The sequence below is a fragment of the Pseudomonas sp. TAA207 genome (genome assembly GCF_001529285.1).
Taxonomy (GTDB): domain Bacteria; phylum Pseudomonadota; class Gammaproteobacteria; order Pseudomonadales; family Pseudomonadaceae; genus Aquipseudomonas; species Aquipseudomonas weihenstephanensis.
Genome location: NZ_LLWJ01000071.1, coordinates 113,734 through 171,404, shown reverse-complemented (window position 1 = coordinate 171,404; position 57,671 = coordinate 113,734). Strand labels below are relative to the sequence as shown.

The window sequence follows — 57,671 nt, the reverse complement described above, 5'->3', positions numbered from 1 at the left end:
TTGGCGACACGTTTCCTGACGGTCCGGACCATGGCGATTACCGAGCGTTATTGGCCGAGCGTGGGGTTTCTCCTGCACAGCGCCTGGTAAGTTTGATCAATGCGTTAAAGCGCCACATCGACCTGCGAGGGCCGGTTTTATGAGTTCCCATGCTGGTCTCGACGCCATTTCAGCGCTTTCACACGCTACCCGCGTTGCTCAGGCTCACTCGCATGTCGATATTCACAGCACCGTCAGGCAATGCACCGCCAACCAAACACATATTTTCGTCGTACCGGTGCGTTATGCATTGAGTACCTGCGCAGTGAGTCACCCGGCCATACAGCCAGGCATAGGTACTCAAAGTCACCCCTTGGCGGCCAGGCTGTTGCGCACAGGGTATGTCTACGTCTGGCAAGGCGCGGGGCCACTCAAGCGTTATGCCGTGGCTGAAAACAACCTGCTGCGTGCGCAATACCTCGAAGACGATGACACCGTGGTGATGAAAGGCACGCTGAGTGGCATTGAGCTGGGTAAACACCAAGACGCATGGATGCTGTACGCCGAATACCCGTTGAACATGGCCCATTGTCAGCAACTGAGCGATGCCTCGATTCGGGGTAAACGCATGCGCCGTCTTGACCTGCGCTCAGTGGCCAATACGTTGCAAGCACCGCATTGTGCGCCGGTGAGTGATTACTCGCGGGTGATGGGCGAACTGAACCCGCAGGTCTACGACCGCGCTCTGGCCGTTGATCATCAGCAAAATGCCCAGGCTTACGAGCAGGGTGAACAGCAACTGATACAGCAGATAGAGCAAGAGACAGACCCGCAGCGGCGACAGGTGTTGATCGACGCTTATGTCGATGCCAGACGCTGGAACAACGAACGTTCAATGGCAGCAGCCCGACAGGCTGAAATCGCCCCCGGAACGCCACCTGTGGGGGAGTGGAGCGCCGAGCCCTGGGCGCCGCTCAAAACTCTCGATGTGCTGGCGCTGGCGCACATCCAGGCCAAGGGTTTGTATTCAGTATTTGCCTGCCTGGATGACGACCTTGGCGTGTTGCGCGATATCAACCATGAGCAGGAGTTGCTGGAGTCGCGCCATGAACAGTGGCAATCCGACAACAACTTGCGCCTGAGCATCGGCGGATTTATACGCAGCCTGATTACCGAAGACGCGACCGAAGTCAGTGAGTCGTTGAATTACCGCTATCGCGAGCACGACATCCAACTGACCCCCGAACAGGCCCGGCAGTTGCTGGAAGCCCGCACGCGACTCGAAGCACTGGCCCGTGAGCGCTATACCGCCAATATTCGACGAAGCACAACCCACAGCAACCATGAAGCCGACACGCGCCTGCACGAAATACACCTGCGTGAACAAGCGGCTGTGGCGCCGATCCGCGCGTTCATCCCCCTCGAACTGCATGCCGATGCCTTGAACGTGGTGCGCGATTACCAGGAAAGCAAAGTCAACAACTTGAGAAACACCCAGTCGAGTGACAAGGTCGCGCAATACATCGACCTTGAGGCCGTGAACACCTGGCTGGATCAAACCGCCCCCGCGCATTTCAGCCATCTTCAACAACGTCACCACGCCTTGTATGCAGACCGTGAGCAGTACCTCAAACGCAGCGAAAGCGGCACATGGTTCGTCAACTATCTCGACCCGGACAACCGCCGCTGGCTCGACCAATTAGCCCTGTCTTGCCTCAGCGCCCAATGCTTGCGCCAGCACGGTGCGGAGCAATTTGCGCACTACATCCGCAGCGACGACCAGGGTGCATTACGCCAGGTGTTCACCGGCTGGAACCCGAGCCTGGAAGGCGCCGTGAACAGCGTCAGCCGCTCAGCTGAACTGATTGCTGCGCTGGACATGGAAAACCAGACCGGCGCCAAAAGCGCCATTGCCAAAGTACTGGGTGTAGTGGGACTGCCCGTGGTCAATCACCTCGCATTGTTGGCGCAGGATGCCCAAGGCCAGTGGAACACTCTGGTCAAACGCCTTGGCGCCGCGTTGCTCCTGCTTCAAAACGAACACGGCAGTGCGCCGGGCGGCTCGTGGCTGAGCATCCTGATAGCCGCCAAACTGGGCAATGGAGTGGGCTTGAGAGCCGTGAACGAAGGCGGACTGCGAACATGGCACCTGTTTGGCAAAACCGCCGAAGACCTCACACAGTGGGTCAACACCACCGCAAAGGCTATTGGCACAGGGAATACAGCAAAAATAGTCAACTCCGCGGCAGTGATTAACGGCAGCGGCTTAGTGGCGATTGCTGCGCTGCTGATTAACGGACTGAACGCCAGCAACTATCTGGCACAAGCGTCGGTGGTGGAGGAGATGGATCAGCAGCGGATCTACGACACCGCGTCGGCAACGTTGTATGCGGGGGCGGCGTTGGTGGCGGTGATTGATTGGCAGATGAGGAGAGCGGTCGCAGATAGAGCTTTCAATCATCAGTTTTCGTCAGGTAAATGGACGAGTATTCCGGCACTGACATTTTTTGGTGCGTTGATTGGAGGACTATCGGCGGTTGCGGCTTTTAAAGAATTAGGCTCATTGAAAATACAATTAGAGAGTGCGCAAGTTAATATTGATTCTTGGCTCAGTTTACGTAGGGACGTAGTGAAAGGACAAATGTTTCTATTTGGGGCGCAGGCCTTGTCAGGTATTTATTACACAGTAAGAGTTATATCCGGGCAGTTAGCAATTGAAGCGGCCACGGCAGGATATTCGTTGTGGATGGGGCCACTTAATTATCTGATTATGTCTGCGGGGTTGCTTTATATTGTTTCTTGGTACTTGCAAGAAACGCCTATGCAAGACTTTCTTAATGGTTGCTGTTGGTCGAAAGCTAATGCTCTTGATTTGAATCCTATTCTTATAATAAATCAAAATAAAGAGTTTACCTTTCTGTGCGATATTTTATATAGACCGAGAGTCAGTTTTGTTGGTAGTGACGAAATAGTTGGTTCTAGTAGCCCAACGGGGTTTCGATCAACGACATTTATAGATTCTCTAATAATTGACCTGCCAGGGGCGAGTCCACTGAGTGTTTATCTCGGAATAGCTATGATTGGTAACGCTAAACGTGCATTAGCCGCAAGCCAAAATATCGATAATTTTCAAGGGTTTTCGCGCATTGAAGAGTCCATGCAGGACATCGGCGATTATTGGCTACGCTCCAGCAAATGTGATTGGTTGCCACATACCTTAGGGCAGGGGTTACGTCTGATAGGGGGCTTCGAAAAATATGCGCGCAATGAATTTGTCTCTCAATCATCCCAAATAACGGTACGTTTGTTTTATCGTACACCGCTCATCTCTATGCTTAGTTCGCTGCACTTTGTCGGTGGTGGGCGTGGCGTTGCCTTTACAATAACTGGGGAGCATGGCGTAGTCGATCTGCGTAATACATTAACACCCGAACTTGATATGGCGGTTCTACATGTGCTGGGTGATAGGCAATGTTCAATATACTTGCAGTCTTAGTTTGGTAAGTGAATGTACATGTAAATAGGTGGCATAAAGATATGGTTTGTTCTCGCCAAGATTATCTGGCGCCTTTGCCGATACCCACCGGAAAAAAACCGGTTGATGTTGTTAATATGGTTTGGCGTAATAATGATGTTTTTTTGGATATTGGTAATTTCAATTTGGGAGGGGGCGTCATGGTGATATGGTTTATGTCGCTGATGTTCTTGGTGATGGGGTATTACTCATGGAATGACAGCTTGTTTTATATGTTTGGAATAATGGTCATTGTAGTCATTGGTATTCCTGTCGTTGTATTTATATCTAATCTTCTACGTCCTACCCCTTTGCCCATTCGATTCAACCGTCAACGACGAGAAGTTTGCGTGCCCCGTGAAAATGGTGAGTATTGGATCGTACCTTGGGAGACAGTGACAGCTGCAGCCACGCAGCATACGTCGCTGAGTCAGGCTGGGCCGAATACGATGGGCTTACTGTTCATCGGTTTCGAAAATCCGGATGTGAAGGCGTCAGAAAAAAATAAGCATTTTATGTGGGGTTTTAATTGTGGCGGAAACGAATCGGCAAAGTCATTATGGGAATGTATTCGCAGTTATATGGAGGTCGGCCCTCATGTGCTGCCCCAAGTCAATAGTTTCGATGGTGGTCAAAACAATCTGCAAGGTCGTGGCCCTGTATGGGGTGCTTTTTACGAGCATGCCACTCGTTTATTCAAGCATGTACGTAAGGGTGAACTAGGACAGGCTCTGTTGTTAGTGCTGGGTATATTTCTGTTCGGTACGCCGCTTATCGCAATGCTGTATTCATGGAAACTTTCACCTCCCCCCGATCTTGAAGATCCTGAAATCATTGAATGGTCCAAACCCCTTCCTCCCGATCAATGGACAAAGCGCTCCCCGGAACTTGAAGTGGCCATTGCTCAGCGTGAAGCTGAATTGGGTATTCGCTCCTCTTAATCGTCTCGTGAGGAAGTGGGTTTTGCGACATTCAGCCCCCAGACCACGACGGCTAGCAGCAAGCAAATTAAGGCCAGTTGTAATGGGTGCCGCAAAGTAAGCAGGCTGACCGTCGTTCCAATAAAAGCTGCTAGCAACTGATGAATAAATCCGCACAGAGCCATTGAGTAAGGGCCGCTCACAGGCGAGTACTCGCAGGCTTTGGACAGGCTGATGGGGTAGTTCATGGCTTGGCCGAAAACGATGCCGCAGTAGGGCAGCCACAGTAGCAGCGCGCAAGAACGATTGGCCATTAATCCCATAAGCATTAATACACTGGCGAGCAGCATGATGCGTGTGGCAATGCGACTCAGTGTTTTTTGCCCATAGGTTAATACCCATCGGTTGATGCTTAGAGATCCCAGCAGATACGCCAGGCTTACCGCCCAGCCCAATGCCCCGTAATCATTGACGGACCAGTGATAGGTCGTTTGCAGTATTGAAGGAGCCGCGGTGCTGAAGCCCATTATGATCCCGTAACCCAAGCCGCCCGTCAGTGCAGGGAAGAGGAAGGGGAGATGACGAATTATCATCACATAATGACCCCAACTGCTGGGTATGCCACAGGCCTGCCGGGAGTCGGGTAAGTAGCGATACACCCACCCTATGTGCAAGATTGCACCTACCCCTAGTACCCAGAATGTCGCTGACCACCCCGCCGCACTTATTAAGAGTGCGCCCACGTATTGCCCTGTTCCCAATGAGAAGACGAACGCAATGGATAACCAAGAAAGTGCTTTGGCAAGTGCAGGGCCTTTGAAGTAGTGTGCCGTTAATGAGCGAGCGATGACCGACATACCACTTGCTCCGATCCCCTGAATCAACCTTGAGGTAATAAACGCTTCAATCTGTGTACACATCGCCAGCAATACACTGCATAGGCCAAATAGAGCTAATGACACTATTAAGATCTTTTTGAGGCCGAACATGGCCCCCCATTTTCCCCATATAAGCATCGGAACAGCCATGCCCACTAAATACGCGGGTAATGACAGTGACGTCAGGTGGCTACGGGTATTCATTGCCTGCGTAATGGCAGAGATGCCGGGTAAATACATCATCATGCCCAGTTGCGCCAGGCATACGCTCAAGCAACACATGCCCATGAGCAGGGCGCTATTGAAAGGTGTCATCAATGTTGCTCTGAGGAGGATTAAATCTGATGTGGTTTGCAGCGTGTATTAATAAACGCAGTCAATATATTCGTACGTGGAATGATGCCGCACCCAGCACGCTTGGCCGACCCAGATAGCTACGTTGTCAAAGTTATTTGATTCGCAGTAAGCCCCGCCGAAGCACATAATTTCCCGGTGGTGATCAGGATGGAAACTACTATGAGGCTCGTTATTAAGCATTTATCTGCCAAACCCTATTCTCGGTTTTTAATACTCGCCATGTCTGCGGTAGGGTGGAGGATTTTATGTAAGGGAATCCCGAAATTCAGTATGAAGTGGACTACATAAAGGGTGTAGTGCAGGGCATTTCTGAAGTTTATATAGCCGAAGGCTCATCATTAATAAAAAAGAGGGTGCTGGAATAGCGTGTAGCATGCCGTTGTGAATATCGCAGGTCAGGCTTGTATAAAACGTCAGTCATAAAAAAAGCGGCTATCTTTCGATAGCCGCTTCGCTTGCCACTCGCTGTGTTACTTAATCGGCGAGTTTGAACGCGATGACATAGTCACCTTTTTTGGTGCCCAGGCCGCCGTGACCACCCGCCATGACCAGCACGTATTGTGTGCCGTCTTTGCCGGTGTAGGTCATTGGAGTGGTTTGGCCGCCAGCAGGCAGGCGACCTTCCCACAGCAACTTGCCGTTGCTTACATCGTAAGCACGCAGGTACTGGTCAAGGGTGCCGCTCAGGAAGGCTACGCCACCGGCGGTGGTGAATGTGCCACCCAAGCTTGGAACGCCCATCGACAGCGGGATTGGAACCGGCGAGCTGTCACGCACGGTGCCGTTCTTGTGTTTCCAGATTACGTTGTTGTTGGTCAGGTCGACCGCCGCAACGTAGCCCCACGCCGGAGCCTGGCAAGGCAGGCCCAGTGGCGACAACAGAGGTTCCAGAATCACGCCGTAAGGTGAACCTTTGTTCGGTTGTACGCCCGAGGTTTCGCCTTTACGTGGGCCCATTGCAGCCACATCCGCCTGGGGGACCAGTTTGGAGGTGAAGGCCATGTAGCTTGGGTTCAGGAATGCAATCTGACGCACGGGGTCTACCGAGATGCCGCCCCAGTCAAACACGCCAAAGTTACCTGGATAAACGATCGAACCTTGCAAGGACGGCGGGGTGTACATGCCGTCATAACGCAGGGATTTGAAGTTGATACGGCACAGCATCTGGTCAAACGGAGTCACGCCCCACATGTCACGTTCGGTCAGTACCGGCGGGATCATGTTCAGCTCGGAGCGAGGCTGGGTTGGCGCGGTGTGGTCGCCTTCAACGGCGCCGCCCGGTGCTGGCACTTCGTGGATCGGTACGATGTCTTTACCGTTGCTACGGTCAAGCACGTAGATGCTGCCTTGCTTGGTGGACGCCAGCAGAGCCGGTTTAACACCGTCAGCCGTTTTAATGTCCATCAAGGTAGGTTGGCCACCTACGTCCATGTCCCACAGGTCATGGTGAGTAAGCGGACGGTACCAGCGGACTTTACCGGTGTCGATGTCCAGCGCAGTGATGCCAGCAGCGTAGCGCTCGGAATCTTCGGTACGGTTGCCGCCGAACTGGTCAGGCGTCTGGTTGCCCATCGGCAGATAGAGCATGCCGAGGTTTTCGTCGACGGCGAACATCGACCACATGTTAGGCGAGTTGCGGGTGTAGGTTTCGCCTTCGGCAATCGGCGCCGTGGCGTCCGGGTTGCCGCTGTCCCAATTCCACACCAGCTTACCGGTACGTACGTCGTACGCCCGGATCACGCCCGATGGCTCATCGGTAGAAATGTTGTCAGTAACGTGGCCGCCAATCACAACCAGATCTTTGGTCACGGCAGGGGGCGAGGTGGAGTAGTAGCCGCCTGGCGCGAAGCCACCCATGTTGTGGCGCAAGTCAACTGCGCCATTGTCACCGAAGTCTTCGCAGACTTTACCGGTGTCGGCGTTCAGCGCGATCAGACGCGTGTCAGCCGTCGGCAGAAACAGGCGACGTGGGCACGAGTTGCTCGACGTGGCAGCAGCAGGCTCGGCAGCGCTTTGCTCGGTGCTGGCCTTGGCGTAGGCGTTTTCGTCGTGATACGTCACGCCGCGGCAGGTCATGTGTGCCCAACCTTTGAAGTTAGCCGCGTTCTGCGTGCTGAGCTTCGGGTCGTAGCGCCAGATTTCCTTGCCGGTGTCTGGGTCAACAGCAATCACCTGACTGTGTGGGGTACACACGTACAGCATGCCGTTCACTTTCAGCGGGGTGTTCTCGGCAGTAGTTTCGCCCGGATCGCCTTCGCCAGGAATGTCACCGGTACGAAATGTCCAGGCTGGAACCAGCTTGTGGGCATTTTCTGGAGTGATTTCTTTCAGTGGTGAGTAACGGTCACCGTAGGCGGTACGCCCGTAGGACTGCCAGTCACCCTCCGGCATGGCCGGTGCGGTGTTGGTCATGCCGGGAACTGCATCACGGTCCAGTTGACCCTTGATTTCACCAGGGCTGGTGAACTGGCTGGCCAGTGCAGCCAGGCCTGCCAGTACGACGGCCACGCTCAGTGCGCCAGTCGCCACCGGGGCCGATTGGCCACGCAACAGTGGGCGACGCAACCATGGCAGCAGCAATACGATACCGATCGCAAACCACAGGGCCAGGCGCGGTACCAGTTGCCACCAGTCCAGGCCCACTTCGATCAGTGCCCACACGGTGCTGGCGAACAGCACCACGGCGTACAAGCCCAGCGCGGCGCGACGCCCGGCCATCAGCAGTGCGCCTGACAGGCCAAAACCGATACCGGCCAGCAGGTAGTACATCGACCCGCCCAGCGTGACCAGTTTGATACCCCCGACCAGCATGGCCAGGCCCATTAGCAGCAGCAAGATACCGAGCAACGTCGGTAACAGGCGGCTACGACTTGAAGCACCTTCAGTGCTCATAGTGTGGTTCTCCGTTACGTTGATAGTGTTCCCGCATGGGCCGTGGAACACGGCGCGACGCGGGGCGATTCAGTAAAGTCAGTCCTTGTGAGTCAGCTTCAAGCTTCATGCTCGTCGCGGTCGTTCGTGCAGGGATCAGAACGAACTTTGAATCTTCAAACCGCCGATCAGCGCGTCATCCAGTTGGTTGACGCCGCCCGGATGGCGGATGTATTGCAGGTTCGGTCGCACGGTCAGCCAGTTAGTGACGTGCACGCCGTAATACAATTCGGCGCTGTATTCGGTGTCTTGCGGCGGCAGATAGCTGGCGTCGTCAAAGTCGTACACCGTGCGGGCCTGATTGGTCGCCTGAGCGTTTTTACGATAGGCCGGGTTGACGTGAACCCTGGCCACGGCAAAGCCGATGTCGTCTTTGGCCCGTGCATCGAACACGCCTTTGTAGACGATGCCCGCCTGCACATAGTTATCGATGGGGTTGGTTTTCTTGTCGTGAACGGTGGCGTTGGCGAACACACTCAAGCCCCTCGACTGATCGCTGGCGCGGCGGGTCAGTTGCTGTTGCACACCCAGCCACATGCCGTGCTTGCTCGAACTGCTGCGATAAGCTTCGCCGCTCAAGGCTGCGGCCTGACCATTGGCATCTTTGTAAACATCGGTTGCCTTGGCACTGCTGTAGTAGTACCCCGCACGATACTCCCCTGGCAGCCCGTTGATTTTTGGCGTCCACACCAGTTCAACCGGCAACACGGCACCTTGGGTGCCACTGCCGCTGAGTTTGAAACCATTGCCACGGTCCAGGTTGGACGGGTTTTGCTCGTAGGCACCGACCTGAGCATACAGCTCAGGGGTGAGGTGGTATTTGACGCGCAACGCCCATTGGCTGACCGGCCAGTTGTACCAAATGCTCCCAGCCCAGTTACCGACCTGCGAACCGCAGAACGCCAGGTTCTGGAAGTCGCACGGGAAGCTGTTGAAGTCTTCGCCCTGACCAAAGCGGCCGACTTTGATGTCGAGCTTCTGATCAAAGAATTTCTGTTGGTACCACATCTGCGTCAGGCGGGTGGTCTGGCCACGGCCCCAGACTTCTTGCGCCGAGGTGAAGCCCCCCACGCGCGGGTCGTTGATGCGATCGTTGCTGATGTTGTTACCGCTGCGATGGGTGATCGTCAGCTTAAACTCGGCATCTTCCCAGCCCAGAATCTTTTGCAAATCCAAGTGCGTGCCCAGGCCGAACTGATCGCTGTAGCGCGCCGTACGGTCGTGGTCATAGCCGCCATGCAGGTTGGAACCCACCTCGCCGACATAGTCTAGGGAGAAGGCGTAGCCTTTTTGCTCCAGCTCGCTACGGGTGCCGTTCCAGTCCCCAAACATCCATTTGGAATCGCTGTCGAACGCCGGGGTTGCCTGCACGCAGGTGGCCAGGCCGAAAGCAGTAAGGCCGCCCATCAGGCTCAGGGCTTTTTGCCCGGCCATAGGAAGCAGCGCACTGTGTTTGCGCAAAATCAGAAATGTGGACATAGGTCGAGGTAGTGAGTCTTTATAGGTATGGCTGTGGCAGTGGTAGCGCTGTCTTGTAAAGATCGGCGCGCACCCTTGAAGATTTGGAGGCGCCGTGAATCGGTTCAGCCTCTAAGAATGGAATGATAAAGCGCTGTAACCTTTTGAAACAGCACTTTAAATGACATGGATCATTTCGGATTTGGTAACAGTGTGCTGCGACCGATCGTCTCAGGCTGTTTCGGCCAGCATTTGCTGGAGTTCGTCCGAAATAATGGCCAGTGCGTCATGCTGTAAAAAATCTTCGGCGATCTCCTTTGCACGGAGGCGATAAGAGGCTTGAGTGATGATTTTTTGCACGGCGTGCGCAATTGCCTGCTCAGAGGGGTAGCTGGAGTTGAGGTTAATGCCGCACCCCGTCCATACCACTCGCGTAGAAGTTTCGGCTTTGTCTTCGCCGGTGCCCGCGATCAGCACCGGTACGCCATAGCCCAATGCGCTGTTGATCGAGCCATAGCCGCCGTTGGTGATAAATACGCTGGCGTGTGGCAGCACCTGTTCATACACCACAAAGTCGGTAACGCGCAGGTTGTCGGCCGTGGGGATCAGGGACGGGTCGATGCCCCGGCCGCCGGTAAGCGCCAGCACTTTGACAGGTAAGCCTGCCAGCGCGCGCAAGGTAGGCAGCAGCAGTTGATTGAGGTCGGCATTGGCCACCGTCCCCTGCGTCACGATCACCAGCGGACGTCCATCCTCCTCGATGAATGGATCTTTGACGGCGTTTCTGGAAGTTGGAGGATTGCGCAGCGGGCCGACAAATCTCAAGTGTTGTGGCAGGTCATCGCGCGCATATTCAAACGCTTGGGTCGACAACTGGCAGAAGCGTTCCACGTCGTTGATCAGCGTATCGCTGAGTGCCTCACGCAATGTGGGGTGCCCGTGCTGGATGAGTGTTTGATTGAAGTAGTCATGAACCTCTTCGATAAGTCGCTGATGCTCGCTGATAACCAGCGACTCTCGCGTGAAGTCCATTGGCAGTACGGCGGGCGGTATGCGCGGGCCAAAGAAGATCGAGTCCCGCGAGCTGAGACCTAGCGGCGTTTCACCGATGCACATCACTGGGGGGCGGGAGGCGACAGGACCCAGCAGTAACGGCAGGGCGCCATAAAACACGCTTTCAATGATCAGTGCGTCGGGTTTGAAGTCTTGAATCAGTTGACGCAATTGCAGATCTTGCAGTGGCATGGCATCGGCAAAAAAATTCCTCAGGGCCAGAGCTGTTTGCTCCGGGCCTGGAGGTAGCAACGCGCGTTGCGGAAAAAGACGGTCTACGTGCCGGTAATCGAAGTCGATGTTTTCGTTGAATTCGAAAAACTCGGCGCCAATCTGTTCACCCTGCTGGCGGAACAGTTTGCCGGTCAGTACCCCCAGCTCATGGCCTTGGCCTATCAAGTGTTCAGCGATTTTAAGCAGCGGTAAAACATGCCCTGGGCTGGCGGTGCAAGCCATCAGAAGACGTGCCATGTCGAAGTCCTTTCGATGTGTTCATCAATGTGTAAAACCGTGATATCTGGCCGCTGCCCGGGTGTGCAGTTGGCGCACACGGGCAGCGGTCCCAGGTCAGGCGCCGGGCTGTAAAGCGGTGTTGTGGCAGAGGGGATCGGCGTGGATGTGTACCCGCTGCAAGTGTCGTGCAGAGCGTGCGGTAAACGCCTCGCGGCCGTGCAGCAGCGAGAAGTTGTCGGCAATCACCACGTCGTTTTGTTGCCAGGCATGGCCGTAGTAGAAGCGCGGGTCATGCAGCCGGGCCTGTAGGTCCTGTTCAAACGCCCGCACCTGGTCCGGCTCGATACCGTGGTACTGCAACGCATGGCGATTGAGAAAGCGCTCGCCCTCCTGAGCCGGTTCGTTGTAACGCAGCACCGGCTTGCCAGTGCGCGGGTGCTCAACCAGCAACGAGGAGCACACTTGGCCGCCGTAATGCACCACTTGACGAATACGGTAAGTGACACTGACGTCACGCCAGCGCTCAATCACTTCCTGCGGGGTATGGGCCAACAGCGCCTCAGTATCGAGAAAGGTCGTACGGCCACCTTCATCCTCTGCTGGGGCATGCAGGCAATTGAACAGTTGAAATTCAGGAATGGTCGGCTTGTACATACCGTCCCAGTGCAAGGGCACGCCGCTGTGATCAAAAATATGATCGGTGGCGTCCGGGTGCTCCTTGACGTCAAGCACCGCGCCAAAGGGCCACATCTTGATCGCTCCCCACTGCTCGGCAAAGCGGGTGAAACTCGGTGAATCGACGAAGGTCGGTGCAAACCCGCGCAGTATCAGCAAGTGATGCTCGCGTGCCAGAGCGATGAGCTGGCTGACATCCAGTTGCTCGACCGTTTGCCCGTTGCAGGCAGGTGTGATCATCAGGCCAAAAGGCGAATGTGCACTGACGTTAAAAACAGGTGTGTTTTGCATCACTGTTTACCGTATGAGACTGCGAAAATTCAGAAGCATCCGTGCTTCTCATGCGCATTTGGCTGACTTGCGCGAGTCGAGCGAGTAGTGGCTGTGGTTGCCATCGACCCACACCGGCTCGGCATTCAGCTCCATGGCTTCGGTTTTTCTCATCAGCACAAAGGTGCCGTCCACATCCACGGCTGTGCCATGCCAGGGCGTCAACCAGTCATCCTTGGTGGGCAGCATATGAATGCCCATTTTTAAACTCGACGTAGGTTGCGGGTGAATCGACAGGCGAATGGCATCCGGGAAACACTGCGCCAGCAGGTTGCCCCAGGCCCAACTGCTTTGAATCACGCCATAGGCGCGTTGGCGGGCGTCACGTTGCAGCGCTGTTTTTGAGCCCTGGTAATCCGGCGTTAAACCGTCCTCAAACATGAACCGGGTGATGGCGCGGTACAGGCGGGTGCCGTCCTCGTCGTTGATCAGGTGCTCGCGAATGTCTTGCAGCGGGTCGGCGTAGCCTTCCAGCAACGTGCTGCGCAGCACATCGTAGTCATCGGTCAAGGCCGAGAACTCTTCGATATCACCCAGGTTCAGTACGTCCAGGTGTGACAGCTGTTCATCCTTGATCAGCGCTTTGATCTTGTTCTGGTAGGTGTTGATCGTGGCGTCACTGACGTTGATCAAGTCAGAAAATACATGGCCATCCGAGCAAATGGTCAGGCGTGCGCCGGGTGCGTAGTGGCTCTTAATGTTTTCGCACAATGAATTGAGAAACGTCAGGGCAAGTTTTTCAGCCATGTCCGGGACAGCACCCAGCACTTTATTGGGGTTCGGGGACTTGGCCGGGAAGGCTGGCAAGATGAAGTGAATGGGCAGGTTGGCGCTGATAAAGGTCTGAATGCGCGGCAATTGGGTGAGGGTAACGATGTCGTTTTCGAGGGAAATATCTTGATCGCTGCCTGAGAAACGACGGCGGTAATGCAGTATTTCATTAAGGATGTGTGAGGCGGTGGTGCTACAGCTTCCGTGCATAACGACTCCAAGTTCTCTGTGGGATAAATCTAGTTACAAGGTGAGAACGGAGAAAGAGCGTAGCGATAAAGCGAAATGTTGCTTTTATTTAGTCTCGCATTAGTGGCAAAAAGCCTGTTCTAGAGCCTCCGATGGCGCCGCGCAGAAGGGCTGCGCGACGCTCAGTCCAGGTGAGCAGGTTTAGAAGGTGGTGCGTAAACCGACCTCAATGCCACGCCCTGGCGCAGGCGCTATGTCGCGCAGAATTGAGCTGGCGTAACGCACGGTCTGGTTGGTCAGGTTCTGGCCTTTGACGAAGGCCAGCCATTGGCTGCTGCCCACTTCAAAGTGATAGCCGGCGCTGGCGCCTAAGGTGGTGTAACCATCAGTGCCCGACTCATTGCGCGGTACGCGCCCTTGATGACTGGCGTGTTCGATGTCCACCCGTGCCTGCCAGCGATCCAGTTCCCACAGCAGGCCACTGCTCAAGCGCAGTGGTGCAATACGAGGCAACGCTTCGCCCGTGTCGAGGTTGGTGGCTCGGGTGTAGTCACCTGACAGTTCCAGCGCGAATTTGCCGTAGGCACTTTCACCAAGTTTCCAGTGATCTTTCGCTTCAAAACCGGTGAAGCGTGCACGTACTCCGGAGTAGGTGTACTCCGGGATACCATCGGCGTCGGGTTCACCTTCGTCATTCAACGTACGACCCGAGCCGAGTAAGCCGATGTAATTGGAAAAGTGGCTGTAGAACACGCCGACACTGCCCGTGTGGGTGCCGTTATCGAAACGCAGGGCCAGGTCGCTGGAGACGGCTTTTTCTTTTGACAGGTTTGCGTTGCCAACTTCATAAGTGCCGGTCGCAACGTGCGCGCCGTTGGCGTACAGCTCATAAAACGTAGGGGCGCGCTCGGTGTAGCCCAGGGTGGCAGCCAACGACCAAATCGGAGTCAGGGTGAAGACTGCACCCGACGACACGCTGCCTGCGGTGAAGCTTTTAGAGCGATCAGCCGCTGAAAAGCGTTCGTTACCCTTGGCATCCGGGTCGACCACGGTGTGCTCCAGACGAGCGCCCAGGCTGAGCTTCAAGCGTTCGGTGGTTTGCAGTTCTTCGAGGATGAACAGGGCGCCACTGTTGGTGTCGGTGTGCGGTACGAACGCTTCTTCGCCCAGGGCAGAAAACTCGTTGCGGTTGACCTGAGCACCCACCACACCATTCAGCGGGCCCAAGGGCACGTGCCGCGCTTCAACACGGGCTTCGTAGCCTTTGTTCTTGAACGTGGTGCCGACCTCGCCGCCTTCGATTTCGCGGTGTTCATAGTCGGTGTAACCGGCGTTGAATTTCAGCGAGCTGAAGGGGCCTTGCAGGTTGCGCAATTGGGAGGCAAACGCGTAATGATCCTGCTTCATGCGAATACGCACGTCTTGTTCGGCGGGTGAGCCGTAATTGGCGTCGTAGTTGCTGTAGGACAGGCCGGCATAACCGTCGTCCCATGTGTAAGAACCTCCCACCGCGCCGCCGTCCTGACGGCCATTGCTGTTGCCCAAACGGCCTTTTTTATCGTCGCCGTCTTCACTTGCCGGTGCATGACGACTGCGCGCATCACCGGGGATTTTCAGGTCGTTAAACTCGCGGGCGTTGGCATCCAGGTGCAGGGCGAAAGTGCCATCGCCTGCTTCCAGTTTGCCTGCGCTACTGCGCGTGGTGTCTGCACCGCCGTAACGCAATTCTCCCGCACCCTGAATGCCCTCGATGGCCTCAGTCGGGATGCGATTGTCAAAGGTGTTGACCACGCCACCGATGGCATTGCCGCCGTACAGCAAGGCGGCGGGGCCGCGCACAATTTCCACCCGTTCGACATTCACCGGGTCCAGCGGCACGGCGTGATCGTAAGACAGGGATGAGGCATCCAGCGCCCCGACGCCATTGCGCAGAATGCGAATGCGGTCACCGTCCAGGCCACGAATAATCGGTCGGCTGGCTCCGGGCCCGAAGTAGGACGAGGACACACCCGGTTGCTTGTTCAGGGTTTCACCGAGGCTGCCTTGTTGTTGCAAGGTCAGGTCGTCACCCTCCAGGACGGTGGTCGGTGATGCCAACTGGCTGCTGCCAAGCGGGTTGCCGGTAATCACCTGGGGTTGCAGTTCAAGGGCATATACCGGGGAGGCAACGAGCAGGGCGGTAGCCAGTGGGGTCAGGCGTAGACGGCGAAGATGGCGTGGGAAGGCGGGGGACGACATTGCAAGTTCCTTGGAAGGGTTAGACGTAAAAGGCGCGCGAGATACGCTCTGATTGGAAAGCATTGGTTACAATATAACATCACTATTAAGGTAACCAAGGGGAACTTTCATCTCACCTCTCCAGTCACGGCTAAGCTGTGCGTGGCAAATGCACTTCCCCCTGAGCGAGTGCTCGGCTAAGGTGCGCGACTTTCTCTCTTTTGCTTTCTTAAGGCTCGGCATGACTGAACCCACTAACAACCCATTGCACGGCGTGACGCTGGAACAAATCCTTACGGCGCTGGTGGCGCATTACACGTGGGAAGGGCTGGCTGAGCGCATTGATATTCGCTGTTTCAAAAGCGACCCGAGCATTAAGTCGAGCCTGACGTTCTTGAGGAAAACGCCCTGGGCGCGGGAAAAAGTTGAAAAGCTGTATGTGAAATACGCCCGCACCAAGCGCGATATTTGATTCGCCGATGAACAATCCCCCGACGAGAGTGAGCGCCACCGCCACACGCACGCTGTGCACCCTGCTGGCGATGGTGGGATGGAGCGGGTTGGCGTTGCAGCTGGATCTGGTGTTGCTGGCCCGCTGGACATCAGGCGCTAGCGTGTTGGGGGGATTGGTGAACTACTTCAGTTTTTTCACCATTCTGACTAACACCCTGGCGGCGGTAGTTTTGACCTGCGAGGCAACGGGGCGTGAGTCAGGGGTCAGAAGGTTCTTCTTGCAGCCACGGATTAGCAGCGGTGTTTGCGTGAGCATCATTGTGGTGGGCGTTGCGTACAGTGTGCTGCTGCGTAATCTCTGGCAGCCCCAGGGTTTGCAGTGGCTGGCCAATGAAGTGCTGCATGACGTAATGCCAGTACTCTTCGCCCTGTATTGGTGGTTTTGCGTACCCAAAGGCGCGTTACGCATCCGGCACATCGGGTTATGGGCGCTGTACCCCATTTTGTATTTCGCCTACATCCTGTTGCGCGGGCATCTGCTGGGTGTGTACCCGTATCCGTTTGTGGACGTTGAGAAGCTGGGGTATGCGCTGACATTTATCAATGCCAGCGCAATTTTGGCGGGGTTCATAACCGTGGCCGTCATTGTGGTGGGGCTGGACCGATGGAAGCGGCCTGCAACACCCGCTTAATCAGCAGATGACGGGGGGCTGCACCCGATGTAGCCGCTGACGAGCAACGCGAGGCTGCGTGCGGGTGCGGAGCCGCCGTCAAACCAAGCGGCTCGTACGCGGTCGATTAATCTTCGGCGCTGTCGTCCAACCGCCAGTAGCCGACCGCTTTTACAAACTCGTCATTCAAACCATGGGTGTCGAGCAGCACACGACGCACCTTGCGCGCCAGTGCACTTTCGGTTGCCACCCATGCATACAACTCGCCCTCAGGCATCTTCAATTGTTCAACGGTCTTGAGCAGGTCTTCATTCGGCTGGTCGCGATGCACCCAGATCACTTCAACCGTTGCAGCGCTGTCAAAGGGTTGCTCTTCCCCTGCGTTTTCGATGTTTACCACGACCCGTGCACGGCGATTGGCGGGGAGCTCTTGCAGGCGTCGGGCGATGGCGGGGATGGCCGTTTCGTCGCCGATCAGCAGGTAGCTATCGAAGATATCGGGAACCACCATTGAGCCACGCGGACCGCCAATGTGCAGGTACTGCCCCGGTGTGGCCTGGGCCGCCCAGGTAGAGGCAGGTCCGTCGCCATGCAGCACAAAGTCGATGTCCAGTTCGAGGGTGTGCAGGTCGTAGCGACGCGGGGTGTAGTCGCGCATCGCAGGCATGCTTTTGCTCTTCAACCCGGCACTGAGTTCCAGGCCTTCGAGTGCCGCCTGTTCTTCGGCGTTCTGCGGGAAGAACAACTTGACGTGGTCATCGCTGCCCAGGCTGATGAAGCCGGCCAACTCAGGTCCGCCTACGGTAATACGGCGCATGCGGGGTGTCAGGTCGGTCACCCGGAGCACCTCAAGTTTGCGGCGTTTTATTTCATGCATGACCCGGTGAATGGTCTGGGGGGCGATGGCATTCATTCAGCGTTCTCCTGCGATGACAATGCAGTGACAGGGCCATCGACAATGGCTTTGGCGGTGTTGTTGAGCAGGTCGCGAACGCGCAGGATTTCTTCCGGGTTCCAGCGGCCATGGTGCATTTGTAACGCGTGCCGCAAGTTGTGCACGGCTTCGTGGATTTCAGCCGGTCGGTCGTGACCGCGCAGCGAGCGCTTGCTTACATCAATGCGCATGCGCACGCCTTCCAGCGCGATGGTTTGCTCGGCCAGTGACTGACGACCGGCGTCGGTGACGGTATAGCGTTTTTTACCGCCTTCGGTATCGCCGGCGATCATTTCGCTTTCTTCAAGGAAGGTCAGGGTCGGGTAGATCACGCCGGGGCTGGGGCTATAGGCGCCGTCGAACAGCGTTTCGATTTGGCGGATCAAGTCGTAACCGTGACAAGGCTGGTCGGCGATAAGCGCCAGCAGCAGTAATTTCAAATCGCCAGGGGCGAATACCCGTGGGCCGCGGCCTGCGCGTTCGCGGCCGGGACGTTTCTCAAAACCGTCGGGATCAACACCGTGCTCGCGGTGATGAGGATGATGATGTTCTCTCATTTCTCTTCGCTCTCTGTAAAAGTCAGATACAACTTAAGATATATCTTAAGCCTGTTCAAGCAGAGGCGATGAACGGTAATTATTCTCATGTGCTGATCGACGCTAGAGACTGTAGCGACCGGCCCAGCATCACATGCGTAAAACCTGCCGTTGACGAGCAATACCAGGCTGCACGTCCAGCGGCACCCCAGTAGTGATCGGGTAAATGATCGCTTTGCAATCGAACCTAGGCTCGGCAAGGGCTACGCCAACCTCGGCAGTTTCACAAGCCGCTGAAGAGCCGCGCCGCAGTGCCGGGTTTATGGATGATTACAACTGGGCGGTAGGCGGATGGCACAAGGTGTGAGTGGCGGGTTGAAGGTACGGCGTGAGGATCGGGGCCATGCCCTTGAGGACTTGCACTGGCAGGGCGGAGGTGAATTTGAAGGCTTCGGCCGAGCGTCCAGGGACAAACGCAGTCAGGGTGCCAAAGTGGTGTTCGCCGATGTAAAACACGAAAGTTGCCGTGCGATTGATCGACTTGGAACTGAGGATGCGTCCGCCCGCTCCCATGGCTTCGATGCGGTTATCACCGGTCCCGGTTTTGCCGCCCATGGCCAGTATGCTGCCGTCGGTTTGTTTGAAGCTGCCCGAAACCCTGCGCGCAGTACCGGCGTCCACTACGTTTGAAAGGGCTTCACGCAGGGCCGTGGCCACTTCGCTCGGCATCACCCGTTCGCCTTTGTCGGGGTCGTTGATCAGGCGGGTTTCATAAGGCGTATCGGCGGCGAAATGCAGGGTATCAATGCGTAACACCGGCAAACGCACGCCATCGTTAAGGATGATGCCCATCAACTCTGACAACGCTGCCGGACGATCCCCCGAGCTGCCCAAGGCCGTGGCCAGTGATGGCACCAGGTGGTCAAACGGGTAGCCGACCTTTTGCCAGCGCTGATGAATATCGAGGAATGCTTCGATTTCCAACATGGTACGAATCCGGCTATCACGAGCACTTTTGTGCCGGCTTTTAAACAACCAGCTGTAAACCTCCTGACGTTCGAATTGGCTTGCCGCTACGGCTTGCTGGAAGGTGGACTGCGGGTTGTTCAGTAAATACCCCATCAGCCACAGATCCAGCGGATGGACTTTGGCGATGTAACCTTGGTCAGGCAGGTCATAGGCGCCAGGGCCGTAGCTTTGGTAAAGCTTGATGAGGCGATCGTCGGGGATCTTGTCGCTGCGCAGGTGTGAGCGCACGAAACTGTTAAAGGTGGCCTGGTCAGCATGCGGGAACAGGTAGCGGTGCACCGCGGACATGCGAATGGCGGTGGGGTGCATGCTGTCCAGAAAGGTGTCGAGGCGCGCCTGGGTGTCTTTACCTTTGTATTTTTTCCAGAACTTGAGCATGTAGGTGGTGCCTTCGCGATCGGCGAAACGGCTCAAGTATTCTTGACGACGCGGATTGAGGTCGTCTTTGAGCAGTTCGGCGCTGTTGCTTGGCGCCTGATACGTGGTGTAACGCACCACATCGCGCATCAGCCTAACGAAGGGCAGGTTGATAGACTCGCGGATGGCCTCGCGCAGGGTCGGGTTGCGGCCATTGTCCTGATTGCGGAAGTTGTGAAAGTGATGCATGCCGCCACCGGTGAAGAAGCTTTCGCCGGGGCTTGCGGAGTATTGGCGGTTGAGCGCGGCATCGAGCATGTTCGCCAGGCTGGCGCCGGGGTCCCGGATCAGGTAATCCAGCGCCCAGCGGCTCAAGCGGTCCTGGTCATTGATCTGGACTTTCTTCAAGTTGGCGCTGGACTGAGCGCCGTAGCGATCATGCAGCTCGGCCATGATTTGCAGGTAAGTGGTCATGACCCGCAGTTTGGCGGTCGAGCCCAGCTCCAGTTTGCTGCCTTCGTTAATGTCAAAAGGCTGATCGGTGCTGTCGGTTTGGACCCTGGCGCGGGCGCCATCGGGTGTCAGTTCAAACAAGGTGAAGCTGTAACGCACCTGCGCAGTGCTGGAGGGCGTCAGTAAACGTTCGCCGAGCAATCCCAGCTTGCCGGCAAAAGCGGGGTCGGCCAGTTGACGCAGGTAGTGACTGACTTCGCGCTGCAAGTCGGCTTGCAATGTGCTGGTAGCGGACAGATCAAGGCGATCGAGGTCGTACAGCGGGCGCTTGAGCAGCGCCGAGAGACGGCCACGCGCCACGCTGATGCCTTTGTTGGTTTCGATGGGCTGTATCGTCGGCGCTGTATTCCAGTTGCGGTAGGTTACTTTGCTTGCCAGCGCCGCAGCCGTTAATGCGGGATCAATGACGTTGTTCTGCGCCAGCAGGCGTATGTGGCTGTCGGTCAATTGCGCCAATTCTTCGCGGCCTTTGGCCAAATAATGCGAAGGGCGGCGCTGGGCGATCATCAGCGACAGCACTTCTCGTAATGCCAGGCCGCGGGATGCAAGGCTTTGCGGGTCACTGGCAGTGCTGGCCAATTGTTGATTGACGTGATTGAAATCGGCGCCGTACCACACCCGTAATCCTTCAGCCATGCCGTGGACTTCACCATGCCCCGGCACCGCTGAGAGCGGCACGCTGTTGAGATAGTCTCGTACCACGGCCTGGCGGGCTTGCAGGGTATCAGGCCCATCCTGATAGGCCCGCACGCTGGCGGAGATCATCTGCCGCACTTTTTCACTGCCGGACAGCGTCAGGCCATCTGGCGAGTGACGGTATTTTTCGAGTTGCGTGGCCAAGGTGCTGCCCCCCGCTGATTGGCCAGGCATGTGCAGCACTTTTGCAACCTGCGACCACGCGGCCATGGCAAAACGCGGCCAATCCACGGCGGGGTTGGCCAACGGCTCCTTGGGGTCAAGCAGGTCGCGGTTTTCGATAAACAACAAGCTGTGCACCACCACTGGCGGAATACTGGCGAAGTTCGAATAGAGCTGTTGCGGGTAGTTGTACTGATAGAGCGGTGCGCCGGAGCAGTCAGTAATGGAAAGTCCAGCTTGAATTTTTTCTGAGTACGGTACGAAAAACCCTTTTTTGCTGTAGCTCAACAGCTCTGGCGAGAAGCGAGTTTGTTCAGCAATCACGTAATTACGTTTTAACAAGCGCGGCAAAAAGTCGCCCAAAGCGCTGTAGCCCAATCGCTTGTCAAAAGGTCCCGCACCGGGGTACAGCATCGAGTCGCTTGGACCTGCCTGCATCGAATAACTCAGGGACGCGGCAAAGCGACTGAACTCACGCGCCTGAAGGGCGGAGGTGCGTACTTCTTTGACGACCATCAGGCTGATTGCGGCCAGGCCTGCGAGTGACAAAACGCTCACCAAAATCCAGCCATAGCGCCGTCCGCCGGGCCTTTGCGGTGGGGGCAGCACATGCTCCACTGACGGTTTTGGCCCTGCGCTTTGATTGGAATTGGAATGCCACAGTGCGCCCATAATCGACCGATCCACATACGCATTTTGGCTGCGCTTATGTGAAGCGTAGACGTTGAGTGAGGCAGGCGAAAACTTTGTGCTGGCGCTGCAGAAATGCTTTTCCGACGGGTGATGCTGGCCCCGGCTGACGGGGCATGCGTCTGAAAGTGTAGGAATAGAGCCTTTAAAGTAGGTAAATACGTCCTAGGTAGGGGAATGACTGTGCACCAACGCTGTGCAATACTCGCCGCCGATCTCAGTAGGGCATTTCCCTTTTGACCTGTCGACCCACAAGGTCAGGGCCGATCAAGAGGGGAGCCAGGTGACACGCCCGGCTTGATAGAACGCCCGATTGATGCCACATCCAATAACAATATGAGGTTGTACTTTTATGCCAGTCGGCAACCACCAGCCCCAAGGCGAAACCGCACAAGGCGGTCCGCTCAAGCGCGAACTGGGCGAACGTCATATTCGCTTGATGGCGCTCGGCGCCTGTATCGGCGTAGGCCTGTTCCTGGGTTCGGCCAAAGCAATTGAAATGGCAGGCCCTGCCATCATGCTGTCCTACATCATCGGTGGCCTGGCCATCCTGGTGATCATGCGCGCCCTCGGCGAAATGGCCGTGCACAATCCGGTAGCTGGCTCTTTCAGCCGCTACGCACAAGATTACCTTGGCCCATTGGCGGGCTTTTTGACGGGCTGGAACTACTGGTTCTTATGGCTGGTGACCTGTGTCGCGGAAATTACCGCCGTGGCGGTGTACATGGGGATCTGGTTTCCCGATGTACCGCGCTGGATCTGGGCGCTTGCTGCGCTGATCAGCATGGGGTCGATCAACCTGATCGCGGTCAAGGCTTTCGGTGAGTTTGAGTTCTGGTTTGCACTGATCAAAATCGTAACCATCATTGCGATGGTGCTCGGTGGCATTGGCATCATCGCGTTTGGTTTTGGTAACGATGGCGTTGCACTGGGTATTTCCAACCTTTGGGCCCACGGCGGTTTTCTGCCAAACGGCATCCAGGGTGTGTTGATGTCCCTGCAAATGGTGATGTTCGCCTACTTGGGCGTTGAAATGATCGGCCTGACCGCCGGTGAAGCCAAGAACCCGCAAAAGACCATTCCCAGTGCGATTGGCTCGGTGTTCTGGCGCATTCTGCTGTTCTACGTCGGCGCACTGTTTGTGATCCTGTCGATCTACCCGTGGAATGAGATCGGCACCCAAGGCAGTCCGTTTGTCATGACCTTTGAGCGTCTGGGCATTAAAACCGCGGCGGGCATCATTAACTTTGTGGTGATCACGGCCGCGCTGTCCTCATGCAACGGTGGCATTTTCAGTACCGGTCGTATGCTCTACAGCCTGGCGCAGAACGGTCAGGCGCCCGCCAACTTCGGCACCACCTCGAAAAATGGTGTGCCGCGTCAGGCATTGTTGCTGTCGATTGCAATGTTGCTGCTGGGCGTGGTCCTCAACTACCTGGCGCCCGAGAAAGTGTTTGTATGGGTGACGGCGATTGCCACCTTCGGTGCGATCTGGACCTGGTTGATGATCTTGCTGGCGCAACTGCGCTTTCGTAAAAATCTGAGCAAGGAAGAAGCGGCTGCCTTGAAGTACAAGATGTGGCTGTACCCGTACAGCTCGTATGCTGCACTGGCGTTCTTGTTCTTTGTGGTAGGGCTGATGGCTTACTTCGTTGAGACGCGAGTGGCTTTGTTTGTTGGCCCGGCGTTCTTGATCTTGCTGACGGTTCTGTTTTACGTGTTCAAGTTGCAGCCTAAGCACACGACCCCTGCAGTCGTAAGCTCGGCCTCATAAGCGCGTAATACAGTTGAGGCAGCGGTAGGGGCGAGCGCGCTCGCTCCTACCCATGAATACTCAGCGGCTCGACGCAGTCGGTGCCTGCTTGCCCAACCGTTTGTACCAGTCCAGCCATGTGGCCAGTATGGCCATGATCCCGACGCCCAGCAGGGCGCTGAAAAGCTTCATCGCAAACGTATCCCCTCCCAGTGCATTGAGCATGTCGGCCAACGGCGCCAGAATCACGCCCAGACAAAACACTTCCAGTGAGTAACGGCCCATGCGGCAGGTATGGCGAGCCAGCCCGCGATTCAGCCAGTCAGTGTGCGGGACGATTTTGGCGACCACGTAGGCCAATGCCAAAAAATGCAGCAAGCGAACGGGTGAAAGGTTGGTTTTGCTGATCGGATACAGGTGCTCGCCCAGCCAGAGTGGCATCCACGCATCGTGTAGCTGTGGCCACTTCCAGGACAGTGCCAATACGCCTGTAAGCACTATGTAAAGCGCCGCACCGATAAAAAGAGGCTGGCGCCAGCGCGCTCGTTGCCCGGAGCCGATGTTGCGCTGAGCCTGCACGGAAGCCGCGCCGCCCAGCACAAACAAAAACTGCCACGCCATTGGGTTGAAGAACCAGACTCCGCCTTCTTGTGCTGCCAGATTCCAGTACGGTGCGCCCAGGTAAAGCAGCAATGAAGCACCCACCACATAGGCTGTTTTGCGCAGTAACAACGGCAACACCAGGGGCAAACCCAGCAGTAGCAGGATGTAGAGCGGCAACGGGTCCATCAGGTTGGGTTTGAAGCGCAGCAGCAGCTCATCAGTGAGCGCTTGCTGTGGGTTACTCAAAAAGTACTGCAAGCCCATTTCTTGCACCAAATCGCGGGTTTCGACGTGGTTGTTGGCAAAGAACACGATGCCCATCAACACCGCGAGCAAGAAAATGTGCACCACATAGAGCACCCAGGCACGGCGCAAGATTTTGATCCCGGCCAACAGAAAACCGTCCCGCTGGCCTATTTTTCCGTACGCGAGTACGGCGGCATAGCCAGCCAGAAACACAAAGATTTCTGCGGCATCACTGAACCCGAAGTTGCGCACCGTGAGTTCGGCCAACGGGTTGTGCGGGATGTGATCCCAGAAGATGAAAATCAACGCCAGTCCGCGAAAAAAGTCGATGCGCTGGTCGCGTCCTTGGATTATCACGGTGAGTACTCAGGTCAAAATTTAATAAACAGCCAATGGCAGCAGAGGCTGCGCGCCGCCGGAAAGAGGCGCGCAGGGTGACGGTAAAAGCACCTAAATGCAAAGCCTTGAGGTGACTTCATGTTGCGCGCAGGCGGGCTCGCATTACTCTTCTTCAATCGTGGCCAAGGTTTTTCTATCAAGGATTTTTTGGGTAATCCGCTCCAGGGGTTTTTTCCGTTGTTGGTCAAGTTGTGCAAGTTCGGCGAGATAGTCTGCCTCAGTCATGGGGGCGCCGGTAAACACCCTGGTTTGGTCAAGGGCCAGGCGCCGGGCAAGTGCTTTAAGCTCGCTTTCCAGTAATGCCCTTGCCGGTGCGTCAGTACTGTTCATGGTCAATGCCCACTGTTGCTGTTTTTCCTGAAGACTTTCGATATCGCTATAACGCTGTTCGAGCAGGGTGTTAGCGGCGTTTATTTCGCTGCTGTAAGTGGATTCGATGTAGTCCCGCCACACGTCCTCCTCAAGCAGTTTTTTTGCCATGTACCCTGGGGTGGCCTCTTTGTTGATGACGGTTTGATACGCCTCTTCAATTTGCTGCGGGGTTATTTTTGCAACATTTCGAAAGCGCATATGTGAGGGCTGCCAGGGCAGTTGGAGGCGTTGGGCCAAATCGACTTGATAAATCAGCTTCACTTCAAGTTCATCAGGCTTGAGCCTTTGTATGGCGTCTGGCGCTAAAACAGCTTCATTGACGGCATTGGTATAAGCATGGGCCTGCAACGCGATTTGAGTTTGGGCAATGTCATCGAGTTCCAACAACCGCACTCGACCGGTCATCAACGCGAGCAGTTTGGTTTCTCTGACCCCGGCGTCGGATAACAAGGCTTCACGCAGTAATAGCTTGAAACCGAAGCGGCTAAAAATAGTGGAAGTACGGTCGACGCAGGTTTCGTTTTCTATTGAGTTTGCAAACACCTCGGCTCGATAGGCGCTGTCATCGGCTGCGGTTTCCAGAACCTGCCATACCTTGCGCGTTAACGGCTGGCGGTCGAATTCAAAGTCTGCTGAGGCGACGAGGTCCTGAATGACCTTAAAGAAGTTTTGCGCTTGTGGCTCTGACGCGACCGCGTCCCAGAGGTTTGTTTTCAACGTGCGTTCGGCTTCGATCAAGTCTGGCTCAAGCCACAGCAGAAGTTGGCCCTCGGGCGCACTCGCCACGGCATGGCTGCGCAATTCCGGAGCAAGTCCCAAGTGGCGGCGGTATGTGTTGACGGCCTCCAGTGTCGAACCGGTGAACGGGTTGTCGTGCACAAAGGTGTTACGCAGTCGTGTCGCAGGCAGTTGGAAATACCCGGGTGGGAGGGTCGTCAGGAAGTTACCGCGCATATCCAGATGCGTTAAATGCTCCAGATACTCAATGCCTGTGGGCCATGCTGTGAGTCCGGTACTTCTCAATTTCAAGCTCACGAGTTCTGTTAACGCGCTGAAATCAGGGATGACGCCCAGCGGATTATGGCTAAGGTCAATCGCCCGCAATTTTTTCAAAACCGCTAATTGTGTGGCAGTGCGCGGAGAGAGGGCGAGGTAATTTTCCCTCACGTTAAGGAGCTTCAAGTGTTGGAGGCTGAACAACGAATCGGGCAGTTCACGCAAATGGGAGGCCTCAAACTTCACTTCCTCCAGATTGGGGAAATGGGTGAGGAACGCCTCAACACTGCGGTGCAGGTAGGTATTGCTTATTTCCAGTGTCGTGACGTGGCTGAAGTCGGCTTTGAGCGTGGGCAGTGTCGCGAGATTGATGTCGTTGAGATTGAGTCGAGCACCGGGATGTGGGCTACTCATCCCCGAGCTTCGCTGCCAGCATCGAATGATTTTGTTGGCGGCGCGGGTTTTGTCGCGAATATGCACCGGACGTTGGTGGAATTCGCTCACTTGCACCGCTTCAAGGGGCGCCCCAACCCAGTCATTCAGGCTGTTTCTGAGCGTTTTGTATTCTTTGTTCAACGCCTCAAGCCGGGTCAGCCCTTCGCGGCTGTAAAGGCTTTCAAGGCCCAAAAAACCTTCGACCGATTGGTAGGTGTGGGCCGGATACAGTTTGGATTTCAGGTGGCGGATTCTTCTCGGGTTGGCCGGGAAGCAAACGAAGGGAGCCCGTCCACAGCGCGCGGGTTCTTTTTCAAACCGAGGATAACCGCGTCGCCCTCGTGTTAATTGCAGAGGTGAATCTGGCGCTAGCGAAGCCCTTGAAATACCCAGGATCATTCTCAGCATATGTCGATCCATCGCCGGGCGTTCTGCGAGGGCTTCCTTCAATGCCTGGCCCTGGCCCGTGTGCGGGAAACCCAGCGCCGCGCGGTGTTCGTCTTGGAGCGCGTGAAGGACCGAGGCGTAGATATCATCCAGACCGTGCAGCATCTGGTCATGCCCGTTGAACGTGCTGTAGCGTTTGCCCTGCTTGACCAGCACTTTGCGAACCGGGGCATCCTCGGGACCCAGGTAATCAAGCAGGGGGCCGTAAAGCATGCGGTCGTGAACTTCAAGCCTCAGGTCAGTGGGCCAGCCAGGCATTTGCGCAAGGCTGTGCAGTATCATTTTTTGCGTATCCGGATTGGCTTCGTAATCAAAGTAAAGGCCCTCGTAAGCCCGCATCAGACGAGTCTCTTGCACAAAGGCCAAGGCTTCTTCTTTAAGGCGCAGAGGCACCTGAGCGCCGTTCTCCAAGCGCCAGATTTCAGCCGATGCGGCGGCCTTGATCATTTCATCGCCCGCTTGCGCGGGTAATCCTGGATACGCCTCAGTCAAGCGTTTTACCAAAGCGTCGTCCGACAGTTGGGTCAAGCGATATTGAGAGGCAAACAGTGGCTCGCGCAGGCGTTCGGCATGATCGGCAATCGTGGAGCACAACTGCTTAACTTGCGCTTCCAGTTGATGCACCCATGTGCCAGTGATCGGGTCAGGACCAATCAAGTCTCTGATTTCTTGCGAGTCCAATGATTGGAGCACGATGCTTAACAGTTCACCCTGGCGTACCTGGCTATCGAGTATCTGAAGGACGGGGCGCTTTATGGCGCTGCCGTTGCCGTACTCAATGATGGTTTGGCCTGAGCTATCCAGGCAACGCAATGCTTTGGTGCGCGGCCATAGTTCGGCCTCTACCAGAATTTGAAGTTGCAGGAGAGGGTCGGCCTTTACGTCCCCAACTCGCATCCGAGTGATGAAATGGTCGAGCATTTGCTGGGCTTTAAAGCGTTGGATGCAATCGTCAAGCAGGGCGGGCGGCCGCGTTTGCTCGATGTAAATCAGTTGCAGTTGGGCTGCATCCACGCCTGATACATGCAACAGATTGAGTGCCTGCTCATCGCTGATGCCATGGAGTGCACCATCAAGACGACGAATTAAAGTGGCTTGATTCCAGTCGTTGAGTTCTTCGGCTTCATGCAGCCATGCGCCCCGTCCGTTAGTGCTGATAAGCGGTGCATAGGCGTCGGGTCGGCCGGGGTGTTGCAGGCGGTAGGTTTTATCGGGTGCGGCCTGGAGTTGATAATGTTTACCCTCAAGACGCAGGTATTTTTTATCAGCGTGCGTGTATAAACCTTGCGGATCTGTTTTGGCCCAGGCGTCAAAGTGGATGTCATGTTCGTACGGTCTGAGATCGGGGCGCCAGAGCTGAGGGGGAGCGTCTTTTACGGTGACGACCTGCAACTCTTCAACATAAGGCGACCGTTCAACAGGCACCGGCCTGGCTAGTTCGCTGGCAAACTTGCCCGCGGCTGCGGCAAACGCAAGGTTGGTGAGTACGCTCTTGGTATAGCCCCAGGCGAGGGCTTGTTCTCCCTGCTCCCAGGCTTCTATGCCGTGATAAATATCGGTCATTATTTGGGCCGCAAACACCACGGTCATCACCTCACCCACCCCGGGGACAAAGAGTGCGGCTACATTTAATACATTCAGGCTGATGTCCAGATAGTGTTCCAGGCGATGAACCACTGAAAGGCGATTAACCGTGGCCGTGGGCACGGCAAGAAAATAGGCATCTTCAAATAGTTGTTGTTTTTTTTGTGCATATAAATAATGAAACAGCGAGGGCGGGGTCGGGCTGAATTGCATGCCCAGCGGGTCGCGGCTAGCGTGAATGAAGCGGTTATTGAAACGTTTGATCAGTTTTAGTTTTTGATACTGCGGGGCCAGGTGAATAAAGAAGTCGCGGTAACTTTTGTCGTGCAACTTATGGATCAGGTCTGCCGATGCCGCTCTGACCGTTGGGTATTCCTTGATGCAACTGATGGGGTCGCCCGGGATATACACGATGCAGCGCCGGCCTTGTTCCAACGGGGTCCCATGCGACAGGATCATTGACTTGAAGGGGATGTCATCCAATGCCAGGGTATTGCAGGTCATGGGCAAATGATTGAACAACGGGTGGTCTTCGCCGCGGCAGTAACCGATCAAGGTTGAATGCGTACTGTGGAGAATATCGCCCTTCATCAGCGCGATATCCGCCTGGAGCATGAGCACATGACGCTCATGTTGTGTGAACACTTGCTCCAGCCCCCTTTTTTCTCCCGCGTCGGGTGGGTCTAACAGGGCCTTCAAATGTGATTGATATTGGCCGCCGATATCCAGCTCTCGGCACAGGCGCACAAACGCCATGGGTTCAATTTCAATTTTTTGCGGGGCAGGGTCGCTGGAATGATGCGAGGCGGCGCTCCACAGGTATGACCCGCGCGCGATACCGCCTGCTTGGGCTTGATCGGGTTCAAAGTTATGCAGTGCGGCCTGAAGCAGTGTTTGAGTCGTAGAGCTTTCTACTTCGTTGGTGAACCAGTTGAGGGTGGTGAGGGTGATGACATTACGTTTGACGTCACAGGTGATATCAAACCGATCTTTTAAAGCCCGTTCCAACAAAGGTGCCGCAAACGCTTCTGCGGTACTGATTTTATTCAGGTAAGCATTGACGGCAGTGAATGACGCCTGGTTGAGCCGTTGCGATTCTTTTAACGCCGTTCGCTGCTCGGGCGTGGCGTTGATAAACCATTCGGGAAGTGTGAAGGGGTGTTCGTTTAGTCGATTGATGATAGCGGGTGAGGTGTGTGCGAGGGCTTCTTGAGTGGCCGCTTTAATAAGATCATGGTGAATGCCGACTTCGTGCAAGTCTGCGGCGGACACTACAGATGGAACTGGCGGCGAGTGGGGTTCTGGCATGCTGCAACTTCCGATGGCTAAGAGTGCCTTGAGTCTAGGAAGGATGCCGGGCGCTAAAAAGTCTAAAAAGTTGATCGCGATGTAGACCGAGTGAGCAACTATTCAGGGTGAACAACTAGTTATGTAGTTCCTCTCGCCATTGATTAAGTGGCACAGAGTGTCGGGAAGGTGCTCCCCCCCCGACACTGTTTTTTTAAACGTTTAGTGCATTGGCTTCAAAACTGTCCGCACGGGCCATTTGCCACATGCGCGAATAAAATTCGCCATTAACTTCTCCGGTCAGCAACTCGCCGGGTTTGAGAAAAACGTGAAGCTGCGAAAACAGTTTGACCTCAGTTGCCGACACGCGTCGCACCAGGTGTTTGGCCTGTAGCTGTGCTGGGTGTTCAAGGCCCGCGGCGGCCAGCATTTCGGCCAGGCCCTTGAGGGTGTTGCGATGGAAGTGAAACACCCGTTGTGCTTTGTCCGGGACCACCAACGCGCGCTGGCGCAATGGGTCTTGTGTGGCTACGCCGGTTGGACACTTGTTGGTGTGGCAGGACTGCGACTGAATACAGCCGATGGCAAACATAAAGCCGCGTGCCGAGTTGGCCCAGTCGGCGCCAATCGCCAACACGCTGGCAATATCAAAGGCGCTGACGATCTTGCCACTGGCGCCCAGTTTGATCTTGCTGCGCAGGTTGAGCCCCACCAGGGTGTTATGCACGAATAACAACCCTTCACGCATTGGCGCGCCCATGTGATCGGTGAACTCAACCGGTGCGGCCCCGGTGCCACCTTCTTTGCCGTCGATGACGATGAAGTCCGGCAAGATGCCGGTTTCCAGCATGGCTTTGGCAATGCCCATGAACTCCCACGGATGGCCCAGGCAGAACTTGAAGCCCACGGGCTTGCCGCCGGACAGTTCACGCAATTGGGCGATCCACTGCATCAACTCAAGGGGTGTTGAAAACGCGCTGTGTCGTGAAGGGGAAATGCAGTCTTCACCCATCATGATGCCGCGTGTTTCAGCGATTTCTTGAGTGACTTTATCTTTTGGCAAAATCCCGCCATGACCGGGTTTTGCCCCTTGGCTCATCTTGATTTCGATCATGCGCACTTGCGGGTTTTGCGCCTGAACGGCAAAGCGTTCCGGGTCGAAACGGCCATCGGCCGTGCGGCAGCCGAAATAGCCGCTGCCCAACTCCCACGTCAGGTCCCCGCCGTTTTCGCGGTGATATGGGCTGATGCTGCCCTCACCCGTGTCGTGCGCAAAGTTACCCAGTTGCGCCCCTTTATTCAGTGCGCGAATCGCGTTGGCGCTCAGGGAGCCGAAACTCATGGCTGAGATGTTGAACACCGATGCACTGTAAGGCTGCGTGCACTGAGGCCCGCCGACCATCACTCTAAAACCCGCCGGGTCGCTCAAAGGGGCCGGACGCATGGAGTGCCCGATAAACTCAAAGCCTGATTGGTACACATCGATCAGGGTGCCAAATGGTTTGTCAGCGCTTTCATTCTTGGCCCGTGAATACACCAGCGAGCGTTGTGCCCGGGAGAAGGGCAGGGCATCGCTGTCCGATTCCAGCAGGTATTGGCGGATCTCCGGGCGAATGGTCTCAACCATGTATCGGATGTTGCCCAGGATGGGGTAGTTACGGCGCACGGCGTGGGGGGTTTGCAGCAGGTCGAAAATACCGATCAGGCTCAACACCAGGGTCACAGCAGTAAAGGGCCATAACCACTCGTGGTGCATAAACGGCAGGCTGGCGAGAGTGAAAATCACGCAAAAGGCAAAAAACGCATAACGGCTCAACAGTGACAGGCTCATACGGTTTCCTGTTTCAGGCTTGTTTTTTCAGTCAGGCCATTGCGCCTGAAGGGCTTGTGAACTGCACAAGCGGGAACTCACGGTGTGGTCAGGACCCTCTCTTTAGCCTGGAGGTTTCCCGGGGGCGGTGTTTGCCCTGTATCAAGCAAACGTCATTACAGAAAGCAGACTAGTCATTGAACGGGATTTCGCCTGGCGCGGCATCCCGACGAAAGTCGCGGGCACCTAACGCGAACGCCGAGTTGAAACAAGTTCTCATTTGCAGGGGTTATGGTGGTTACTGTATAACGTTTCGATCTTACCTTAACGACGGAGACATTCCATGAAACCTGGCATTCACCCTGACTACCGGACAGTGCTTTTTCACGACACCGCGGTCGACGCGTACTTTCTGATCGGCTCTACGATGGACACGGATCGCACGCATGTCCATACCGATGGCAACACGTACCCTTATGTGGTGCTGGATATTTCCAGCGCCTCGCATCCGGTGTACACCGGGCAGCAGCGCAAGACGCAATCGGAGGGGAGGATTGCAGGCTTTAACAAGCGTTTCGCGGGATTTGGTTCGAAGGCCGTGGCTCAAGATTGATACGCACAGACCTAACTGGCCGCCCTCGAACGGGGCGGCCAAACATCATCAAACGGTAGTGGTTTGCGTCTTGCCCTGCAAAATCTGCTGCTTGCGCAGCGCTTCCGGCAGGTCGTTGATGCAGTAGTTGATGTAATAGACGTTGAAGATGAAGGTGTAAAAACCGTTCATGCGCAGATCAATTTTGTGTTCGTTAAGTGCGTATTCTTGCAAGGCAGCCCGCGCTCGAAACGCCCACACGATGTACAAAACAGCCCCGGCAAGGCTCAAAAGGCTACCAATGAGAATCAGGGCGTTATCCCCTGTATTGCCCAGTGCACCCCCCCAGCCAATACACACCGCCAGCCAGATAAGGTAAGTAGTGTTCGCGGTTTGGCGCTGGGTCACTTGATCAATGATCGTGTGGTTCTGCCATAGCCAGAGCAGGGGGTACAGGCCTGCAGTTGCAACAGCCAGCAATACCAGGTTCCAGGTTTTAGTGTTAACGCGTTCTTTTAGCTCAGTGATGCTCGACATTTAAAACTCCTTTTATCCTTTGTCTCGGCGTAATTATTTACGCGCTCAATCCTTGCCTCCGGGCAGGACGGTGCGCACCTTAACAGAACCTTACAGGCAATGTTTTATTAACCTTTTCAGCGGTTTGATAAACCTCTAAAAAAGACGGATCTGTATCTTTTCAGCGAAGTCTGGCCGTGTGATCCTGCGCGTCTTCGCACTCTGAGTGGTTAATTCTTGTGACGCGTTCCGATCAATCTTTGCCTTTACCGACCAATATCATTCGTATCGCCGCCGCAGTGCTGATTGGTCCCGACGGCCGAACCCTGCTGGTGCGCAAGCGCGGTACTCAAGCCTTTATGCAGCCGGGTGGCAAAATTGATGCCCATGAGCAACCCATCGAAGCGCTGGCCCGGGAGCTGGAAGAAGAGCTTGCGCTCAAGATTGACCCGGTCCGCGCCACCTACCTTGGGCACTTTTGTGCACCGGCGGTGAATGAGCCGGGGTTTGAGGTGCAGGCCGAGTTGTTTTTGCTGCACATCGACGCTGACGTGGCCCCTGCTGCGGAGATCGAAGAAGTGCAATGGATTGATCCCCGTGGCGATGGCGGCTTGACCCTGGCGCCCTTGACCGGTGAGGTGATTTTGCCGTTCTACCGCCAGATTACTCCGACCTCTGACTGATTGAATGCCGATAAGGACCCTTGATGATTGCTGCCCACGATGTGCTGATTTTCACTGCGGCGTGTGTGCTGATGGTGCTGACACCGGGGCCAAACATGATCTATCTGATTTCGCGTTCGATCTGTCAGGGGCGCGCAGCAGGGGTGACGTCTTTGGTGGGGGTGGTGGCGGGTTTCTTTGTTCACATGCTCGCCGCTGCGGTCGGGCTGACAGCTGTGTTTTTGGCTGTGCCGATGGCCTATGAGGCCTTGAAGTGGGCAGGTGCGCTCTATCTGTTGTGGATGGCCTGGCAGGCGGTTAGACCCGGCGCACGTTCGCCGTTTGAGGCCCGTGAGCTGGTGCCGGATTCGTCTTCGAAACTGGTCGCCATGGGCTTTTTGACCAGTGTGCTAAACCCCAAGGTGGCGTTGTTTTACCTCTCGATTCTGCCGCAGTTCATCAGCCCGGCTCACGGCTCGATGTTTATCCAAAGTATCCTGTTGGGCCTTATTCAAATCAGCGTCAGTTTTACCGTCAACTTGCTGATTGCCTTGTTCGCCGCGGGGATCGCCGTCTGGTTTGTACGCAACCCGTTATGGTTGGCCGTGCAACGTTATGTGATGGGCTTCGTCTTGGCGGCGCTGGCGGTAAGGCTGATGCTCGAACAACGTAAAACGCTATGACGTGGACCCTCAATGGCTATAGAACTGCTTGATCCTTCACACGCCGCTGGCTATCGCCACTTGATGCTAGAGGCCTATGAACGACACCCTGAGGCCTTTGTCTCCACGATTACCCAGCGAGAGCACTTGCCGCTGAGCTGGTGGCAATCGCAGCTGGATGATGAACTCAGTGCGCTGTACGGCGCATTTATTGAGGGCGAGTTGGCGGGGATCGTCGGCCTGGCCTTTGAACCGTGGGCAGAGGCGCAGCACAAGTCCACCTTGTTTGGCTTATATGTGCGCGAACGCTTCAGAGGTCAGGGGTTGGGCGAGCAATTGGTGCAGGCGGTCGTGTCTCTGGCTGAGCAAGAATCCGATATCGAAGTGATTGAACTCACCGTCAGCGCCAATAGCACGGCGGCGCTGGCGTTGTACAAGCGTTGCGGGTTTGAACAGTCGGGGCTGGAGGATTGCGCGATTCGGGTGGGGGAAGACTATTACGACCGCGTGCATATGCGCCGCTGGCGGACGGTTGCCGAGCACAAAACCCTGTAGGCGTTGGCGCAGGCTGCGATCTGTTGGTTTTCAAGATCAAAAGAGCGCAGCCAATGGCGTTTGCGGGGTTTAGCGCACGGCGCTGACGCCATCCAGCGTCGAGAACGAGGTGTCTTTGGCGGTGAGCAAGAAGTCGCGCATGTACGGCGCATCCAGCATGTCTGCGCGAATCGCTGCATACAGCGTGGCGAACAACCCTTTTTCTCCCAGGCGCTTGGCTTTCACGTAACCCCGTGAGCTGTATTCATGCAGCGCCCAGTGCGGCATCCCGCACACACCTCGGCCGCTGGCCACCAGTTGCATCATCATGACCGTCAACTCTGAGGTACGTACTTGCGCGGGCTCTACGTCAGCCGGTTCCAGAAAGCGGGTAAAGATGTCGAGCCGGTCACGCTCCACCGGGTAGGTGATGAGAATTTCGGTACTTAAGTCTTCAGGCACGATAAATGGCTTGCTGGCCAGCGGGTGCTGATTGGCAACGGCCAGCATGGCTTCGTAGGTGAACAGCGGCACGTACGTCAGACCTGCAATCTCTTGTGGGTCAGAGGTGACCACCAAATCCAGATCGCCGCGCGCCAGCGCCGGGAGCGGGGCGAACGCGAAGCCTGATGCCAGGTCCAGTTCAACCTCGGGCCACGCATCACGGAACTGGTCGATGGTGGGCATCAACCACTGGAAGCAGCTGTGGCATTCAATCGCCATGTGCAGGCGGCCCGCCGTACCACCGACCAGGCGCGCTATATCTCGCTCTGCACCCCGCAGCAGCGGCAACATGGCGTCGGCCAGTTGCAGCAGGCGCAGACCCGCACTGGTGAAGCGCACAGGTTTGGTTTTGCGCACGAACAACGGCATGCCCATGCGTTCTTCCAGCTCTTTGAACTGATGAGACAGGGCCGACTGGGTCAAGTGCAGGCGCTCTGCCGCCTCGACCAGGCTGTCGGATTCGCGCAAGGCGTGCAGGGTTTTGAGGTGACGAATTTCCAGCACGGGTGCTCCATGAGTAATTTTGATGATGAACACGAAAACGTTGAGTTTGTCTCATGTTGATGCGTCTGTCGATAATTGGGCCATTACTGACATGGAGGAATGCCGTTATGGCCCTGGCTCACAATCTTGGTTTCCCACGCATCGGCGCGGATCGCGAACTGAAAAAAGCCCTTGAAGCCTACTGGAAAGGCGATATCGATCAAGCCGCACTTAACGCCGTGGGCCGTGAATTGCGCGCCAAACACTGGCAACTGCAAAAAGATGCAGGCATTGACCTTGTGCCGGTCGGCGACTTCGCCTGGTACGACCAGGTGTTGACCCATTCGCTGACGTTTGGCGCGATTCCAGAACGCTTTTCCAGCACCCTCGATGACGAAGGCCGCCCGACCCTGGATACCTTGTTTGCCATGGCCCGTGGCGCGAGCCAGAGCTGCTGCGGCGGCGGCGAGCACAGCAAAGGCCAGTATGCTCAGGAACTGACCAAGTGGTTTGACACCAACTACCACTACCTCGTGCCGGAATTGAGCCTTGATCAGCGTTTTGAACTGAGCTGGAACGAACTGTTTGAAGAGACTGCTGAGGCGCTTGCACTGGGGCATCGGGTCAAGCCGGTCATCATCGGCCCGCTGACTTACCTGTGGCTGGGCAAAGCCAAAGGCGATGAGTTCAACAAACTCGACCTGCTGGAAAACTTGCTGCCGGTGTACGGTGAAATCCTGACCCGCTTGGCCGAACAAGGCGTTGAGTGGGTACAGATTGACGAGCCGATTCTGTCACTCGACTTACCGCAAGAATGGAAAAACGCCTTCGAGCGTGCGTACCACATCCTTCAGTACTCGCCGCTTAAAAAGTTGGTTGCCACGTATTTCAGTGGCCTGGAAGACAACCTCGGCCTGGCGGTCAGCTTGCCGGTTGAAGGGCTGCATGTAGACCTGGTGCGTGCGCCAGACCAATTGAACGCGATTCTGGATCGTTTGCCGACCTATAAAGTGTTGTCGCTGGGCCTGGTGAACGGCCGTAACGTATGGCGTTGCGACCTGGAAAACGCGCTGGCGCAACTGCAACAAGCCGAAGAGCGTTTTGGTGACAACCTGTGGGTCGCGGGTTCGTGCTCATTGCTGCACAGCCCGGTGGACCTGGACCGCGAAACCAAACTCGATGCCGAACTGAAAAGCTGGCTGGCGTTCGCTAAACAAAAATGTGGCGAGATAGCTGTTTTGCGTGATGCGTTGAATAAACCGCAAGACGCCAGCGTGCAAAAAGCCCTGGCCGAAAGTCGGGCCGTGCAAGAAAGCCGCGCCAAGTCGCCGCGTATTCACAAGCCCGCCGTCCAAGCGCGCCTTGCCGCGATTAGCGAGGCGGATAGCCAGCGTCATTCGCCGTTTGCTGCACGCATTGAAGTACAGCGGGCGCGCTTGAATTTGCCAGCCTTTCCGACCACCACCATCGGTTCATTCCCGCAAACCGCTTCTATTCGTCTGGCGCGCCAGTCCTACAAGCAAGGCAAATTGTCGGTCAGTGAATACACCGAAGCCATGCACAGTGAAATTCGTAATGCAGTAGAGACACAAGAACGTCTGGGGCTGGATGTCTTGGTACACGGCGAGGCCGAGCGCAACGACATGGTGGAGTACTTTGCCGAGCAACTGGATGGCTATGTATTCACCCAATATGGCTGGGTGCAAAGCTACGGTTCGCGGTGTGTGAAACCGGCGATCATCTTCGGCGACCTGAGTCGTCCGAAAGCCATGACCGTGGAATGGATCAAATACGCCCAAGGCCTGACCGACAAAGTCATGAAGGGCATGCTGACCGGGCCGGTGACTATGCTGATGTGGTCCTTCCCGCGCGAAGATGTGTCGCGCAAGGAGCAGGCGCAACAGTTGGCATTGGCCATTCGTGACGAAGTGGTCGACCTGGAAAAAGCCGGGATCAAAATTGTGCAAATCGACGAAGCGGCATTCCGTGAGGGCTTACCGCTGCGCCGTGCGCAGTGGCAGGAGTACCTGGATTGGGCGGTCGAAGCGTTCCGTCTGTGTGCCTCGGGCGTGGGGGATCAAACCCAGATTCACACCCACATGTGCTACAGCGAGTTCAACGATGTGATCAAGTCGATTGCCGAGATGGACGCTGACGTCATCACGATTGAGACTTCCCGTTCGGACATGGAATTGCTGGACGCCTTTGAAGCGTTCGACTACCCGAACGACATTGGCCCAGGGGTGTATGACATCCATTCGCCGCGGGTGCCGGACACGGCCGAAATGGTCAAGTTGCTGAGCAAGGCTGCGCAGCGTATCCCGGCGCAGCGGCTGTGGGTGAACCCGGACTGCGGCCTCAAAACCCGCGCCTGGGCCGAGACGGAAGCCGCGTTGATCAACATGGTGGCCGCAGCACGTCAGTTGCGCGCCGAGGTGGCTTAAGGCCGCCGTCATGCAGGCTCTGACGCAGGCAGTCATCTTTTGATCTTTAAATCAATAGATCGCAGCCTGCATCAGCGCCTACAGGGTGTGGTTAGCGCACGATTTTTTCGACATGGATATCGAGTTTTTTCAGGCGATACCAAAAGCTTCGTTCTGAAATGCCGATGAGCTGCGCCGCCGCCGCTTGCACGCCGTTGGCCTGTTGCAACGCCGCGAGAATGTAGGCCTTTTCAACCTCGGCCAACGCCGCTTCCAGATCCGGTGGCACGCTGGGGCCAGACTCCAGCACGCCACATTGTTGATGGGGTTGTGCGCTAAACAAATACGGCGGCAGGTCGCTGTCTTCAATGGTGCTGCTGGTGGCCACAATAGTGGCGCGCTCGACGCAATTTTGCAGCTCGCGGATGTTGCCCGGCCAGTTGTATTCGGCCATGGCCTGCAAGGCATCTGGACTGAACCCGGTGATACGTTTACCTGCCGTTGCCCCCAGGTTATGCGCAAAGTGCCGCGCCAGCGGTGCGATGTCTTCTATGCGCTCGCGCAAGGCGGGCAGTTGGATCGGGAACACATTCAAACGGTAATACAAGTCTTCGCGAAACTCCTTGTTGGCGACCGCTTCGAGCAGGTTTTTATGGGTGGCTGCAATCACCCGGACATCCACCTTGCGCTCACGCGGATCACCCACGGGTTCGATCACACGCTCTTGCAGGGCACGCAAAATCTTTGCCTGCAACGCCAGTGGCATATCGCCGACTTCATCGAGGAACAACGTGCCCTTGTCAGCCTGCATGAAGCGTCCTACACGGTCGGTGACCGCGCCGGTGAATGCGCCTTTGCGATGGCCAAACATCTCGCTTTCCAGCAGCCCTTCAGGAATGGCCGCACAGTTAACCGCGACAAACGGTTTGTCGGCGCGACTGCCATGTTTGTGAATGGCGCGTGCCACCATCTCTTTGCCCGTGCCGCTTTCGCCGGTGAGCAAAATCGTCGCGCTACTGTCGCGTACTGAGTCAATGGCCTGCAACACACGGCGAAAGCTGGGGCTGTCGCCAATCAGGTTGTCGAAGGGCTGGTGTTGGTCCAGTTCGGCCCGCATGCGTGCGTTGTCACGCAGGATGTCGCGAAATTGCAGGGCTTTGTGGACAGTAATGTCCAGCTCGTCGATGTCGAAGGGCTTGGCGATGTAGTCATAGGCGCCGTTGCGCATGGACTGCACGGCATTTTTTACCGTGCTGTAGGCGGTCATCACGATCACCGGCAGGTGCGAATAACGTTGTTTGACTTCGGCCAGCAGTTGCGGCCCGTCCATGCCCGGCATGCGCCAATCGCTGATGACCAGGTCGATGTCTTCTTGCTCCAGAATGGCCAGTGCTTGTACCCCGTTGCTCGCTGTGAACACGTGCACGTCATTCTGGCTGAGCGCTGAGCTGAGCAGGTCACACAACTTCGGTTCGTCGTCCACCACCAGCACGTTATGACTCATGCCTCATCCCCTCCATGTGACGGAATGTACAGATTGAAGGTGGCACCTGCGCCCTTGTCGCTGACGCACTCGATGCGTGCGTCGTGGCTGTCCATGATCGAGAAAACCTTGGCCAGCCCCAAGCCTGTGCCTGAGGCTTTGGTGGTCACAAAAGGGGTGAAGATGCGTTCTATCATGTCAGGCGCGATCCCTTCGCCGCTGTCGGCAATGCTGATGACGGTGTAATCGTCTTTCTGGTCAATGCCTACGCTGAGCTGCCCGCCTTCAGGCATGGCGTCGATGGCGTTGATGATCAAGTTCAGGAACGCCTGTTTCAACTGCCGTGCATCGGCATACAAGGTGGCACCGGGTGCTTGGTCATAGATGTGCGCATCTATGTGGTGGCTTTCAAGTTCCGGTTTGCAAAAGCCCAGAATGTCTTTAACCAGAGGGCGTGCGGCTTGAGTTGAGCGTACGGGTGCACTGGGTTTGGCGAAATCGAGAAAGTCGGTGATCAGGTCATTGATGCGCGTGACTTCACTGACCACGTATTCGAGATGGCGTTTGTCGGTTTCCCCCAGGTCGGCGCGGCGGTGCAGCAATTGGGTGGCGGTTTTGATAATGCCCAATGGGTTGCGGATTTCGTGGGCCAGGCCCATGGCCACCTCGCCAAGGGCATGCAGGCGATCCCGTCGACGCAGTTGCGCCTCAAGGTGATGCAGCTCGCCCAAACGCAATGTCATGTGGTTGAAGGTACTGCTCAATTCGGCCAGTTCGTCATGCCCGGAAACGTCCACCCGTTGGTCGTAATCCCCGGCGGTGACCGCGCGCACGCCTTCAGAAAGTGCTCGCAAAGGCCGCGTCAGGTGCTCGGACACCTGCCAGCCAACGGTCAACGAGAGCATCGAACCCAGCAGGAAAATCAGCACAAACAGGTTGGGTTGGTTCACCAGTCCAACCAAATTGGTGTTGCACAACAAACCGCTGTAGATCACGCCTTGCAGCTCGCCCGTGTCATTAATGATCGGCCAGTACAAGCCGCAATAACGGTTCGTGAACTGCTCACTGGGCAACTTGGTATCGCGCAGTTTTTGCTCGATTGCATTGGGTACTGTGGGCTGTCTATCTTCAAAACGCTGGCTGGAGAATATTTCAGCGAAGCCTTTTGGGGTATGCAGATAAAGACGCAGGTCCAGAGAGTGCACCTCTGCCACGCTGATCAGAAAACTGCTGTCGATGTTGGTCGCCACCAGTAGTTGATAGTCCACGCCGTCCTGGCGGGCCGGAAAAGTCGACACTACTGTGCCGGTCGTGACATCGCCTACGTTAATCGTTTGCAATACCGCGTTGGGTGACAGGCTGATCTGCTTGACGATGTTGTCGCTTGCGGTGCTAAACACCACTTTATGGTCGCTGTCACGTATCAGCGCGACAACGTCGATACCCATGGCGTCAGCGATGTCGGCGGTGAGTCGATCATGGCGAATGGCTTTACTGCTGGAAGGCGGGTGGGTGTATTGCAAAAAAAGCTTTGCCGCTCTGGCGTTGTCTTGCAGGGTTTCGCTGATTTCGTCCTTGACGATTTTGGTCGATTCTTGAAGCCATACACGCACGTTGCTGTCGAAAATGTGCGACAAGGTGGTCGCGGCCAGTTCCGAGGCGATCATGGTCGGAATAACACTGACTAGCCAAAAGGCCAGCACCAGTTTGCGCTGCACCGTCCAGCGCGAAACTTTGAACGGAGGTGGCGTGTGCGCGGAGTGGGGAGAGGTCGACATTAATACTCGCTTATCGAAGCGGTCATGGCGGTCGGAGCGGGTAACCCCCGCTCATGTCGTGGCGTTATTCAAGGGCCTGAGAATACTCGCGAAATTCAGCGCCGGTAAGCGCCCTGATCGAAGTTGGTTGTCAGGCTAAGCGACCCCGGCTTATAGGACACGGGGTAAGCCTGTGAGGGGTTCAGGAGCCATTCTTCACGTCAGGCCCCCTGTAAGAGCGGGTCTTGGACCTTCGTTTCGAGACTGTTTTGTTTCACAAAGGCATTACTTAACTCGATCACGCGCGGGTATTGCAGGTCGACGGTGATCATGTGGTAACAGTTATCGAGCAGCACTTTGGTCACGGGACCGCCCAAGTGGCGTTCAACATAATCGGCGTTCCAGCGGCTGGTGATGTCGTCTTCGCTGGCATGGATCACCAGTGTCGGTGTCATTACGCCAGGCATTTTGCGTTTGACCGCTGCAATTAACCGGCGAAGTTCGCGCACGCTCACACCTGACATGCTTAAAAGCCCGGCGTTATTGCTGTCGCCTGCTTTCATCTGCCGCTCTACGATGGCCCGCAAACGTGGATTCTTGATCCCATAGGGTGGCTTTTCGTCGAAGCTACACAGGTGTACGCCAAAAGGAACCATCATCAGCAGCGGGACAAGTACGGCGGCCTTTGGGATGTTCCAGCCGTCATAACGCAGGGTCGTGGAGTACAGCAGCAGGCCCGCGATTTGCCCTGGATGTTCGGCTGCCATGTACATCGACATCACGGCGCCCATCGACAGCCCGCCGACAAACACCTGTGAGTGCTTTTGCCTGATCCCGGCAAAGGTTTTGCGCGCACTTTCATACCAGTCTTGCCAGCCGGTGGCCTGCAAGTATGCGTTATCGGCGCAATGCCCGGCCAAGGTGGGCACGTACACCGTGCAGCCAGCCTTGGCCAGGCCCACGGCCACCCGACGCAACTCCGTCGGGGTGCCGGTAAGGCCGTGGATCAACAACACCGCGACCTCACCTGTGCCGAGAACGAAACCGGCGTCGCCTTCGCCCAGATCGATCTCTGGCGGGTTCACCGTTTCATGGCCCGGTGCAGAAGGCGGTCGAGCAGGGCGATGCCCAAGTCGATTTCTGCGTAGCTGATTTCCAGCGACGGTGCCAGGGTGATTACGTTTTTGTAGTAACCGCCCACGTCCAGAATCAAACCCAGCCGCTTGCCGTCGATTTCGATGTCGCCTTTCATGCCTTCTTCGACCATGAAGTCCAGCGTCGCCTTGTCCGGTGTGAAGCCATCCGGGCCGCAGATCTCGCAGCGCAGGGCCAAGCCCAGGCCGTCCACGTCGCCGATGATCGGGTAACGCTTTTGCAGGTCTTGCAGGCCGGCCAGGAAATATTTGCCTTTGGCCATGACCATCGCGCCGTAATCGACTTCGCTGGTCATTTTGAACATTTCAAGGCCCACCGCGGTGCCCAGCGGGTTCGAGGCGAAGGTGGAGTGGGTCGATCCTGGCGGGAAGACCGTCGGGTTGATCAGCTCCTCGCGTGCCCAGATGCCACCCAGCGGGTTGAGGCCGTTGGTCAATGCCTTGCCGAATACGATCACGTCGGGTTTGACGTCAAAGTGTTCAATCGACCACAGCTTGCCGGTGCGCCAGAAACCCATCTGGATTTCGTCCACTACCATCAAAATGCCGTGCTGATCGAGTACCTGCTTGAGTTCGCTGTAGAAATTCATCGGCGGAATGACATAGCCGCCAGTGCCCTGGATCGGCTCGACGTAAAACGCCGCGTATTCACTTTGGCCGACTTTTGGGTCCCATACGCCGTTGTACTCGGTCTCGAACAAGCGGGCGAATTGCTGCACGCAATGGCTGCCATATTCTTCCTTGGTCATGCCTTTTGGCCCACGGAAGTGGTACGGGAACGGAATGAAGTTGGCGCGTTCGCCGAAATGCCCGTAACGGCGGCGGTAGCGGTAGCTCGACGTAATAGACGACGCGCCGAGGGTGCGGCCGTGATACCCGCCTTCGAAGGCAAACATCAGGCTTTTGCCGTTGCTGGCGTTGCGTACTACTTTGAGCGAGTCTTCGATGGACTGCGAGCCACCCACGTTGAAGTGCACACGCCCGTCGAGGCCGAACTTGTTCTTGGCGTCGACAGCGATGCACTCTGACAGCTCGATCTTGCCTTTGTGCAGGTATTGGCTGGCGATCTGCGGCAGCGTGTCGATCTGCTGTTTCAGCGCGTTGTTCAGGCGTGGGTTGGAGTAACCGAAGTTAACCGCCGAATACCACATTTGCAGATCGAGGTAGGCTTGGTCTTCGGTGTCCCATACGTAGGAACCTTCGCAGCGGCTGAAAATACGCGGCGGTTCAATGTAGTGAACGGTATCGCCGTACGAGCAGTATTTGGCTTCTTTATCCAGAAGGATCTGGTCTTCAGGGGTGGCGATTCGGATATCAGACATGGTTGAAGAGTTCCTGCTGTTCACGAGAAAAGTGGAGGGTGTTGGCAGCATTGCTGGGCAGTTTTGCGAGTAACGCTGGAAGATCTGCGAATGTGTCGAAACGTGCGTAAGGAATGCCGTTGTCCTCGCAGTGTTTGGCCAGACTGTCTTTGGCGAACACAAAGTCGGCAGTCGCGGCCACGCACATGTCGGAGCGGCCATCACCAATCACCAGCACGCGTTTGCCGCTGGGTGTGGACTTGCACTTGCAGTTGCCCGAGGCGGCACGGCAAGCATCGCTGGAGTGAGGGAAGTCGATACGCCAGCGGTTTTGGTCCATTTGGCGCAGGCGATTGGCGAGTATTGGCAGCAAGGTGACGTAGTTACGCGCCAGGATCCGCGCGATGGCTTGTTCGATGCCGTCGCTGACCACTTCAATGGACGCCCCGAGGCTGATCACGTGATCGACGAAATCCGGAAAGTGCGGGTCGATGTCAACGCTGTCGAAATAGGCCAGCAATTGGGCTGGAGAGGCTTGGACCAACGACAGTTGACGTCTCAGGCATTCACGTGAGCCGATCTCGCCTTTCAGCCATTGGTCTTCGATCGCTTCCCAGCTCGCGTCGGCGAAGCGTTGAAGAATGTTATCGATGACGTCGGTGCCCGTAATGGTTCCGTCGAAATCGCACACGATATGCCATTGCATCATCAGCATTGTCCTGTTGGAAGGGGCGCACGTTGCGCTGCCACAGGGCAATTGCACTGATTGTGCCAAGTTGAAAAAGCCCGGCAGGCCGGGGCTTTGACCAGCCAATAGCAAAAAATAAGACGCCAGAGCTACAATTTTTGTAGCTCGCTACAAACAACATCAGTGCTTGCGCTGAACAGGCAATAAAAGGATTGATGCGCGCATGAATCACAGGGATACCTTGAGATGAAGGCGCCACTATCGGTTGTTTTGCTGTTCGTATTGTTGAGCGCCACTGTAGGTGCGCGTGCCGCTGACGACCTGAGGGGTGAAATCGGCGTGGGGGTCGGCTATCAGCCCTACGACCCAAGCGCCAGTCGCTACGAGACTGTTCCGTTACCGTATTTCGATGTGGATTGGGGGAATGTCAGTCTGGACACTGACGATGGCCTGACCTGGAGTGTCTTCAAGGCACAGGGGTGGAGTGCAGGGCCGTTCGTTAACTACGTGTCGGGGCGCAACGCCAATGGCTCATTACGTGGCTTGCGTGATGTATCAGGCATGGCTCAACTCGGCGGTTTTGTGCAATACAGCCCGGCCGAGTTCTGGCGGGTGTACGCGCAAGTGGGGCAAGCCGTGGGGGGCGCAAGCGGGCAAGGCGGGGTGTTGGGCAAGTTCGGCGGCGAGCTGGGTTATCCGCTGGGGCTGGGGGTCATTGGTAGCAGCCAGTTGGCGGCCCACTTCGCGGACGGGCGCCAGACTTCGACGTTTTTTGGTGTGAGTGCCAGTGAAGCGCAAGCGTCAGGGATTTCGGGGTACAAGGCCAGTGGCGGGTTTCAACAGATCAGCCTGACGCAGAGGTTATCGTTTCCTTTGGCCCAACATTGGTCTTGGGTGACCAGTGCAAGCTGGACCCGCTTGATCGGCTCGGCGGCTGACAGCAGCATGGTCAAGGCCTTGGGTGATGTGAATCAGGGCGCGGTGCAGACGGCGCTGAGCTACAGGTTTTAAGCGGCCTTACGTGGAAGGTTAGTGCAAGCGCACCCACACACTGACCAGCACGGTGGCGGCCATTAACCAGGCCACAGCGGCCAGCGCCAGCGAGGCTTCAAGGCGCATGCGGTCTACCAGCAGGTAGAGCGCGGCAAGATACACAAAGTAAGGAATGATCGACCACATACCGAAAACGATGGTGGTTTTAAGATCGTCGAGGGAGCGCCCTTTGCCGACGATGTAATGCGCAATCAGCGCAAACGTTGGAAACAGCGGCACCAGCCCTGCGATGTAGTAGTTTTTGGTTTTTGCCAGCATGGCCAAAATGATGACCACCCCAGCCCCGAGCGCCGCTTTTAAAATCAGATCCATTAGTGAGCCAAACCGTATTTTTTAACTTTATCGAACAGTGTGGTCTTGGCCATGCCCAGCTCCTGGCTGGCTTGGGTCAGGTTGCCACCGCTGCGCTGCAAGGCGTCGTTGAGCAGGTTGCGCTCGAACGCTTCCACCGCTTCGGAGAAGCCCAGGCCTTGCGCCACGTTATTGCCGGTTTTTTTGAACGCGGGCAGGCCAAGGGCAAACCGCTCGGCCACGTTGCGCAGCTCTCGCACGTTGCCCGGCCAGTCGTGGCTCATCAGGGTCGACAAGGTCTGGTTGTCCAGCTCGGGCGCCGTGCGGTCGAAGCGAAGGGAGGACTGCTGCAAGAAATGCTCAAACAATTGCAAGATGTCTTCGCGCCGCTCGCGCAAGGGCGGCAGTTCGAGCGTGACCACGTTCAAGCGATAGTAAAGGTCGCTACGAAATTGATTGGCTTTGCTCAGGTGGTCAAGGTCGGATTTGGTGGCCGCAATGACTCGGCAATCCACGTCGATGCTGTGGTTGGAACCCAGGCGTTCCAGCGTGCGTTCTTGCAGTACCCGCAGCAGCTTGATTTGTAAATTGAGCGGCATGCTTTCGACTTCATCAAGAAACAGCGTCCCGCCGTCGGCGTGCTCAATCTTGCCGATGCGCCGTTTGCCTGCGCCGGTAAACGCGTTGGCTTCGTGACCGAAAATTTCACTTTCAAACAGGTTTTCGGGCAAGCCCCCGCAGTTAAGCGCGACAAACTGCTGAGGCTGGCGCCGACTGAAGTCATGCAGGCAACGTGCGACTAACTCTTTGCCCGTGCCGGTTTCGCCTTCAATCAATACGTTGGCAGACGTATCGGCAACGTTGGCGATCAATTCGCGCAAGTGCTGCATGGCTGGAGAGCGGCCGATGATGCGCCCTTCAAGCGAATCGCGTTCAGCCAATTGTCGGCGCAATGACCAGACTTCGCGTGCCAGGCTGCGCTGTTCAAGTGCCCGGCGCGCGGCGTCTACCAGACGTTCCGGTGAAAAGGGTTTCTCCATGAAGTCATAGGCACCGTCCCGCATGGCCCCGACAGCCATTGAAATGTCACCGTGGCCGGTAATCAGTACCACTGGCAGGCTGGCGTCGCGAGCCTTGAGGCGTTTAAGCAGTTCCAGGCCATCAATGCCCGGCAGGCGGATGTCGCTGATGACGATACCGGGGAAGTTGTCGCCCACCAGGGCGAGCGCCTGCTCGGCACTGCTGACACCCTCGCTGCGGATGTCTTCGAGCGCCAGGGCCTGTTGGCAACCGAGCAACACATGGGGGTCGTCTTCAACGATGAGGACGCTCAACTCGTGGTTCATATCTGATCGACCTTAGCGGGTTGCACCAACGGTATTAAGAGGACAAACGCAGCACCACCGCTGGCCGGGAATTCGACGCTGAGGTTGCCGCCGGCGGCTGCGGCAAGGCTGGCAGACAATGTCAGGCCCAGGCCAAGCCCTTGTTCACCGGGTTTGGTGGTGAAGAACGGTTCAAACAGATGCTTGCGGGTTTCGGGGTCAATGCCGGGACCGTTGTCGCGCACTTGCAGGCGGTATTTTCCTTCCTGTAAATGCCCCTCAAGCCACACCTGTGGCGCAGCGGTCTGGCCCTGCATGGCGTCCAGTGCGTTACCGATCAGGTTGACCAGTATTTGTTCAAGGCGGGTTTGGTCAATTTTCAGCTCGGCGTCGCTGAAGTCTCGATGCAGGCGCGCACCGCAGGCTTCCAGCCGGTTGGCCAGCAGTTGCAGGGCCGCGTCGACCGCATGATTGAGGTTGGCCTGGCCGTGATCATCGCCGCGGCGGGCAAATGAGCGCAGGTTGGCGGTGATGCGCCCCATGCGGTCCACCAGCTTGTTGATGGTGCCAAGATTGTCCGCCGCCACTTTCAAATCGCCCCGCTCAAGAAAGCGCACGGTATTGCCTGAAAGCGTGCGCAAGGCTGCCAATGGCTGATTCAGTTCGTGAGCGATGCTGGTGGACATTTGCCCGATGGCGGCCAGTTTGCCAGCTTGCACCAGTTCGTCTTGAGCGCGGCGCAACGTGTCTTCTGTTTGCCTACGTTCACGAATCTGCCCTTTGAGGCGTTCATTGCTGGCGCGCAGGTGAGTGGTGCGTTCGGTGATTTTGCGTTCTAACTGGTTATTGGCCTCTTGCAGGGCCTCGCGTGCGGCCAGTCGGGTGGCGATGACTTTGCGCCGCTCGTTCCAGGCAATCAGCAAAAAAGCCAGCAACGCAAAAGCAACGGCCACCAGCATGCCTTGGTTGGCGGCTTCGCGGCGCAGGTCCTGTAAGGGAGAGAGCAGGGTGATGTCCCACGGCGTGTCGTTTAGCTTGCGGGTTTGCGCCAGATAACTCACTTGATCGTGATCGGTAATGACTTCGCTGTTGGTGGCGAAAGTGACTTTCTCGACCCCTTCGGCCAAGTGCTCGCGGTCCAGGGGTTGCAGCTCATTGAGCGGCCACCAGTAATACTGAAGGCTGCGCGCCAGCTTCTCTTTGATGTCGGGGGTCAAAGGGCGCACAGACTTCAGGCGTCGGGAGGGATCGCTGGACAGGATAATGATGCCGTTCTCATCGCTGACATAGGCTTCCAGGCGGGCGCGTTGCCAGCGTTCTTCCAGCGCTTCGAGACGCACTTTGATGACTGCGACGCCGATGATTTTGCCTTGCTCTTCCAGGCCGTGTGCCAAGTAGTAGCCGGGTTCGCCGCTGGTACTGCCAATGCCGTAAAACCGGCCGGGCTGCCCGCGTACCGCGTCTTGAAAATAGGCGCGAAAGGACAGGTCTTCACCCAGATAACTGTCGGCGTCACGCCAATTGCTGGTGGCCAGCACGCGCCCTGTGGTGTCGAGCACATAAATGGCGCGGCTGCGACTACGCCGATTCAGCCCTTCGAGGTATTGATTGACCGTGGTGCGGTGTTGCAGATTCGGGTCGCCCAACAGCTTTGAGACGCTGGACTCCAGTTCCAGCAGGCTGGGCAGGTAGGTGTATTTGCCCAGTTCACTCTCAACCGTGCGTGCATGCAGCTCCAACTGGCGTTCACCGCTTTCGCTCAGGTTGCGAATGCCGAAGTGTTCGCTGACGCGATAGCCCGCGTATCCCAGGCCGATTGTCAGCAGGATGATCAAGGGCGGCAACAGCAAATGGCGAAGCAGACGAGGTTTCACGGCAAGTGAGGGCGGGGCACCGCGATAAAGTGTGGGGTCGCATTTCATCACAGATGCCTTGGGTCAACCACTGCGCAATGGCCGTTGATCAATGGTTTCCTGTAGGCGCGAGCAGGTTCGCGCCTACAGGTGATGGCTGTTGCTTAGTGCTGCAAGATTTTGCTGAGGAAGTCCTGGGCGCGCTGTGAACGGGCGCTTACGTCGCCGAAAAACTCTTCTTTTTCGCAGTCTTCGACGATTTTTCCCTGGTCCATGAAGATCACGCGGTTAGCCACTTTGCGTGCAAAACCCATTTCGTGGGTTACGCACATCATGGTCATGCCTTCGTGAGCCAATTGCACCATCACGTCGAGCACTTCGTTAACCATCTCAGGGTCGAGGGCCGAAGTAGGCTCATCGAACAGCATGACGATCGGGTCCATCGCCAACGCACGGGCAATGGCCACGCGCTGTTGCTGACCGCCCGAAAGCTGGCCCGGATGCTTGTGGGCGTGCGCCGACAGCCCTACACGCTCCAGCAGTTCCAGGCCCTTTTTGGTGGCTTCGGCTTTGCTGCGGCCCAGCACCTTGACCTGCGCAATGGTCAGGTTTTCGGTGATGGTCATGTGCGGGAACAGCTCAAAGTGCTGAAACACCATGCCCACGCGCGAGCGCAGTTTTGGCAGGTTGGTCTTGGGGTCGGCAATCGAGGTGCCGTCGACCACGATGTCGCCTTTTTGGAACGGTTCGAGGGCGTTGACGCACTTGATCAGGGTTGATTTGCCGGAGCCGGACGGCCCACAGACCACCACCACTTCACCCTTTTTGACTTCAGTACTGCAATCGGTCAGTACCTGAAAGTCCCCGTACCACTTGTTGATGTTCTTGATCGAAATCATACGGCAAACCTTTTTTGCAGACGCTTGACCAGCAGCGAGGCGGAAAAGCTGATGATGAAATACACCAGACCGGCGAAGATCAGGAACTCATTGGAGCGGCCGATGATATCGCCACTTGAGCGTGAAGCATTGAGGAAATCCACAAGCCCTACGGTGTAAACCAGCGAGGTGTCCTGGAACAGAATGATGCTTTGTTGCAGCAGCAACGGGGTCATTTTGCGAAAGGCCTGGGGCAGGATGATCAGGCGCATGGCCTGGCCGTAACTCATGCCCAGCGCTTTGGCTGCACCCATCTGGCCTTTGGGGATGGCTTGAACGCCTGCGCGCACGATCTCGCAGAAGTAGGCCGCTTCGAACATGACAAAAGCCACCATGCACGACTCAAAGGCTCCGATGGGAGTGTCTTCGCCGGTGATCCAGCGCAACACGAACGGCACTGCCAGGTAGAACCAGGTGATGACCAGCAGCAGTGGAATCGAGCGGAAGTAGTTCACGTAAGCTCCGGCCAGGTTGGCCATCCACTTGCTCGATGACAAACGCATCAGTGCCAGTACAGTGCCCAGGGCCACGCCGCCAATCACGCCCAAAACCATGAGCTTCAAGGTCATGATCATGCCGTTCCACAGGCCCGGCAGGGCAGGGACAATCCCGCTGAAATCGAAGAAGTCCATTATTTGCCCCCCAGAGACATCAGGCCGGGTACAGCGACTTTCTTCTCGATCAGGCGCATCAGCAGCATCAGGCTCATGTTCAAGGTGAAGTAGATCAGCGTGGCCAGGGTGAAGGCTTCAAACAGGTTGGCGGAAAACTCGGCCGTCTGTTTGGTTTGCGCCAGCAGCTCCATCAAGCCGATCAATGACGCCACCGACGAGTTCTTGAATACGTTGAGGAACTCAGAGGTGAGGGGCGGAATGATGATGCGGTAGGCTTGAGGCAGCAGCACGTTCCAGTAGATTTGCGCCATGCTGAAACCCATTGCACGGGCAGCGGATTCCTGACCGCGCGGCAACGCTTCAATACCGGTGCGTACCTGTTCGCAGACACGGGCGGCAGTAAACAGCCCCAGACACACCACAACGCTCAGGTAGGCGGAGGTGGTCGGGTTGAGGTCTTGCTTGTACCACTCCTGCAAGTTTGGTGGCAGTAGATCGGGTACCAGGAAGTACCAGATAAACAACTGCACCAGCAGCGGTACGTTACGGAAAATTTCCACGTAAACCGTGGCGATGCCTGCGATAAAACGGTTCGGCAGTGTGCGCATAACGCCCAGCAGCGAGCCCAATATCAGCGCAACAATCCAGGCAACGACAGCGATCGCGATGGTCCAGCCCAAGCCCGAAATAAACCAGTCGAGATATGTCTCGCTGCCTACGCCGGTGGACTTGAAGAACACGGTCCAGTCCCAGTTGTAATTCATGCAGGGTCTCCCCTCAGTTGGTTCTATAAACACGCACTTGCTTCAGGGAATCCGTTCACACCTGACACGATCGTCAGGCACACACTCCCCGCTCGACAACCAGCGGGTCGAGTGCTTTCTCATGCAGTCAGTAGCGAGTACAGCAGGTGATCCAAGCATCCCGAGTGCGATCGTTCACACTCGGGAGTCAATACAGGCCGCTATCAGATTTTGACTTCTGGCGCTGGTTTGTCGTTTGGATTGGCGATCAGCTCTTTGACCTTGTCGCTCATCGGGAACATGAGGTTCAGGCCTTTAGGCGGGATTGGCGATTCGAACCACTTGGCGTAGGACTTGTTGACGTCGCCGGACTTGTAGTACGCAACGATGGCGTCATCCACTGCTTTTTTGAAATCCGGGTCGCCTTTGCGCACCATGCACGCGTAGATTTCATACGACTGTGGCGTGCCTGTTACGGCCCAGTCAGTTGGCTTCTTGGCTTTGGCCATTTCACCGGCCAGCAGGGCGTCGTCCATCATGAATGCAACAGCGCGGCCCGACTCCAGCATGTTGAAGGCTTCGCCGTGGTCTTTGGCCGAGATCACGTTCATGCCCATTTGCTTGTCGGCGTTCATGGACTTGAGGATGCGCTCGGACGTTGTACCCGCGGTGGTCACGACGTTCTTGCCTTTGAGATCAGCGAAATCTTTGTAGGTCGAGTCCTTTTTGGACAGCAGACGGGTACCGATTTCGAAGATGCCGACCGAGAAGTCGACTTGCTGAGCGCGCTCTGCGTTGTTGGTGGTGGAGCCACATTCAACGTCAACAGTGCCGTTTTGTACCAGCGGGATACGGGTCTGGGAGGTGACCAGGTTGTACTTGACCTTCAGCTCTGGCATGTCGAGTTGCTTTTTCAGCCCTTCAACGATTGCCAGTTGCACATCGTGGGAGTAGCCAACCGGTTTGCCGGAAGCGTCCGCGATGTAAGAGAACGGGATGGAGGAGTCACGATGCCCGAGGGTGATGGTGCCGGATTCTTTGATTTTCTTCAGTGTGCCGGTCAATTCGGCAGCAAAAACTGGAGTGCTAATCAGAGCGGCAGCAATAGCTGCGGCCAAAAGTTGCGGAACGATGCGCATCGGTGTTTCCTCGACATTGTTTTTTTTATTGAGCCAGTTCACTGGACCCTTTATGTACTTCGAGCCACTCAACAGGCTAACGCTGTTTAAGCAGTCGGCCCTGAGTGTAGAGCATGAGTCGTGCCAGACTTTAAAAATAACTTTAAGTCTTTGTTTTATATCGGTTTATTTGTTTTTGGAGTGCAGAGGAAAAGCCCCTGTCGCCCGGAAAGCCGAATAGGCATGGGCAAGGCTGTTCGGAAATCCGAATGGAGGGAGGGCACAAGGCCACCTCTAGGGGCGAATTCGCCCCTAGAGGTTTTGCGAGGTTTGGGCGTTAAGCCGCTTCAACTTTGCGGTGTTTGAGGTTGAGGCTGGTCATGTATTGCGCCAGGTGTTCCTGCTCTTGAGCGGTGGTGAACAGGCCCAGCTTGGTGCGACGCCACAGGATGTCGTGTGCATCCAGTGCCCATTCCTGAGTGCACAGGTAATCCACTTCTCGGCTATAGAGGCCGCTGCCGATGTGCTCACCCATGTCTTCAAGGCTTTGAGCGCCGTCCAGCAGACGCCATGCGCGGTTGCCGTAAGTGATTGCCCAGCGTTTGGCAATGGCAGCATCGAGCCAGCTGTGAGCGTTGATCAGGGCGGCACTCAAGGCAGCCGGTGTGGTCATGTCTTCGCCGCCAGGCAGTGTGGCGCTGGCAGTCCAGCTTGGCTTGATCTGCGTGAAGAAGGGCGTCAGTTGCGCCATCGCCGATTCAGCCAGTTTGCGATACGTGGTCAGCTTGCCACCAAATACCGACAACAGGGGCGCTTCACCCGGTACGCCGGACAGGGCCAGGGTGTAATCGCGTGTCACAGCCGACGGGTTATCGGATTCGTCGTTGCACAGGGGCCGCACGCCGGAGTAAGTGCGCAAGATGTCGGCACGGCTTACTTGCTTTTTGAAGTGGGCGTTGACCACGTTCAGCAAGTACTCGGTTTCTTCTTCGGTAATGCTGACCTTGGCCGGGTCGCCGGTGTATTCGCGGTCAGTGGTACCGATGATGGTGAACTGGTCCATGTACGGAATGGTGAACACAATCCGCTGGTCTTCGTTTTGCAGGATGAACGCATTCGGCGCGTCATACAGCTTGGGTACGATCAAGTGGCTGCCTTGAATCAGGCGAATGCCATAGGGCGATTCGAGCTTGAGATCGTCCTTGATGAACTTGGCAACCCAGGGGCCGGCAGCGTTGACCAGCGCTTTACTGCGAATCGAGAACACGCTGCCGTCAGCGCGTTCCAGGTTCAATTCCCACAAGCCTTTGCTGCGACGAGCCCCCACGCAGCGGGTTTGGGTATGCACATGAGCGCCATTTTCGCGCGCGGCCATTGCATTGAGCACGACAAGGCGGGCGTCATCGACCCAGCAATCCGAATATTCGAAGCCTTTAGTAATTTCAGCTTTGAGCGGGCTGTCTGCGCCGAACTTGAGGCTGTTGGAGCCTGCCAGCTTTTCACGCTTACCCAAATGGTCGTAAAGGAACAGACCCGCGCGGATCATCCAGCCAGGACGCAGGTGGGGGCGGTGCGGCAACACGAAACGCATCGGTTTAACGATGTGTGGGGCTTTGGCCAGGAGCACTTCACGCTCAGCCAGGGCTTCTCGCACCAGACGGAATTCGTAATGTTCGAGGTAGCGCAGACCGCCGTGAATCAGCTTGCTACTGGCTGACGATGTGTGGCTGGCGAGGTCATCTTTTTCACACAGAAAAACCGACAAGCCGCGCCCGGCTGCGTCTGCGGCGATGCCGACACCGTTGATCCCGCCGCCAATCACGGCAACATCGTAGACCTCAGCGAGAGGGGTGGCAGGCAAGGTGTTGTGCGACATGGATGAGCCTCGCGTTGTTTACGCATATTTGAATTCGAACATTAATGTTCATTTTCGAAAATGGTAGCGGATAAACAGGCGGGCAGCCAGCACCCTTCGATTGAAAAAACTCATCGAAGAGGGCTGAAAGGAAGAATTTCGAACATTTTGCCGATATGCATTAGGTAGAAGCTGCTGAGGCGCGAAGGCTGCGTCTTGATATCTGGCCAATATCTATTACGAAATAACCGCCAAAAATCGCAGCCTGCCCTAACGCCTACAGATTAGCGTGGAATGCAGTTACACCACTTCGAGGCGGATTTTGTTCTGGGCCAACAATTGAGCCAGCTCTGGCACGGGTGGTTGATCGGTCACCAGGCAATCGATCAGTGTGATTGGACCCAGGCGTACCATCGCGTTACGTCCGAACTTGCTGGAGTCTGCGGCCAGTATGGTTTGCCGGGCATTGGCAATGATGGCTTGGGAAACGCGTACTTCTTGGTAGTCGAAGTCCAGCAGGCTGCCGTCTGAATCGATACCGCTGATACCTACCAAGGCGTAGTCGAATTTGAATTGGTTTATGAAGTCGACACTGGCCTGACCAACGATGCCGCCGTCGCGACGCACGTTACCGCCTGCAATCAGGACTTCAAAGTCATCCTTGGCGCTCAGAATTGAGGCGACATGCAGGTTGTTGGTGATGATTTTTAGGTGGCTATGGTTGAGTAACGCTCTGGCTATCGACTCGGTGGTAGTGCCGATGTTGATAAAGATCGAGGCGTGGTCAGGAATCTGGGCAGCGATGGCTTCGCCGATACGGCGTTTTTCATCGCGCATTTGATCCGCGCGCATGGCGTAGGCGGTGTTTTCAACACTGGAGTCATAGGCTGCTCCACCGTGGTAGCGACGCAACAAATCGGCTTCGGCCAATTGGTTGATATCGCGACGAATGGTCTGCGGTGTGACGACGAACAACTGCGCCATTTCCTCGATGCTGACATAGCCGCGCTCGCGAACGAGTTCGAGGATCTGCTGTTGGCGTGGAGGCAGATTCATGGAGTTTCCTTTGGGCGGCGAAGCAAATTCGCCCATGATGCCGCAGGAAAGCGCCGCCTGCCACTCACAGGCGCCATGAAGTCAGTTGATAGAAGCCAACGCCTCAGGCGTCAGCTTCTGGCATTGCCTGCCTTGCTTAGTTGTTTTCTTCGTGAGGTTCCCAATCGCGGGTGCGGCTCACGGCTTTTTTCCAGCCAGCGTAGAGCTTCTCTTTGTTGGCTTCGTCCAGCGTTGGTTCGAACTCGCGTTCGATGACGGCTTTACCACGCAACTCGTCCAGGCTGCTCCAGAAACCGCATGCCAGACCCGCCAGGTAGGCAGCGCCCAACGCTGTGGTTTCGCGCATTTGCGGCCGTTCCACCATGGTGCCCAGGATGTCAGCCTGAAACTGCATCAAGAAGTTGTTGGCGACTGCGCCACCGTCGACGCGCAGGGCTTTAAGGCGTTCGCCCGAGTCCTGCTGCATGGCGTCGAGTACGTCGCGAGTCTGGTAGGCAATCGACTCAAGAGCTGCGCGAATGATGTGATCTACACGTACGCCCCGAGTCAGACCGAACAGAGCACCCCGTGCATACGGGTCCCAATACGGTGCGCCAAGACCGGTAAACGCCGGGACCAGATACACGCCATTGCTGTCTTTGACTTTATTGGCGAAATATTCGGTGTCGTGCGCATCGTTGATGATTTTTAGTTCGTCACGCAGCCATTGCACGGTGGAGCCACCGTTGAAAACTGCACCTTCCAATGCGTAGGCAACTTCGCCACGGGGACCGCAGGCGATGGTGGTCAACATGCCGTGTGTGGATTTGACCGCGTTGGTGCCGGTGTTCATCAGCAGGAAACAACCGGTGCCATAGGTGTTTTTCGCCTGGCCCGGTTCTACGCACATCTGGCCGAATAAAGCGGCCTGCTGATCGCCTGCGATGCCGCCAATGGCGATGCCGCTTTTGGTGCGACCGTAGATTTCGGAGGAGGATTTGACCTCTGGGAGCATTTCACGCGGGATATCGAGCACTTCCAGCATCTTCGCATCCCATTCCAGCGTATGGATGTTGAAGAGCATGGTGCGTGAGGCGTTGGTGTAGTCGGTGACGTGGGTCTTGCCGCCGGTAAATTTCCAGATCAACCAGCTGTCGATGGTGCCGAACAGCAGTTCGCCATTGCGGGCGCGCTCGCGGCTGCCTTCAACGTGGTCGAGGATCCATTTCAGCTTGGTGCCCGAGAAGTACGGGTCGGTGACCAGACCGGTGGTCTCGCTGATGTATTGCTCGTGGCCGTCGCGTTTGAGCTGTTCGCAGATCTCGGTACTGCGTCGGCATTGCCAAACGATCGCGTTGTAGATGGGACGGCCGCTGATTTTGTCCCACACAACGGTGGTTTCGCGTTGGTTAGTGATACCAATGGCGGCCACTTGGTCATGATGCAGACCGGCTTGTGCCAAGGCTTCAACCATTACGGCACTTTGGGTGGCGAAAATTTCCATCGGGTCGTGCTCAACCCAGCCGGCTTGCGGGTAGTGCTGTTGGAACTCACGTTGTGCGGTGCAAACCACGTTGGCGTCACGATCAAAGATGATCGCTCGCGAGCTGGTGGTGCCTTGGTCCAGCGCAATAATGTAGTTCTTATTCTGAATGTCGGTCATGGGATTGCCTTGCAGAATGAAGTAATGGGTTCAGGGCGCGAGAGCGTTAACGGGCAGTGATCTGCTGCGCCCCGTTTCATAAATCGATGTCAGGACGCTGTTTTTACCTCAGCGCTGGCTTGGGCATCCGTTGCCACAGCTTCGACGGCAGGCAGGTGGCGGGCAATCATCCCGCGATAAATCGCTGCGCCGAGGCAGGCACCGACGATCGGTGCAAAGATGGGGACCAGAAAATAAGGGATATCCCGCGCGCCGGTGAAAGAAACTTCCCCCCAGCCCGCAAAAAAGGTCATCAGTTTAGGCCCGAAATCACGTGCCGGGTTCATCGCAAAGCCGGTCAGCGGGCCCATCGAGCTGCCAATCACAGCAATCAGCAAGCCGATCAGTAACGGCGCCAATGGGCCGCGTGGCAGACCATTCTTGTCATCAGTGAGGGCCATGATTACGCCCATCAGGATAGCGGTGATCACCATCTCAACCAGAAACGCCTGCAATGTTGAGAGCGCCGGGTGTGGGTAGGTTGAGAACACCGACGCCAGCTCCAGGCTTTCCTTGCTACCGCGCACCATCTGGTGAGTTTGTTCGTAATCGAAGAACAGGTTGCTGTAGAGGGTGTACACCAATGCCGCGGCGCAGAAGGCACCAGCCACTTGGGCGAGGATGTAAAACGGCAGTTTTCGTTTTTCAAAATCGGTGAACAGGCACAGCGCGATGCTGACTGCGGGG

Annotated in this window: 43 protein-coding genes (2 of these 43 only partly in view); 12 read left to right on the top strand and 31 right to left on the bottom strand. The window is 56.3% G+C overall.

From position 1 onward, the window contains the following. The 3 genes in view from AP059_RS18930 to AP059_RS18920 are tightly spaced (at most 41 nt apart) and all read left to right on the top strand, a layout consistent with a single transcriptional unit that may run on beyond the window. Positions 1–143, top strand: partial view of a DUF4123 domain-containing protein gene (locus AP059_RS18930; protein ID WP_059764964.1) — the final stretch only. It extends 706 nt beyond the left edge of the window; the window shows 143 of its 849 coding nt (coding positions 707–849); its start codon lies off the left edge, out of view; its stop codon occupies positions 141–143. Then, positions 140–3,475 (top strand): toxin VasX, encoded by a 3,336-nt coding sequence (locus AP059_RS18925; RefSeq protein ID WP_306354466.1) that lies wholly within the window; start codon positions 140–142, stop codon positions 3,473–3,475. The genes AP059_RS18930 and AP059_RS18925 overlap by 4 nt, the downstream gene beginning before the upstream one ends. Positions 3,476–3,516: 41 nt before the next feature. Further along, a complete protein-coding gene (locus AP059_RS18920; RefSeq protein WP_059764961.1) occupies positions 3,517–4,434 on the top strand; it encodes a DUF6708 domain-containing protein in 918 nt (305 codons plus the stop codon). Here AP059_RS18920 and AP059_RS18915 read toward each other — a convergent pair. The 7 genes from AP059_RS18915 to AP059_RS18885 form a co-directional block, all read right to left on the bottom strand. Next, positions 4,431–5,606 (bottom strand): MFS transporter, encoded by a 1,176-nt coding sequence (locus AP059_RS18915; RefSeq protein WP_059764959.1) that lies wholly within the window; start codon positions 5,604–5,606, stop codon positions 4,431–4,433. The two genes, AP059_RS18920 and AP059_RS18915, sit on opposite strands and share 4 nt — an antisense overlap. A 516-nt stretch (positions 5,607–6,122) precedes the next feature. Next, a complete protein-coding gene (locus tag AP059_RS18910; protein ID WP_059764957.1) occupies positions 6,123–8,540 on the bottom strand; it encodes a glucose/quinate/shikimate family membrane-bound PQQ-dependent dehydrogenase in 2,418 nt (805 codons plus the stop codon). Between the two features lie 135 nt (positions 8,541–8,675). Beyond that, on the bottom strand, positions 8,676–10,058 hold the full coding sequence (locus tag AP059_RS18905; protein ID WP_082706835.1) for a carbohydrate porin: 1,383 nt from the start codon (positions 10,056–10,058) through the stop codon (positions 8,676–8,678). 210 nt (positions 10,059–10,268) lie between these two features. Then, positions 10,269–11,561 carry a glycosyltransferase gene (locus AP059_RS18900; protein ID WP_131811535.1) on the bottom strand — a complete coding sequence of 431 codons (1,293 nt, stop codon included), beginning with the start codon at positions 11,559–11,561 and terminating at the stop codon, positions 10,269–10,271. Positions 11,562–11,657: 96 nt separating this feature from the next. Continuing rightward, positions 11,658–12,509, bottom strand: a complete 852-nt coding sequence (locus AP059_RS18895) for a TauD/TfdA dioxygenase family protein (RefSeq protein ID WP_059764955.1) — start codon at positions 12,507–12,509, stop codon at positions 11,658–11,660. A gap of 48 nt (positions 12,510–12,557) precedes the next feature. Then, positions 12,558–13,529 (bottom strand): L-tyrosine/L-tryptophan isonitrile synthase family protein, encoded by a 972-nt coding sequence (locus AP059_RS18890; RefSeq protein ID WP_059764953.1) that lies wholly within the window; start codon positions 13,527–13,529, stop codon positions 12,558–12,560. Between the two features lie 180 nt (positions 13,530–13,709). Next, a complete protein-coding gene (locus AP059_RS18885) occupies positions 13,710–15,746 on the bottom strand; it encodes a TonB-dependent receptor (protein ID WP_059764951.1) in 2,037 nt (678 codons plus the stop codon). A gap of 220 nt (positions 15,747–15,966) precedes the next feature. On the opposite strand from AP059_RS18885, the gene AP059_RS18880 reads away from it, so the two are divergent. Further along, entirely contained in the window at positions 15,967–16,197 is a 231-nt protein-coding gene (locus AP059_RS18880; RefSeq protein WP_048362649.1) for a VF530 family DNA-binding protein, read from the top strand. A 7-nt stretch (positions 16,198–16,204) separates the two neighbouring features. Then, positions 16,205–16,870, top strand: coding sequence for a Pr6Pr family membrane protein (locus tag AP059_RS18875; RefSeq protein ID WP_059764949.1), 666 nt, complete (start codon positions 16,205–16,207; stop codon positions 16,868–16,870). A gap of 106 nt (positions 16,871–16,976) precedes the next feature. Here the strand turns inward: AP059_RS18875 and AP059_RS18870 are convergent, their stop codons facing one another. From AP059_RS18870 to AP059_RS18860, 3 genes are all read right to left on the bottom strand, one after another. Beyond that, a complete protein-coding gene (locus AP059_RS18870; RefSeq protein WP_059764947.1) occupies positions 16,977–17,762 on the bottom strand; it encodes a siderophore-interacting protein in 786 nt (261 codons plus the stop codon). Further along, entirely contained in the window at positions 17,759–18,340 is a 582-nt protein-coding gene (locus tag AP059_RS18865) for a PadR family transcriptional regulator (protein WP_059764945.1), read from the bottom strand. The genes AP059_RS18870 and AP059_RS18865 overlap by 4 nt, the downstream gene beginning before the upstream one ends. Positions 18,341–18,649: 309 nt before the next feature. Next, positions 18,650–21,748 carry a transglycosylase domain-containing protein gene (locus tag AP059_RS18860; RefSeq protein WP_059764943.1) on the bottom strand — a complete coding sequence of 1,033 codons (3,099 nt, stop codon included), beginning with the start codon at positions 21,746–21,748 and terminating at the stop codon, positions 18,650–18,652. A gap of 370 nt (positions 21,749–22,118) precedes the next feature. Here AP059_RS18860 and AP059_RS18855 point away from each other — a divergent pair, with 370 nt between their 5' ends. Further along, the gene (locus AP059_RS18855) at positions 22,119–23,540 is read left to right on the top strand and encodes an amino acid permease (RefSeq protein ID WP_048362654.1); all 1,422 of its coding nucleotides are present in this window, start codon (positions 22,119–22,121) and stop codon (positions 23,538–23,540) included. A gap of 60 nt (positions 23,541–23,600) precedes the next feature. Here the strand turns inward: AP059_RS18855 and AP059_RS18850 are convergent, their stop codons facing one another. The 3 genes from AP059_RS18850 to AP059_RS18840 all read right to left on the bottom strand — a co-directional run bounded on the left by AP059_RS18850 (position 23,601) and on the right by AP059_RS18840 (position 31,719). Further along, positions 23,601–24,722 carry an OpgC domain-containing protein gene (locus AP059_RS18850; RefSeq protein WP_177332414.1) on the bottom strand — a complete coding sequence of 374 codons (1,122 nt, stop codon included), beginning with the start codon at positions 24,720–24,722 and terminating at the stop codon, positions 23,601–23,603. Positions 24,723–24,869: 147 nt separating this feature from the next. Further along, a complete protein-coding gene (locus AP059_RS18845) occupies positions 24,870–29,909 on the bottom strand; it encodes a dermonecrotic toxin domain-containing protein (protein ID WP_059764939.1) in 5,040 nt (1,679 codons plus the stop codon). Positions 29,910–30,102: 193 nt separating this feature from the next. Then, complete coding sequence (locus AP059_RS18840; RefSeq protein WP_059764937.1) at positions 30,103–31,719, bottom strand: FMN-binding glutamate synthase family protein; 1,617 nt, start codon at positions 31,717–31,719, stop codon at positions 30,103–30,105. 322 nt (positions 31,720–32,041) lie between these two features. On the opposite strand from AP059_RS18840, the gene AP059_RS18835 reads away from it, so the two are divergent. Continuing rightward, complete coding sequence (locus AP059_RS18835; RefSeq protein ID WP_059764935.1) at positions 32,042–32,311, top strand: type B 50S ribosomal protein L31; 270 nt, start codon at positions 32,042–32,044, stop codon at positions 32,309–32,311. 48 nt (positions 32,312–32,359) lie between these two features. On the opposite strand, the gene AP059_RS18830 is transcribed toward AP059_RS18835, so the two are convergent. Beyond that, positions 32,360–32,827, bottom strand: coding sequence for a DUF4234 domain-containing protein (locus tag AP059_RS18830; RefSeq protein ID WP_048362659.1), 468 nt, complete (start codon positions 32,825–32,827; stop codon positions 32,360–32,362). A gap of 218 nt (positions 32,828–33,045) precedes the next feature. On the opposite strand from AP059_RS18830, the gene AP059_RS18825 reads away from it, so the two are divergent. Genes AP059_RS18825 through AP059_RS18815 form a run of 3 tightly spaced genes read left to right on the top strand, consistent with a single transcriptional unit; the run spans position 33,046 to position 34,685 of the window. Further along, positions 33,046–33,489, top strand: a complete 444-nt coding sequence (locus AP059_RS18825) for an NUDIX hydrolase (protein WP_059764933.1) — start codon at positions 33,046–33,048, stop codon at positions 33,487–33,489. A 23-nt stretch (positions 33,490–33,512) separates the two neighbouring features. Continuing rightward, positions 33,513–34,151 (top strand): LysE family translocator, encoded by a 639-nt coding sequence (locus AP059_RS18820; RefSeq protein ID WP_059764931.1) that lies wholly within the window; start codon positions 33,513–33,515, stop codon positions 34,149–34,151. Between the two features lie 12 nt (positions 34,152–34,163). Beyond that, positions 34,164–34,685 (top strand): GNAT family N-acetyltransferase, encoded by a 522-nt coding sequence (locus AP059_RS18815; RefSeq protein ID WP_059764929.1) that lies wholly within the window; start codon positions 34,164–34,166, stop codon positions 34,683–34,685. A gap of 69 nt (positions 34,686–34,754) precedes the next feature. Here the strand turns inward: AP059_RS18815 and metR are convergent, their stop codons facing one another. Continuing rightward, positions 34,755–35,672 (bottom strand): transcriptional regulator MetR, encoded by a 918-nt coding sequence (gene metR, locus AP059_RS18810; protein ID WP_048362663.1) that lies wholly within the window; start codon positions 35,670–35,672, stop codon positions 34,755–34,757. A gap of 107 nt (positions 35,673–35,779) precedes the next feature. Between metR and metE the strand changes: the two genes are divergently transcribed. Next, positions 35,780–38,095 carry a 5-methyltetrahydropteroyltriglutamate--homocysteine S-methyltransferase gene (gene metE, locus AP059_RS18805; protein ID WP_059764927.1) on the top strand — a complete coding sequence of 772 codons (2,316 nt, stop codon included), beginning with the start codon at positions 35,780–35,782 and terminating at the stop codon, positions 38,093–38,095. Between the two features lie 91 nt (positions 38,096–38,186). On the opposite strand, the gene AP059_RS18800 is transcribed toward metE, so the two are convergent. From AP059_RS18800 to AP059_RS18780, 5 genes are all read right to left on the bottom strand, one after another. Continuing rightward, the gene (locus AP059_RS18800; RefSeq protein ID WP_059764925.1) at positions 38,187–39,578 is read right to left on the bottom strand and encodes a sigma-54-dependent transcriptional regulator; all 1,392 of its coding nucleotides are present in this window, start codon (positions 39,576–39,578) and stop codon (positions 38,187–38,189) included. After that, a complete protein-coding gene (locus AP059_RS18795) occupies positions 39,575–41,335 on the bottom strand; it encodes a sensor histidine kinase (RefSeq protein ID WP_059764923.1) in 1,761 nt (586 codons plus the stop codon). Before AP059_RS18795 ends, AP059_RS18800 begins: the two co-directional genes overlap by 4 nt. Positions 41,336–41,535: 200 nt before the next feature. Continuing rightward, a complete protein-coding gene (locus AP059_RS18790; RefSeq protein ID WP_059764921.1) occupies positions 41,536–42,399 on the bottom strand; it encodes an alpha/beta hydrolase in 864 nt (287 codons plus the stop codon). Continuing rightward, the gene (locus tag AP059_RS18785) at positions 42,396–43,790 is read right to left on the bottom strand and encodes an aspartate aminotransferase family protein (RefSeq protein WP_048362668.1); all 1,395 of its coding nucleotides are present in this window, start codon (positions 43,788–43,790) and stop codon (positions 42,396–42,398) included. The genes AP059_RS18790 and AP059_RS18785 overlap by 4 nt, the downstream gene beginning before the upstream one ends. Continuing rightward, complete coding sequence (locus AP059_RS18780) at positions 43,783–44,478, bottom strand: MtnX-like HAD-IB family phosphatase (protein ID WP_059764919.1); 696 nt, start codon at positions 44,476–44,478, stop codon at positions 43,783–43,785. The genes AP059_RS18785 and AP059_RS18780 overlap by 8 nt, the downstream gene beginning before the upstream one ends. A 225-nt stretch (positions 44,479–44,703) precedes the next feature. Between AP059_RS18780 and AP059_RS18775 the strand changes: the two genes are divergently transcribed. Continuing rightward, positions 44,704–45,468 (top strand): MipA/OmpV family protein, encoded by a 765-nt coding sequence (locus tag AP059_RS18775; protein WP_059764917.1) that lies wholly within the window; start codon positions 44,704–44,706, stop codon positions 45,466–45,468. A gap of 18 nt (positions 45,469–45,486) precedes the next feature. Here the strand turns inward: AP059_RS18775 and AP059_RS18770 are convergent, their stop codons facing one another. The 11 genes from AP059_RS18770 to AP059_RS18720 form a co-directional block, all read right to left on the bottom strand. Further along, positions 45,487–45,813 (bottom strand): GlpM family protein, encoded by a 327-nt coding sequence (locus AP059_RS18770; RefSeq protein ID WP_173426992.1) that lies wholly within the window; start codon positions 45,811–45,813, stop codon positions 45,487–45,489. A gap of 8 nt (positions 45,814–45,821) precedes the next feature. Beyond that, the gene (locus AP059_RS18765; RefSeq protein ID WP_059764915.1) at positions 45,822–47,147 is read right to left on the bottom strand and encodes a sigma-54-dependent transcriptional regulator; all 1,326 of its coding nucleotides are present in this window, start codon (positions 47,145–47,147) and stop codon (positions 45,822–45,824) included. Then, positions 47,144–49,048, bottom strand: a complete 1,905-nt coding sequence (locus tag AP059_RS18760) for a sensor histidine kinase (RefSeq protein ID WP_059764913.1) — start codon at positions 49,046–49,048, stop codon at positions 47,144–47,146. The genes AP059_RS18765 and AP059_RS18760 overlap by 4 nt, the downstream gene beginning before the upstream one ends. 95 nt (positions 49,049–49,143) lie before the next feature. After that, positions 49,144–49,878 carry an amino acid ABC transporter ATP-binding protein gene (locus tag AP059_RS18755; protein WP_048362674.1) on the bottom strand — a complete coding sequence of 245 codons (735 nt, stop codon included), beginning with the start codon at positions 49,876–49,878 and terminating at the stop codon, positions 49,144–49,146. After that, on the bottom strand, positions 49,875–50,549 hold the full coding sequence (locus AP059_RS18750; protein ID WP_048362675.1) for an amino acid ABC transporter permease: 675 nt from the start codon (positions 50,547–50,549) through the stop codon (positions 49,875–49,877). Before AP059_RS18750 ends, AP059_RS18755 begins: the two co-directional genes overlap by 4 nt. Continuing rightward, complete coding sequence (locus AP059_RS18745; protein ID WP_059764911.1) at positions 50,549–51,295, bottom strand: amino acid ABC transporter permease; 747 nt, start codon at positions 51,293–51,295, stop codon at positions 50,549–50,551. Before AP059_RS18745 ends, AP059_RS18750 begins: the two co-directional genes overlap by 1 nt. Before the next feature lie 203 nt (positions 51,296–51,498). Further along, complete coding sequence (locus tag AP059_RS18740) at positions 51,499–52,413, bottom strand: glutamate/aspartate ABC transporter substrate-binding protein (RefSeq protein WP_048401111.1); 915 nt, start codon at positions 52,411–52,413, stop codon at positions 51,499–51,501. Between the two features lie 316 nt (positions 52,414–52,729). Further along, positions 52,730–54,268, bottom strand: a complete 1,539-nt coding sequence (gene glpD / locus AP059_RS18735) for a glycerol-3-phosphate dehydrogenase (protein WP_059764909.1) — start codon at positions 54,266–54,268, stop codon at positions 52,730–52,732. A gap of 279 nt (positions 54,269–54,547) precedes the next feature. Then, on the bottom strand, positions 54,548–55,303 hold the full coding sequence (locus AP059_RS18730; RefSeq protein WP_048362679.1) for a DeoR family transcriptional regulator: 756 nt from the start codon (positions 55,301–55,303) through the stop codon (positions 54,548–54,550). Positions 55,304–55,439: 136 nt separating this feature from the next. After that, complete coding sequence (gene glpK / locus AP059_RS18725) at positions 55,440–56,945, bottom strand: glycerol kinase GlpK (protein ID WP_059764907.1); 1,506 nt, start codon at positions 56,943–56,945, stop codon at positions 55,440–55,442. Positions 56,946–57,034: 89 nt separating this feature from the next. Then, positions 57,035–57,671, bottom strand: partial view of an MIP/aquaporin family protein gene (locus AP059_RS18720; RefSeq protein ID WP_059765192.1) — the 3' portion only. The gene runs 212 nt beyond the window's last position; only the last 637 of its 849 coding nucleotides appear in the window; its start codon lies off the right edge, out of view; it ends in the stop codon at positions 57,035–57,037.

Bases quoted from the DNA above. Each gene is read 5' to 3' on its own strand.
- AP059_RS18925 (WP_306354466.1), top strand. From the start codon at position 140: ATGAGTTCCCATGCTGGTCTCGACGCCATTTCAGCGCTTTCACACGCT.
- AP059_RS18920 (WP_059764961.1), top strand. From the start codon at position 3,517: ATGGTTTGTTCTCGCCAAGATTATCTGGCGCCTTTGCCGATACCCACC.
- AP059_RS18915 (WP_059764959.1), bottom strand. From the start codon at position 5,606: ATGACACCTTTCAATAGCGCCCTGCTCATGGGCATGTGTTGCTTGAGC.
- AP059_RS18910 (WP_059764957.1), bottom strand. From the start codon at position 8,540: ATGAGCACTGAAGGTGCTTCAAGTCGTAGCCGCCTGTTACCGACGTTG.
- AP059_RS18905 (WP_082706835.1), bottom strand. From the start codon at position 10,058: ATGTCCACATTTCTGATTTTGCGCAAACACAGTGCGCTGCTTCCTATG.
- AP059_RS18900 (WP_131811535.1), bottom strand. From the start codon at position 11,561: ATGGCACGTCTTCTGATGGCTTGCACCGCCAGCCCAGGGCATGTTTTA.
- AP059_RS18895 (WP_059764955.1), bottom strand. From the start codon at position 12,509: ATGCAAAACACACCTGTTTTTAACGTCAGTGCACATTCGCCTTTTGGC.
- AP059_RS18890 (WP_059764953.1), bottom strand. From the start codon at position 13,529: ATGCACGGAAGCTGTAGCACCACCGCCTCACACATCCTTAATGAAATA.
- AP059_RS18885 (WP_059764951.1), bottom strand. From the start codon at position 15,746: ATGTCGTCCCCCGCCTTCCCACGCCATCTTCGCCGTCTACGCCTGACC.
- AP059_RS18880 (WP_048362649.1), top strand. From the start codon at position 15,967: ATGACTGAACCCACTAACAACCCATTGCACGGCGTGACGCTGGAACAA.
- AP059_RS18875 (WP_059764949.1), top strand. From the start codon at position 16,205: ATGAACAATCCCCCGACGAGAGTGAGCGCCACCGCCACACGCACGCTG.
- AP059_RS18870 (WP_059764947.1), bottom strand. From the start codon at position 17,762: ATGAATGCCATCGCCCCCCAGACCATTCACCGGGTCATGCATGAAATA.
- AP059_RS18865 (WP_059764945.1), bottom strand. From the start codon at position 18,340: ATGAGAGAACATCATCATCCTCATCACCGCGAGCACGGTGTTGATCCC.
- AP059_RS18860 (WP_059764943.1), bottom strand. From the start codon at position 21,748: ATGGGCGCACTGTGGCATTCCAATTCCAATCAAAGCGCAGGGCCAAAA.
- AP059_RS18855 (WP_048362654.1), top strand. From the start codon at position 22,119: ATGCCAGTCGGCAACCACCAGCCCCAAGGCGAAACCGCACAAGGCGGT.
- AP059_RS18845 (WP_059764939.1), bottom strand. From the start codon at position 29,909: ATGCCAGAACCCCACTCGCCGCCAGTTCCATCTGTAGTGTCCGCCGCA.
- AP059_RS18840 (WP_059764937.1), bottom strand. From the start codon at position 31,719: ATGAGCCTGTCACTGTTGAGCCGTTATGCGTTTTTTGCCTTTTGCGTG.
- AP059_RS18835 (WP_059764935.1), top strand. From the start codon at position 32,042: ATGAAACCTGGCATTCACCCTGACTACCGGACAGTGCTTTTTCACGAC.
- AP059_RS18830 (WP_048362659.1), bottom strand. From the start codon at position 32,827: ATGTCGAGCATCACTGAGCTAAAAGAACGCGTTAACACTAAAACCTGG.
- AP059_RS18820 (WP_059764931.1), top strand. From the start codon at position 33,513: ATGATTGCTGCCCACGATGTGCTGATTTTCACTGCGGCGTGTGTGCTG.
- AP059_RS18815 (WP_059764929.1), top strand. From the start codon at position 34,164: ATGGCTATAGAACTGCTTGATCCTTCACACGCCGCTGGCTATCGCCAC.
- metE (WP_059764927.1), top strand. From the start codon at position 35,780: ATGGCCCTGGCTCACAATCTTGGTTTCCCACGCATCGGCGCGGATCGC.
- AP059_RS18800 (WP_059764925.1), bottom strand. From the start codon at position 39,578: ATGAGTCATAACGTGCTGGTGGTGGACGACGAACCGAAGTTGTGTGAC.
- AP059_RS18795 (WP_059764923.1), bottom strand. From the start codon at position 41,335: ATGTCGACCTCTCCCCACTCCGCGCACACGCCACCTCCGTTCAAAGTT.
- AP059_RS18785 (WP_048362668.1), bottom strand. From the start codon at position 43,790: ATGTCTGATATCCGAATCGCCACCCCTGAAGACCAGATCCTTCTGGAT.
- AP059_RS18780 (WP_059764919.1), bottom strand. From the start codon at position 44,478: ATGATGCAATGGCATATCGTGTGCGATTTCGACGGAACCATTACGGGC.
- AP059_RS18775 (WP_059764917.1), top strand. From the start codon at position 44,704: ATGAAGGCGCCACTATCGGTTGTTTTGCTGTTCGTATTGTTGAGCGCC.
- AP059_RS18765 (WP_059764915.1), bottom strand. From the start codon at position 47,147: ATGAACCACGAGTTGAGCGTCCTCATCGTTGAAGACGACCCCCATGTG.
- AP059_RS18760 (WP_059764913.1), bottom strand. From the start codon at position 49,048: ATGAAATGCGACCCCACACTTTATCGCGGTGCCCCGCCCTCACTTGCC.
- AP059_RS18755 (WP_048362674.1), bottom strand. From the start codon at position 49,878: ATGATTTCGATCAAGAACATCAACAAGTGGTACGGGGACTTTCAGGTA.
- AP059_RS18750 (WP_048362675.1), bottom strand. From the start codon at position 50,549: ATGGACTTCTTCGATTTCAGCGGGATTGTCCCTGCCCTGCCGGGCCTG.
- AP059_RS18745 (WP_059764911.1), bottom strand. From the start codon at position 51,295: ATGAATTACAACTGGGACTGGACCGTGTTCTTCAAGTCCACCGGCGTA.
- AP059_RS18740 (WP_048401111.1), bottom strand. From the start codon at position 52,413: ATGCGCATCGTTCCGCAACTTTTGGCCGCAGCTATTGCTGCCGCTCTG.
- glpD (WP_059764909.1), bottom strand. From the start codon at position 54,268: ATGTCGCACAACACCTTGCCTGCCACCCCTCTCGCTGAGGTCTACGAT.
- AP059_RS18730 (WP_048362679.1), bottom strand. From the start codon at position 55,303: ATGAATCTGCCTCCACGCCAACAGCAGATCCTCGAACTCGTTCGCGAG.
- glpK (WP_059764907.1), bottom strand. From the start codon at position 56,945: ATGACCGACATTCAGAATAAGAACTACATTATTGCGCTGGACCAAGGC.